The following is a 56,059-nucleotide window of genomic DNA, read 5'->3' as shown; positions in this document are numbered from 1 at the left end:
CGTTCGCGACTGCGGGGCTCCGCTGCGCTGCACTCCTCACGCTCACCGGTGCCCACCCTTCGTTCGCGACTGCGGGGCTCCGCTGCGCTGCACTCCTCACGCTCACCGGTGCCCACCCTTCGTTCGCGACTGCGGGGCTCCGCTGCGCTGCACTCCTCGCGCTCACCGGGAACCTTCCAGATCGTGGAGCGCGCGTTGGACCGCGCGCAGGTAGTCGGCGTGGCCCACCTCGAACCAGTGCCGGCTGCTGTCCTTGACGGGCCCGGAGTAGCGCTCGCCCGCCTTCGCCGCGACCCGGGCGGCGAAGGCCGCCGCCCGGTCGGGACGGGTCAGGCGCAGCCGCAGCAGCCGGGCGAAGAGCACCGTCTGCCAGTGCGACAGGGGGAAGATGCCCGAGTCCGGCTGCACCAGGCCGGCGACGGCGAGCGTGGGATGGCCCGGGGCGAAGGCGTTGAGCCAGAGCGTGGGCCGACCCGTCCCCGCGTCGTCGCCGAGCACCTTGGGATCGAGGAACTCGAACCGCGGCAGGTAGCCGGTGGCGAAGACGACCAGCTCCGGGTCGATCTCCCGGCCGTCGGACAGCTCGACGGCGTACGGGTGGAAGCGGGCGACGTCCGGCACCGGGGCGATCCCGCCGTGGCCCACGTGGTAGACGAGCTGGCTGTTGGCGATCGGGTGCGTCTCGTAGACCCGGTGGTCGGGCTTCGGCAGGCCGAACCGGGTCAGGTCGCCGACGGTCAGCCGCAGCGTCCAGTGGTAGAGCCACTGCCGCACCCGCAACGGCACCCGCAGTGCCAGCAGCGCGTCGTTGACCTGGTCGGCGGGGCGGCCGAGGACGTACTTCGGGGCGTACCAGTAGCCCCGGCGGGTGGAGTGCCAGCAGCGCGACGCCTGCTGGGCGGCCTCGACGGCGATGTCGCAGCCGGTGTTGCCGGCGCCGACGACGAGCACCCGCTTGCCGCGCAGCTGCGCCGGGTCCTTGTAGGACGAGGCGTGCATGACCTCGCCCCGGAACTCCTCCAGCCCCTCGTAGCGGGGCAGCTTCGGCGACCAGTTGTGCCCGTTGGCGACGACCACCGCCGCGTAGCGGGAGGTGCGTTCCGGGCCGTAGCCGCCGGTGCTGCGGGTGGTCACGTCCCAGCGGTCGCCGTCGACCGGCTCCACCCGGACCACCTCGGTGCCGAACCAGACGTGCGCGCGCAGGTCAAAGTGGTCGGCGTAGCGCTCCAGGTAGGACAGGAAGCGGCTGTGGTGCGGGTAGTCCGGCCAGTCGTCCGGCATCGGGAAGTCGGGGAACTGGGTGAAGGGCCGCGACGAGATCAGGTGCGTGCTCGCGTAGACCGGGCTGCGGTCGTGCCGCCAGTTCCAGGCCCCGCCGACGCCGGTCTCCCGCTCGTAGCAGTCGACGCCGAACCCGTGCTCCTTGAGGTTCTTGATGGCGGCGAGCCCGCTGGCCCCGGCGCCGATCACGCAGACCGTGTCGCCCCGGTCGGAGACCGGCCTGCCGTCGCGGGTCAGGGCGAGCGTGCTCGCCTCCGGGTCGGGCCGGCCGTGGTCGGTGGAGGTGGGCACCGGAGATCTCCTTTTGTGCGGCACGAGTGCCGGGTCGCGCAGAATCCTTCCCACATCCGGCCGGGATGTCCAGCCCCTGACGGGCCGTAGGGTCAGTCGTCCCCGGGCAGCAGCAGGTCGACCAGGACCGGGAAGTGGTCACTGGCCCGGCGGGTCTGCGGGGTGTCGACCACGTCGTAGTCGACCACCGTGATCCGCGGGTCGACGAAGAGGGCGTCGATCCGCCGCCGGGGATCCGCGCAGGAGTAGGTGAGCCGGTCCGCCCGGTCCATCACCACGGCGGCGTCGGTCAGCCCCCGCGCGACGGTCGCCCAGGCCGGCCCGTCCGGCCCCTCGTTCAGGTCGGCGGCGGCGATCACCGGCGTGGCGGCGTCGTCCAGGTCGCGCTTGAACAGCGCGGCCTGCCCCGGCCGCTCGGCCGGGTCGGTGGACAGGTGCGACCCGGCCACGGTGAACCGGGCGCCGCCGGCGACCACGCACTCGGCGTACGCGGCGCCGCGCAGGTGCCGACCGGGGGTGAGCGGGAAGCGGCGGCACCGGGTGGCCGACACCCGCACCCGCAGGCTGGTCAGCAGCAGGTTGCCCAGCGCGGGCAGCCCGCCGGCGGCGACCACCAGGCCGAACGACTCGGCCAGCGCGGCCGACTTCTGTCGCCACCGGAACCGGCGCGGCCCCTCCTGCACGACCACCACGTCCGGCCGGGCGGAGCGGACCACCTCCGCCAGCGCGGCGGTGTCGTCGCGCTGGCTGTGGATGTTGTACGACACGACGCGCAGCGGCACGCCCGGGTTCTGCGTCACGGCGCCGCCTCAGATCCGGCGGGCCAGGTCGGCGGCGCCGATCACGCCGGCGGTGTTGCCCAGCTCGGCCGGGCGGATCTCGGCCACCGGCAGCCGGCTGCGCTGGGCGAGGGCGTCGGTGAACGACCGGCGGGTCGGGCCGAGCAGCAGGTCGCCGGCGTCGATCACGCCGCCGCCGACGACGAGGACCTGCGGGTCGAGGATCTGCGCCATGTCGGCGAGGCTGGTGCCGAGCCATCGCCCGACCTGCGCGAACGCCTCGGTGGAGACCGGGTCGCCGGCCTGTGCCGCGGCGGTGACCATCGGACCGGTGACCGCCTCGGCGTCGCCGCCGGCCAGCTCCAGCAGGGCGGCGGCGCGGTGCGGCTCCTGCCGGGCGGCGGCGCGCGCGAACCGCACCAGGGCGCTGCCGCTGGCGTACTGCTCGATGCAGCCGAGCCGGCCGCAGCCGCACTGGTGGCCGTCGGGCACGGTGAGCATGTGGCCCAGCTCGGCGGCGATGCCGTTGGCGCCGCGCAGGAGCTCCCCGCCGAGCACGATGCCGCCGCCGACGCCGGTGCCGATGGTGAACATGACCATCGAGTCGTCGGCGTCGCGGGCCGCGCCGTAGCGGAACTCCGCCCAGGCCGCCACGTTGGCGTCGTTCTCCACGATCACCGGCAGGCCGGTCGCGGCGCTGACGTACTCCCGCAGCGGCTCGTCGCGCCAGGCCAGGTTCGGGGCGAAGAGCACGGTCGAGCGGGTCGCGTCGATCCAGCCGGCCGCGCCGATGCCGACCGCCTCGACCGACCGCCCGACGGCCAGTTCGTTGACCAGTTCGATGATGACGTCGCGGGTCTTGGCGACGTCGTCGGCGGGGGTGTCCCGTCGGGCCTGCACGAGGACCGCGCCGGTGGCGTCCACGACACCACCGGCCACCTTCGTGCCACCGACGTCGACTCCGATGGTCAGCGTCACCGCTGCCACTCCCCTCTGCTGTGCTGCCCCGCGCCCGCGCCGCCGGACGGCCGGCGCGTGGTCGGGATGTGCGATGGTCAGGCCCCGTCGCCTGGTGGCTGCTCGCCCACGTCGCCGGGTGCCCGCGTCGCGGGCACCACGGGACGGTCGGCGGACGTCCGTACGGTCGCCGCGGCGGCCGGCCCGGCTGCGTCGGCGGGCGGTGCGGCGGCCGGGGCGGCCACGTCCTCCGCCCGGGTGGCGGCGGACCAGACGTCCCGCTCCGCTGCCGGCTGAGAATCATGCCCGCTACGGGTGGCCTCGCGCCACACGTGGTCGTCCGCGCCACCCGCCCGGCCGGTCGAGGCGGCGGGCTCGGCGGCGGACCCGGCCGGCCCGGTGGCGGACCCGGCCGGCCCGGTGGCGGACCCGGCCGGCCCGGTGGCGGACCCGGCCGGCCCGGTGGCGGACCCGGCGGTGGGCTCGGGCGGGGCGAAGGCGCGCAGCAGGCTGGCCACTCCGGCGGCGAGATCGCCGGCGCCGGTGGCGAGACGCTCGGCGAACTCGGGACTCGGGTCGCGCAGCGCCGCGATGCCGCGACAGACCGGGCAGACGCAGCACTCGGGCGCGCCGGTGGCGAAACCGCCCGCGGACGCCCCGGTCGACCCGCCAGCCCCGGCGCTGTGACCGAGGACACCCGAGACGATCTCACCGAGCGGGCCCCAGGGACCGTTCGCGCCGCCGGCCGTGGCGAGCCGGGCGCCGGCCAGCAGCGTGGCGACCAGCCGTTCCGCCTCTTCCCGGGCCGAACCCGGATCCGTCGCACCCATGGTCGGCTCCTCTACCGTGCCGCCGGACGCGTCACTGCGCCGCACCGGGTTCTTCTACCCGGCGCTTGAGCTGCTTCAACGCGGTATCCATGATCATTTTCTCGGCCTTGCGGCGGAACATGCCCAGCATCCCCACCGACAGCTCGACCTCCAGGGTGTAGGTCACCGTGGTCGTGCCGTCCGGGTTGCCCACCAGGTCGTACGAGCCACGCTGCGACCTCTGCATCTTCGACGGGGCCACCAGGTGCCACTCGACGCGGGAGAGGTCCTCGGCGTACTCGTAGGCCAGCACGTACTCGTCGGCCATCACGCCGGCGTCGATGACGAAGCGGACCTGACTGGCGTAGCCGTCCTCGTACTCCTCGATCACCTCCACCCGCCGCACCGCTTCGGTCCATTCCGGGTAGCTCGGGAAGTCGCAGATGACCGCCGCCACCCGTTCCGGTGGCGCGCCGACGACGATCGACTGGGTGGAGGTGTCCGCCATGGGGGGAGGCTACCCGGCGCCGACCGCCGCCACGCCGCGCCGCCCCCGCACGCGTGGCGGGGGCGCGGCCGGCCGCGCCGGGAGCCCGGGGGCGACCTGCCTTTTCAGCCTGGTCGCCGGGGCGGGTAGGTTTCGACAGAGCCGACCCGTGGTGGCGGCCGGCACGGCCAGTGAGCACGAGGGAGTGCAGGTGCGCGAGTTCTCCGTTCCGCCGATCGTCACCGTCGGCGACGCGGCCAACCTCACCGACCCGGTCTGGGACAACGCCGAGGTCGCCCCGGACGACGTCCAGTTCGTCCGCCCCGGCGGCACGGCGACGGGCGGCGGTGGGACGTGGGTCGACGTCACCTGCCGGCAGTTCCGCGACGAGGTGGTCGCGACGGCCCGGGGCCTCGTCGCCGCCGGCATCCAGCCCGGCGACCGGGTCGGCCTGATGAGCCGCACCCGCTACGAGTGGACCCTGCTGGACTACGCGATCTGGGCGGCCGGCGCGGTCACCGTGCCGATCTACGAGACCTCCAGCGCCGAGCAGGCCGCGTGGATCCTGGCGGACTCCGGCGCGGTGGCCTGCGTGGTGGAGAGCAACGCCCACGCCACGCTCGTCGCCGGCGTACGCGACCGGCTGCCGGAGCTGCGGCAGGTCTGGCAGCTCGACCTCGGCGGGGTGGACGACCTGGTCCGGGCCGGCGGGACGGTCGACCCGACGGAGGTCGACCGGCGGCGCGCCGCCGTGGGGGCCGACGACCTCGCCACCATCATCTACACCAGCGGCACCACCGGCCGCCCGAAGGGCTGCGCGCTCACCCACCGGAACATGTACGCCGACATCGCCAACGCGGTGCCCGTGCTGCCGAACCTCTTCCGCCCCGGCGCGTCGACCCTGCTGTTCCTCCCGCTGGCGCACGCCTTCGCCCGGCTGATCCAGATCGGCGTCGTCCAGGCGCGGGCCACCATGCGGCACTGCTCGGACACCAAGAACCTGGTCGCCGAGCTGCAGGACTTCCGGCCCACCTTCGTGCTCTCGGTGCCCCGGGTGTTCGAGAAGGTCTACAACGGGGCCAAGCAGAAGGCCGAGGCCGAGGGCAAGGGCAGGATCTTCGCCCGGGCCGAGCAGGTCGCCATCGCGTACAGCGAGGCGCTGGAGACCTCCGGCGGGCCCGGCCTGGCGCTGCGCGCGCAGCACGCGCTCTTCGACAAGCTGGTCTACCGCAAGCTGCGGGCGGCCCTGGGCGGCCGGTGCCGGGACGCCATCTCCGGCGGCGCCCCGCTCGGCGCGCGGCTGGGTCACTTCTTCCGCGGCATCGGCGTCAGCGTCTGCGAGGGGTACGGCCTGACCGAGACCTCCCCCGCCGCCGCCGCGAACCTGCCCGACGCCACCCGGATCGGCTCGGTCGGCCGGCCGCTGCCGGGCGTGACGATCCGGATCGACGACGACGGCGAGATCCTGATCTCCGGCGACCTCGTCTTCCGGGGCTACTGGCGCAACGAGGAGGCCACCGCCGAGGTGCTCACCCCGGACGGCTGGTTCCGCAGCGGCGACCTCGGCGCGCTCGACGACGACGGCTTCCTGACCATCACGGGCCGGAAGAAGGAGATCATCGTGACGGCCGGCGGCAAGAACGTCGCCCCGGCCGTGCTGGAGGACCAGGTCCGGGCCCATCCGCTGGTCAGCCAGTGCGTGGTGGTCGGCGACCGGCAGCCGTTCATCGCCGCGCTCGTCACCCTCGACGAGGAGGCGCTGCCGCGCTGGCTGGCCTCCGCCGGCCTGCCGGCGGACACGCCGGTCGAGAAGCTGCACGACCACGAGGGCCTGCGGGCGGAGATCCAGGGCGCGATCGACGCCGCCAACCAGGCGGTCTCCAAGGCCGAGGCGATCAAGGTGTTCCGGATCCTGCCCCGCGACTTCACCGAGGCGACCGGCGAGCTGACCCCGTCGCTCAAGGTCAAGCGCCAGATCGTGCACAAGTCGTACGCGGCGGAGATCGCCGACATCTACCGGGGCTGACTACCATCCGTCACGTGCCCGCCTCGACGCCCACCCGGCCCCACCCGCATCCCCTCGCCGCCACGGCGCGCGTGGTCCTGCTGGCGCTGGTCGCGGTCCTGATCCTGTTCGTCACGCGCGACCCCGCCCAGCTCTGGTGGGTCGCGCTGCTCGCCGCCGCCGGGCTGCCCGCGCTGCTGGCACCCGAGCACCGGCTGGTCGGCCCGCTGAGCCGGGTGGCCGAGGTGGTGGTGCTGGGGCTGGCCGCGAGCCAGGTCGCCGCCGTGGCGACCGTCGGCGGGGAGACCGGCGGGGTGGGCGCCTCCGCGGTGCTGCCCTACCTGGCGGTGCCGGTCACCGTGACCGCGCTGCGCCGCCGGTTCGCCGAGGGGGCCGCCCTGCTGGCGGTCACCGCGGCCACCCTGCTGGTGGCCGGCGCGCTCACCGGGGCCGACGGCGGCCGGCAGCTCGCCCAGCTCGGCTACCTGGCGGTCTGCGCCCAGTGGCTGATCCTGGCCGGGCTCGGCCTCTACACGGCCAGCACGCTGCACCGGGTGATGCGGGTCCGCGACGAGGGCAAGCCCCAGCCGTACGCGGAGGCGACCCGGCTGCTCACCCAGCTGCGCACGGTGGCCCGGCAGCTGCCCGGGGCGACCCTCGACCCGGGCGGCATCGCCGAGCACCTGCTGGAGGAGCTGCGCACCGTGGCCCGGGCCGACCGGGCGGCCGTGCTGTCGGCCAGCGGCGGCGGGCGGCTCGTGGTGCTCGCCCAGGTGGGCGTGGACCGGGTCGACTGGGAGACGACGCTGGACGCGGACTCGGCGATCGCCGACGCCTGGGCCAGCCAGCAGCCGCAGACCGCCGCCCGCTCGCAGGCCCGGTCGCACCGCGGCGGCGAGGTCTCCGCGCTGATCGTGCCGCTGGTTGCCGGGGTGCGTACGGTGGGTCTCGTGGTGCTGGAGGCGGACGCCGCGCAGGCGTACCCGGCCGGGGTGGTGTCCCGGGTGACCGGGCTGACCCGACCGGCCGCGCTGCGGCTGGAGGCGGCGCTGCTCTTCGACGAGGTCCGCTCGCTGGCCACCAACGAGGAGCGGCAGCGGCTGGCCCGGGAGATCCACGACGGGGTGGCGCAGGAGCTGGTGATGGTCGGCTACGGCATCGACAACGCCCTGGCCTACGTCGACGAGGACCCGAAGGAGACCGCCGAGGCGCTGCGCACGCTGCGCGGCGAGGTGACCCGGGTGATCACCGAGCTGCGGCTGAGCCTCTTCGAGCTGCGCAGCGAGGTCGACCGGCACGGTGGCCTCGCCGCCGCCATCGCCGAGTACGCCCGCACGGTCGGCGCCTCCGGCGGGCTGCGGGTGCACCTGTCCCTGGACGAGTCGACCGCCCGGCTGCCCGCCGCCACCGAGGCGGAGCTGCTGCGCATCGCCCAGGAGGCGGTCACCAACGCGCGCAAGCACGCCGGGGCCTCGAATCTCTGGGTCACCTGCGAGGTCGACCCACCGTACGCGCAGATCGAAGTGTCGGATGACGGTCAGGGGATCGCTGACCAGCGTTCCGACGGGCACTACGGCCTTGCGATCATGGCCGAGAGGGCGGAACGTATCCGGGGCCGGTTGGAGATCAGGCCGCGCCAACCGAGCGGCACGACCGTCGCGGTGGTGCTCGGCTCCTCGCCCCGGCGCGATAACGTGCGCGGTAGCGCAGCGGCAGCAGAAGGGGAGTAACCCGAGGATGACCACAAGTCCGACACCGGCCACCCGTACCAAGGTCCTCCTTGTCGACGATCACGACCTGATCCGCAAGGGCCTGCGGCACGCGTTCGAGCGTGACCGCCAGTTCGAGGTCGTCGGCGAGGCCGCCACGGCGGCGGAGGGTGTGCGCCAGGCCGGTGCGCTGCAGCCGGATGTGGTGATCATGGATCTGCGGCTGCCCGACGGCAGCGGCCTCGAGGCCACCCGGGCGCTGCGCAAGTCGAGCGCCTCGATGGGCATCGTCGTGCTCACCATGTACGCCGGCGACGACCAGCTCTTCGGCGCCCTGGAGGCCGGGGCGAGCGCCTTCGTGCCCAAGACCGCGCCGGCCGACGAGGTCGTCGCCGCCGCCCGGCACGCCGCCTCCTCCCCCAGCGCCTTCACCGCCGCCGACCTGGCCGAGGCCATGAAGCGCCGGCTGGCCCCGTCCGGGCCGCAGCTCTCCCCCCGGGAGGGCCAGGTGCTGCGGCTGCTCGCCGACGGGATGAGCGTGGCGGGCATCGCCAAGCAGCTCTTCGTCAGCGAGTCCACCGCCAAGACCCACATCTCGAAGCTCTACGAGAAGCTGGGCGCGGCCAACCGGGCGCAGGCGCTGATGACCGCGCTGCGGCTCGGCCTGCTCGAGGCCCCGGACGCGCCGAAGTTCTGACCGCCCGACCCGACCGACGGGTCCGCGCCCGGCCGACGCCGGCGCGGGCCCGTCGTCGTATCGACCGGCGTCGTGGCGGGTTGCGGGCGGCGCGCTATGGTCTCCCCGGCGGCGAACCGGCAGAATACCGGCGCGGGCGACGGCGTCCGCACCGCCCGACATCGAGGGGTGAGCGCATGCAGCGGCCGGACTGGGCACCCGACGAGATCGACATCGAGCGCCCCAGCGTGGCCCGCATGTACGACTACTATCTCGGCGGCTCGCACAACTTCGCGGTGGACCGGGCGGCGGCCCAGGCGATGGTGGCCGCCGTGCCCGAGGCGCCCCTGATGGCCCAGGCCAACCGGGCCTTCCTCCGCCGGGCGGTGCAGTTCCTGCTCGACGCCGGCGTCCGGCAGTTCCTGGACATCGGCTCCGGCATCCCGACCGTCGGCAACGTGCACGAGATCGCCCAGCGCGACGCGCCCGACGCCCGCGTGGTCTACGTCGACGTGGACCCGGTGGCGGTGGCGCACAGCCGGGAGATCCTCCTCGGCAACGACCGCGCGGCGGCGGTCCAGGAGGACCTGCGCCACCCCGAGCGCATCGTGGCCCACCCCGACGTCCGTCGGCTGCTCGACTTCGACCAGCCGATCGCCGTGATGATCGTCGCGGTGCTGCACTTCGTGTCCGACGACGACCGGCCCGCCGAGCTGCTGCGGACGCTGCGCGAGGCGCTCGCGCCGGGCAGCTACCTGGTGCTGTCGCAGACCAGCGCCGACGGGCGCGGCGACGACGAGCGGGCCGAGGCCGAGCGGGTCTACCGGCGCACCGACAGTCCGCTGTGGCTCCGCAGCCGGAGCGAGCTGACCGCCCTCTTCGACGGCTTCGAACTGGTCGATCCCGGCGTGGTCTGGGTGCCGCAGTGGCGACCCGAGACCGCCGACAGCGCCGAGGACGCGGAGCGGGCGGCCTTCATCGGCGGCGTCGGGCGGCTCGGTGGGTGAGCCGCCCGGGGCGACGGCCACCGCCCCGCCCGACGCGACCGCCGCGGGCCCGTCCCGCCCCGGCGTCTTCGCCCGGGCCTGGGCGAAGGCCGTCTCCGGCACCAGCTACCTGCCGATGACCCAGGCCCAGTTGGAGGCGCTGCTGCAACGCCTCACCGACCAGCTCGCCGCCGCGCTGCTGTCCGAGCCGTTCGACCTGCGGGTCGGGCACCGGGTCGCCACGGAGCTGGTGGCCGCGCACGTCGCGTCGCCCGAGGCGCTGGGGCGTACGGTCGAGGTCGTCCAGCTCCGGCTGGCCCGCGACCTGGGGCTGGTCGGCGAGGAGGTCGGGGACCGCCTGGCGCGGCTGCTTGCCGCCGTGGCCACCGGATACTCCCGCGCGCTGCGGGACCGGACGCTGGACGAGCAGGAGTCCATCCGGCGGGCCGCGATGACCGCGCGGGCGCAGGCGGAGCGGGCGCTGCGCGCCAGCGAGGCCCGCTTCCGCCACCAGGCGACCCACGACCCGCTGACCGACCTGCCCAACCGCGCCCTGTTCACCCAGCGGCTCAGCGCCGCGGTGGACTCGCCGGGCCGGGGCGCGGAGCGCGTCGGCGTCTGCTTCCTGGACCTGGACCGGTTCAAGGTGGTCAACGACTCGCACGGGCACCAGGTCGGCGACGGCCTGCTGGTCACCGTGGCCGACCGGCTCCGCGCCGCCCTCGACGGGCACCTGGTCGCCCGGCTCGGCGGGGACGAGTTCGTCGTCCTGGTCGAGGGCACCACCGGCACCGCCGACGTCGTCGCGGTGGCGGAGGCGGCGCTGGCCGCGGTGCGCGAACCGGCGCTGGTGGACGGGCACGAGCTGTGCGTGTCGGCGAGCATCGGCATCGTGGAGCGGCGGGTCGCCGGCACCTCCCCCGGCGACCTGATGCGGGCGGCCGACAGCACCCTGCACTGGGCGAAGGCCGCCGGCGGCGCGCGCTGGGCGCTCTACGACGCCGACCGCGACCGCCGGGAGCTGGCCCGCTACGCGCTCTCGGCGGCCATCCCGGCCGCCCTGGAGCGGGGTGAGTTCTACCTCGACTACCAGCCGCTGACGTCGCTGCGCGACGGCCGGGTGGTCGGCGTGGAGGCGCTGGTGCGCTGGCGCCATCCGGAGCTGGGCGTCCTGCGGCCGGACAGCTTCATCGGCCTCGCCGAGGAGACCGGGCTGATCGTCCCGCTCGGCGGGTGGGTGCTGGCCGAGGCGTGCCGGCAGGCGGGAAGCTGGTCCGCCGCGGCCGGGGCGGCCCCGTTCGTGAGCGTCAACCTGGCCGTGCGGCAGGTCCGCCGCCCCGGCCTGGTCCAGGAGGTCCGCGGGCTGCTGCGGCGCACCGGCCTGCCGCCGGAGCGACTCCAGCTGGAGATCACCGAGAGCACCATGATGAGCACGGCCGAGGAGCCCGTCCGGGCGCTGCGGACGCTGGCCGACCTCGGCGTGCGGATCGCGATCGACGACTTCGGCACCGGCTACTGCAACCTGGCGTACCTGCGGGACCTGCCGGTGACGGAGCTGAAGGTGGCGGGGCAGTTCGTGGCCGGGCTGCGGGCGCCGGAGAGCCGGGCCGACGAGCGGATCCTCGCCTCGCTCGTGTCGCTGGCGCACGCGCTGGACCTGACCGTCACCGCCGAGGGCGTGGAGACCGCCGGGCAGGCCGACCGGCTGCGGGCGATCGGCTGCGACGCCGCCCAGGGCTGGCACTTCGGCCGCCCGGACTCCGCCGAGCGCCTCCTGGCCCGCCTGGGCTGACCGCGCGCCGGCCGGCCCGGGCTACCTGCGCCGGCTGCGCAGGATGACGATGGTGACCAGCGCCAACCCGACGAGCACGAAGAACCCGGCCATGACCGGGCCGGGGAGCGGCGTCTTCGCGGCCAGCAGATCCATCTCGCTCCCATCGTCGTCGATGCGTTCGAGACGCCATGGTGCCCCGGACGCCGACCACGCAAACGCCGGCAGGTGACGACGGTGGCCGCCGGCCAGGGTTCGCCGCGCCCGGTGCATCAGGGGCCGCCGCCCCGAGGCCGCCGCACCCGCCGCCGCCGGCCCCGAGCCCGCCGCCCCGCCGCCCGGCGCCTCCGGGGCCGCCGGCCCCGAGCCCGCCGCACCCGCCGCCCGGCGCCTCCGGCCCCGAGGCCGCCGCACCCCGCCGCACCCGCCGCCCGGCGCCTCAGCCGGCGAGCAGGGCGGCCATCCGCTGCGCCTGCGCCTCCCAGCGCCACTCCCGCTCCACCCAGGCGCGACCGGCCGCGCCGAACTGGCGGGCCAGGTCCCGGTCGGCGAGCAGCGTGGCCACCCGGTCGGCGAGCTGGGCGACGTCGCGGCCCCGGACCACGAACCCGGTCTCGCCCTCGCGGACGGCGTCCGGCGCCCCGCCCGAGTCGCCGGCCACCACCGGCAGGCCGGTCGCGGAGGCCTCCAGGTAGACGATCCCGAGGCCCTCGACGTCCAGGCCCCGGTTGCGGGTGCGGCAGGGCATCGCGTAGACGTCGCCGGCGGCGTAGTGGGCCGGCAGCTCGGCCGACGGCACCGAGCCGGTGAAGACGACGTCCCGCTCGACGCCCGCCTGCCGGGCCAGCTTCTCCAGCGTGGCCCGGTAGGGCCCGCCCCCGACCACCAGCAGCGCGGCGTCGGGCACCCGCCGCCGGATCGCGGGCATCGCCCGGATCAGCATGTCCTGCCCCTTGCGCGGCACGAGCCGGGACACGCACACCACCACCGGGCGGTCGGCCAGCCCGAGCCGGAGCCGGACCGCCTGGCCGTCGACCGACGGATGGTAGGCGTCCACGTCGACGCCGGGCGCGAGCCGGTGCAGCTCGGTCACCCCGTGCAGCGCCCGCTCCAGCCGCACCCGGGTGTACTCGCCCAGGTAGGTGGTCACGTCCACGCCGCGCCCGATCCGGCGCAACGCGGCCCGCGCGCCCGGCAGCGCGGCCCAGCCGACCTCGTGCCCGTGGGTCTGCGCCACCGCCCGGCGGACGCCGGCCCGGCGGCGCAGGCCGGCGGCGAGCAGCCCGAGGGGGGCCGCCGCGCCGAACCACACCGTGTCGCAGTCGTAGGCCCGGGCCAGCCGGGCCGCCCGCCGCGCCACCAGCGGGGTGGGCAGCAGCACCCTGGTGCGTTCCCGGACCACCTCGAACGGCTGGTCGGCGTCGAACTTCTCCGCGCCGCGCCAGGTCGAGGCGTAGACGACCACCGAGCCGGCGGGCTGGCGCACCGCGAGGTTGTGCACGAAGGACTGGATGCCGCCCGGGCGGGGCGGGAAGTCGTTGGTGATCAGCAACGTACGGCTCATCGGCCGGCCTCCCTGGCGTGGGCGCGGGCGGCGGCCATCCGCTCGACCGTGGACGGGTGCGTGGCGGAGTAGAGGTATTCCCAACGCGGCGGGTCAGGGTCGGCGAGGTTGATCCCGGCGAGCCGGCGCTGCATCGCCTCGAAGGCGGCCGGGTCGCCGGTGAGCGCCAGCGCGTGCGCGTCGGCGCGTGCCTCCACCCGCCGGGACATCAGGGCCTGCGCCGGTGCGGACACCAGCCCCGCGACCGTCACCAGGGCGATCAGGAGGGGGAACGCGCGCGGCTGGGCGACCGAGTCGACGCCGGCCAGCCGCAGCAACGGGCCGGAGGAGCCGAGCAGGTAGAGCGCGACCACCGCGGCGGCGGCGCCCAACGCTCCCGTCAGGGTGCCGACGGCCACGTCGCGGTCCTTGGCGTGCCCCAGCTCGTGCGCCACGACGGCGGTCACCTCGGCCGGCGTGGCCTCGCGCAGCAGCGTGTCGTAGACGACCACCCGCCGGGTCGGCCCGAGCCCGGAGACGTACGCGTTCACCGCCCGGGTGCGCCGCGACGCGTCGGCGACCAGCACGTCGCGCACCGGCACGCCGTCGCGGGCCGCCATCTCCACGAGCTGGGTGCGCAGCGGGCCCTGCTCCATCGGGGTGAACCTGTTGAACACCGGCTCCACCAGCACGGGCAGCACGAACGAGAGCAGCACCACCAGGGTCGCCGCGCCGGCCGCGCCGAACGCCCACCACCAGCGCGGCGACAGCCGGATCACGGTGTAGAAGCCCAGCAGCGCCACCGCTCCGATGACGGCGCTGACCGCGTACGACTTGAGCAGGTCGACCGTCCAGCCGCTCCAGCCGTTGGTGCTCAGCCCGTAGCGGGTGAGCACGCCCTGGCGCCAGGCGGCGAACGGGAGGGTGACCAGGTCGGCGACGAGCACCACCGCGAGCCCGCCGACCACGGCCTGGGCGGCCCAGTGACCGCCGAACGGCCGACCGGCCAGCTCCACGAGCCGGCCGCCCAGCGGGGTCAGGCCGAGCGCCAGGGCGACCAGCAGGCCGACGACGATCGCGGCCCACCCGGCGGGGCGCAGCGCCGAGCGGAACTCCCGGCTGCGGGCCACCTGGTCGGCGGGGAGGTCGCCCAGCGCGGCCAGCTGGTCGGCCCGGGGCGCGGGCGGGCGCTGCCACGGGATCAGCACCGCGGCGGCCACCACCAGGGCCACGGCCAGGCCGGCCAGGGTCAGCACCGCCCAGCCGCGCGGGCTCACCGGAGCCCTCCCGGCGCCGGACGCCGGCCCGCCGGGCGGGACCGTCCGAGGCCCGCCGACCGCGACCGCCGTGGGTCCGCCGGCGGCACCGTCCGGGCCCGTCGGGGGCCCGCGACGCCGCCGATCGCGCCGGGGCTGCCGCCACCGCGCCGTGCCCGCGTCATGCGCCGCTCCCTCCCGCCGTGAGCGCCCATCCTATTGCCCGCGTCGACGGCGCCCGCCCGGGCCGGACCGACCGCCGGACCGGGCCGACCGCTGGGCCGGACCGACCGCCGGACCGACCGCCGAGGCGAACCGACGCCGGGCCGAACCGACGCCGGGCCGACTGCCGCGCCGGACCGACCGCCGGGCCGGACCGACTGCCGCGCCGGACCGACCGCCACGCCGGACCGACCGCCGGGCCCGACTGCCGCGCCGGACCGACTGCTGGGCCGGCTGTTGGGCCGGCCGGCGTCAGGCCACGCGGCGGCCGGCGGAACGGGGGCGGCCGGCCGGGCGCCGGGGCTCGGGAAGCACCTCCACCTCGAACCCGGCCCGGGCGAACACCTCGATCGCCCGGACCTCGGCGCCACCCAGCCCGTCGGCCGGGGACGCGTCGAACAGGGCGGTCACCAGGCAGTCGGCGCAGCCGTCGCCCCGCACCCCGCACCCGTCGCAGTCGATGAGCATCTCGCCTCCTGATGCGCAGCGGCGGCGGGCGGGACAGTGGCGTCACCGCCCGACCACCGTAGGTCATCCCGACGCTACGGGAGGGGTACGACAGAAACGGACAACCGACCCCGGAGCCCCCCGAATACGATCAAGCGGGCCGGCCGAACGGTCCGGCGACGCCCCGGAGCGAGCCGGGAACGGCGACACCGGGCACGGACGGAACAGCGAGCCGCCTCCCGGTCGGTGGGCGACGCCGGCTCCGGCACGTCGGCAGGGCGGCGCGGGACGGTCAGGAGCGGGCCAGGCGGCGCAGCAGCGAGTCGGCGCCGAGCGGGTACGCCCCGTGCCGGCGCACCCCGTCGGCGACCTCCCGGTCGGAGGAGACGACCACCACCGGCCGCCCCGGCGGCTCGGCGCGGACCAGGCGCCTGATCAGCTCGTCGGCGGTCTCGCCCTTGCGGGAGAACAGCACCCGGACCCCGCGCGGCGACGGCGGCAGCCCGTGCACCCGTTCGGCGCCGTCGAATACCACGGTGACCTCGTCGCCGGTCTGCGCGGCGATCCCGCCCAGGCCGGTGATCAGCCGCTTGCGCTGCTGCTCCAGCGACATCTCGCCGAAGCCGCGCTTGGTGACGTTGTAGCCGTCGACGACGAGGTGTGCCCGGGGCAGCGCCAGCAACTGGTCGAGCCGGGCCGGGTCGTCGGTGTCGCGGGCGCGGGTGGCGGCACCGGCCGCCGGCGTGGTGGGCTGCTCGGCGAAGGCGTCGGCGACGAAGTCGGCGGGCAGCTTGTCGACCGGGTCGAGCGCCAGCTCGCGGCGCAGCCCGACGGCCGCCTGCCCGATGGTCTCCAGCAGCAGCCACAGCCGGGCGTCGTCGACGGAGCGGGCCTCCTTGGCGGTGGCGCGGGCGACCCCCGCCGCCGCCTCGGACTCGGCCAGCCGGGCGCGGACCCGGCGCAGCTCCGCGTCGGCGTCGGCCGCGGCGCGGGCGGCGCGGCCCCGCTCGGTGGCCAGCAGCTCCGCGGCCCTGCGCTCGCGGGCCTGCGTCTCCCGCAGCGACCGGCCCAGCTGCCGGGCCTCCTCGCGCAGCTGACCGAGCTCCTCGCGGACCCGGGCCAGCTCGTCGCGGAGCTTCTCCGCCTCCACCCGGGCCACCGCCCGGTCGTGCTCGGCGCGGGTGGCCCGCTGCTCGGCCTCGCGGACCAGCTCCGCGACGACCGCGCTGTCGGCCTCCGCGCGGACCGCCGCGCCGCTGGCCTCGATGAGCTCCCGCCAGCCCCGGGGGCGGGCCAGGTAGGCCAGTGCGGCCACCTCGACCGGGTCGGCGGCGGCGGGTGCGGTGCCCTCGAGCACCGCCGCGCCGAGATCCCCGGTGTCGGCGAGCACCCGGGCGGTGATCCGCTGCCGGAACAGCGGGTCGCCGGTGAGCTGGGCGGCGATCGCCGGGGCGCCGAGCCGGGCGCGGCGGTTGGGGGCGAACTTGGCGACCCGGCGCAGCGGCACCGGAACCTCGTCGGCGGGCAGCCCGGGCAGCACGGCGGCGGTGAGCGCCACGATGCGCTGGCGGACCGGCTCGGGCAGGACGGGCTCCGGCTCGGGAGCGGCCCCCTCGCCGGCGGCGTCCTCGGTGACGTCGCCGTCTCCGTCGCGCGCGGCGTCGACCGACTCCTCCTGCGGGAGACCGTCGTCGTGCGGCTCGGTGAGGGGCATGTGGCAAGTCTCCCACCGCGACCGGGCCCACCGCCCGGTGAGTGAGCCGATCTCTCATCCTAGACCGATGGCGACGCCTGGTGCCGTTGGGACGGGAGTGTCGGACCGTGGCGCTAGCGTGCCGCCGATGGCACAGACGGAGTACGTCCAGGAGCCGCTGGCCGGCTTCGACCCCGGCGCGGGCGGGATCGACCCGGCGCTGCCGCTGTACGCGACGACGTTCGTGGTGGTCGACCTGGAGACCACCGGCGGCGCGCCGGACGGCGGCGGGATCACCGAGATCGGCGCGGTGAAGGTGCGCGGCGGCGAGGAGCTGGGCGTGCTAGCCACCCTGGTCAACCCGGGCGTGCCCATCCCCCCGTTCATCACGGTGCTCACCGGCATCACCCAGGCCATGCTCGTGCCGGCCCCGCCGATCGAGCAGGTGCTGCCGAGCTTCCTGGAGTTCATCTCCGACGCCGTGCTGGTCGCCCACAACGCCCCCTACGACGTCGGCTTCCTCAAGGCCGCCTGCGCCGCGCACGGCTACCGCTGGCCCAACCCCCGGGTCCTCGACACCGCCGCCCTGGCCCGTCGGGTGCTGACCCGCGACGAGGTGCCCAACCGCAAGCTCGGCACCCTCGCGGCCTACTTCCGCACCACCACCCAGCCCACCCATCGGGCGCTCGACGACGCCAAGGCCACCGTCGACGTGCTGCACGGGCTGATCGCCCGGCTCGGCGGGCACCGGGTCGACACCGTCGGCGACGCCATCGAGTTCGCCCGCGCGGTCACCCCCACCCAGCGACGCAAGCGGCACCTGGCCGAGGGGCTGCCCAAGGCGCCGGGGGTCTACATCTTCCGCGCCGCCGACGACCGGCCGCTCTACGTCGGCACCTCCGGCGACATCGCCACCCGGGTGCGCAGCTACTTCACCGCCGCCGAGAAGCGGGCCCGGATCTCGGAGATGCTCGCCGCGGCGGAGCGCGTCGAGGCGGTCGAGTGCGCCCACTCGCTGGAGGCGGAGGTCCGCGAGCTGCGGCTGATCGGGGCGCACGCCCCGCCGTACAACCGGCGGTCGAAGTTCCCGGAGCGGGCGGTCTGGCTTAAGTTGACCGACGGGCCCTACCCCCGGCTGTCGGTGGTGCGGGGCATCTCCCCCGGCGACGCCGGCTACCTCGGCCCGTTCAGCTCCCGGCGCACGGCGGAGCTGGCCGCCGCCGGCTTCCACGACGCCGTGCCGCTGCGGCAGTGCACCCACCGGCTCTCGCTGCGCACGGTCACGCCGGCCTGCGCGCTGGCCGAGCTGGGTCGCTGCCCGGCGCCCTGCGAGCACCGGATCACCCCGGAGGAGTACGACGCCCGCGCGGTCGCGCCGTTTCGCACCGCGACCGCCAGCGACCCGCAGCCGGTGGTCGACGCGCTGCTGGCCCGGATCGAGGCGCTCTCCCGCGACCAGCGCTACGAGGAGGCGGCGGTGGTGCGTTCCCGGCTGACCGCGGTGCTGCGGGCGACGGTGCGGATGCAGCGGCTGGCCGCGCTGACCGGGATCGCCGAGTTGGCCGCCGCCCGCCCGGCCGCCCGGGGCGGCTGGGAGCTGGCGCTGGTGCGGCACGGCCGGCTGGCCGGGGCGGGGGTGTCGCCGCCCGGGGCCCACCCGCGACCGACGATCGCCGCGATCCGGGCGACCGCCGAGACCGTCCCGCCCGGCCACGGCCCGATCCCGCGCGCCTCGGCCGAGGAGACCGAACGCATCCTGTCCTGGTTGGAACGACCGGAGACCCGGCTGGTCGAGATGTCCTCCGGATGGGCGTCCCCGGTGGCCGGCGCGGCACGTTTCCGCGACCTGCTGAGCAAGGCCGAGAACGCCGCGTCCCACCAACTCTCGACCGAACGCTCATGACCAAGTGACCGATCGGACTACGTCGGCTCGCTTAGTCTGTTAGAGAAGTGCAGTCCTGCCCGTTTCGTGGGCCTGCTCCCGGTTGCCCGGGTCTCGGCAGCCGTGGGGCCGGGGTGAGGAGGTGTCCCGCGTGGACGTCGACGCCGGACGCGGCGCCGCCCTGGGGGGCGCCCTTCCGACCCAACCGGGCGAGCTGCCGCTGGCCCGCCGGCTCCGGTCGCTGCTGAGCTGGCCCACCGCCGACACCGACCCGGTGAGCCACCTGGTCCGTACGCATCGGACGATCCATCCGGGCACCGAGCCCTCCGTGCTGCGCCGGGCCTACACGATCGCGGAGAACATGCACCGCGGGCAGTTCCGCAAGAGCGGCGAGCCCTACATCACCCATCCGCTGGCGGTGGCCCAGATCTGCGCCGAGATCGGCATGGACGCCACCACCCTGGTCGCCGCGCTGCTGCACGACACCGTGGAGGACACCCGCTACACGCTCCAGGCGCTCGCCGAGGACTTCGGGCGCGAGGTGGCGCACCTGGTCGACGGGGTGACCAAGTTCGACAAGGCGTTCTACGGCAAGGCCGCCGAGGCCGAGACGATCCGCAAGATGATCATCGCGGCCGGCAAGGACGTGCGGGTCCTGATCATCAAGCTGGCCGACCGGCTGCACAACATGCGCACGCTGGGCGTCCGGTCCGCCGCGTCCCGGGAGCGGATCGCCCGCAAGACGCAGGAGGTGCTGATCCCGCTCTGCGACCGGCTGGGCATCCAGATGCTCAAGCGGGAGCTCGACGACGTGGTGCTGCTGCACCTGGAGCCGGAGGAGCACGCCCGCATCGCCCGGCACGTGCACGACCGGCCCGGCTGGGACGCGTACCTCGACGAGGTGGTCGCCCGGGTGCGCTCGGCGCTGCGCCGAAACCGGGTCGACGCCGAGGTGACCCCCCGCCCCCGGCACCTCTACTCGATCTGGAAGGACACCGTGTCGGGCGGTCACACCGCCCCCTACGACCTGCCCCGCATCGCCATCGTGGTGGACGGCCCGCCCACCGACTGCTACGCGGCGCTGGGCGCGGTACACGGCCTGTGGCGACCGGTCCCCGGCCGGTTCAAGGACTTCATCGCCTCCCCGAAGAACAACCTCTACCGCTCCCTGCACACCAGCGTCTGCGGCCCGAAGGACCGCACGGTGGAGGTGCTGATCCGCACCGAGGAGATGCACCGCTCGGCCGAGTACGGCGTCGCCGCCGACTTCCGCTTCCCGCGCACCGGCGGCACGGCGGCGTGCGCGGAGCAGCTCGACTGGCTGCGCCGGGTGCTCGACTGGGAGCAGGACGCGGCCGACCCGGCCCAGTTCCTCGAGTCGCTGCGGTGCGACCTCTCCGAGGCGCAGGTGCAGGTCTTCGCCGACGGCCGGCAGGTCGTGCTGCCGGCCGGGGCCACCCCGGTCGACCTCGCCTACGAGCTGGGCACCGAGCGCGGCGACCACTGCCTGGCCGCGCGGATCAACGGCCGGCTGGCCCCGCTCTCCTCCGCGCTGGAGGAGGGCGACGTGGTGGAGATCTTCACCGAGACCGACGCGGCGAACGGCTTCGACGCCGACGTGGCCCCCCGCGGCCCGCGCCGCGAGTGGCTGGACTTCGTCAAGTCGCCGCACGCGCAGATGCAGATCAGCCGGTGGTTCGCCGAGCACACCGAGCCCGGCATCTCCATCACCGACAAGGTGCGCCTCGGCCGGGCCACCATCGGGCTGGCCCTGCGCAAGCACGACCGCGGGCTGGCCAGCGACCTGCCCCTGCTGCGGCTGTCGGAGGAGCTGGGCTACCCCGACCTGGAGACGCTGCTGGTGGCGGTCTTCGACCGGGTGATCGAGCCGGACACCGTCGTACGCCAGCTCATCGACCTGGTCGACCACCGGCAGTGACTCCTCGGGACCGGGTCGTCCGAACGTTCCTCGCGGCCACTAGCCTGGGGTCATGATCCCCCGCTCGCGCGCCACCGGCCGGGCCGTCGCCTACCAGGTCTTCTACCGGCTGCCGCTGCCGGTACGCCGTCGCCTGGTCCGGCTGGCCGTGCCGAAGTACATCGTCGGCGCGGTCACCCTGGTCCGGGACAGCGAGGCGGAGGGCGCGGGCCGGCTGCTGCTGCTGCGTCAGCCGCCCGGCAAGGGCTGGGGGCTGCCCGCCGGCCTGTTGCAGAAGGGCGAGGCCCCGGTCGTCGGGGCGGCCCGGGAGCTGTACGAGGAGTCCGGCGTCCGGCTCTCCCCCCGCGACCTGAGCCCCGCCGTCCCCAACGCCGTGGTGCACGCCAAGGGCTGGGTGGACGTGGTGTTCACCGCCGAGGTACCGGCGTCGAGCACCGAGCTCAAGGTCGACGGCGCGGAGGTCTTCGAGGCCGCCTGGCACCCGCTGGACGACCTGCCGAAGCTGACCTGGCCGACGGCGCGGCTGCTCGCGTACTACGACATCGGGCCGCTGGCCGGCCAGTTCCCGCCCCCGGTGCCCGACGCGAAGCCGTGAGCGCCGACCGCGCCGCCGACGACGGGGCCACCGCCACCGCCCCGGCCGACGTCTGCGCGGTCGTGCTCGCCGCCGGTGAGGGCACCCGGCTGCGGCCGCTGACCGAGCGGGTGCCGAAGGCGCTCTGCCCGGTGGGCAACGTGCCGCTGCTGGACCGGGCGCTGCACCGGCTGGCCGGCCTCGGCCTGGTCGGGCCGGCCCGGGTCGCGGTCAACGCCTGCTACCTCGGCGAGCAGGTCGTCGCCCACGTCGGTGACCGCGCCCACCTGTCGGTCGAGCCGGGCTCGCCGCTGGGCACCGCCGGCGGGGTCGCGAAGCTGCGGGACTGGATCGCCGGGCGGGGGGTGCTGGTCGGCAACGCCGACGCCTACCTCGCCGACCCCGCGCGCCCCCCGGGACCGGACGTGGCGGCGCTGCTCGACGGCTGGGACGGCGAGTCCGTACGCCTGCTCGGCCAGCCCGCCCCCGACCCGGCGGCGCCGGGCACCTTCGACGGCCACGTGTTCACCGGGTTCTCGCTGCTGCCGTGGCGGCTGGTGCGGGCCCTGCCGGTCGAGTTCGGCGACCTGGTCCGCGCCGTCTGGCGGCCGGCGGAGGCGGCGGGGGCGCTGAGCGTCGTGCCCTACCCCGGCACGTTCTTCGACACCGGCACCCCGGTCGACTACCTGGCGGCCAACCTGCACGCGGCCGGCGGCGGCAGTCTGGTGGCCCCCACCGCCACGGTGACCGGCCACTGCCGGGAGGCGGTGATCGGCGCGGACGCCGTCGTGCGGGGCGACGTGGAACGCGTCGTCGTCTGGCCGGGCGCCACCGTCGGGCCCGGCGAGCGCCTGCGCGACGCGATCCGCGCGGGCGGCCGCACCGTCCCCGCCACACCGCCGTCCGCCGGTCCGGGAAACATCTAGCATGGGCGACGACGCCGACGAACGGAGAAATGTCCCGTGATCACCGCGATCGTGCTGATCGACTGCGCCACCGACTCCATCCCCGAGGTGGCCGAGGCCCTGGCCGCCCTGCCCGGCGTCAGCGAGGTCTACTCGGTGGCCGGCCACGTCGACCTGATCGCCATGGTCCGGGTCCGGGAGTTCGACCAGATCGCCCAGGTGATCGCCGGCAGCATCTCCAAGGTGCCGGGGGTGCTGAACACCGAGTCGCACATCGCCTTCCGGGCGTACTCCCAGCACGACCTGGAGGAGGCGTTCGCGATCGGGCTCGCGAACGCCGACTGAGCGCGGACGCCGCGTCCCCACGCGACACGCGCGACGGCCGGCCCACCCGGAGGTGGACCGGCCGTCGTGGTACCGCGAGCGTCAGCTCTGCGCCGGAGCCGGCGACTCGGTGACGGTGCCGCCCGGAGCCGGCGACTCGGTGGTGCCGCCCGGAGCCGGGGTCTCGGTGCTGGTGCCGCCCGGAGCCGGGGTCGTGCCGCCCGGGCTCGGGGTGCCGCTGGCGCTGGTCTGCGGCACCGGGATGCCCAGCTGCTCGGCCAGCTGCACCAGCGCGTCGTAGTGCGCCTGCAGGGTCGGCAGGGCGGTCTGCGCCAGCTGGACCACCGACTGCTCGGAGCCCTGCGAGATCTCCGTCTGGGTGGCCTGGATGGCCTGGACGTGACCGGCCAGCTCACTGGTCACCCAGAGCCGGTCGAACTCCTCGCCGCTGGCGTTGTTCAGCTGGTCGATGACGGCCTGCTGGTCCGCGGTCGGCTCGCTCGGCAGCTCCACCCCGAGCTGGGACGCGGTCTGCTGCACCGTCTGGTCCAGCTGCGTGTGGTCCGTCTTGAACCGGGCACCCAGGTCCTTGACCCCCTGGTTCTGGCCCTTCTGCTGGGCCAGGTCACCCGCGGTGATCTCGAACAGGTTGACCTGGTGCACGGCCTGCAGGTACTGGGTGTCCTGCTGTGACGGCTGCACCGCGGCCTGCGCCGCCGCGGCCGGCGCGATTCCCACCAGCACCAGCGCGGCCAGCAGGCCGAGGCGTTTGATTCCCAACATGCTTCCTCCCCCTTGAGACGTTGGACCGCACGGATACCCGGCTGACCGGGGTTATTCCTGCGATCCCCGCCCTCGGGGGCGGGGGACGACACCGCACGCGCCGGCCCGTCGGGGTGCGGAAACGGGCGTGGCGCCCACCGGAGGACTCCGGTGGGCGCCACGCCAGGGGTGTCGCGAGGTCAGCGCCGGCTCTCGCCGCTGCCGACCTGCTCCCGGTCGGGCCGCGGCTCGACCGGCGGGTGGCCCGGCGAGACCGGCGCCTCGGCCGGCTTCTCGATCGGGTAGAAGAAGCCCCGGATGGCCGGGCCGAGGGCACCGAGCCGGTTCATCTTCTTCGGCACGACCCAGCCGGCGTACTCCAGGCCGTGGCCGTCGCCCGGGGCGAGCGGCTGGTGGACCTCCTCGAACCGGCCGTCGGGCAGGCGCCGGATGATGCCCGTCTCCACGCCGTGGGCGAGCACCTCGCGGTCGTGCTGCTGCAGACCCAGGCAGATCCGGTAGGTGACGTAGTACGCCAGCGGCGGCAGGACGAGCAGACCGATCCGGCCCGCCCAGGTCATCGCGTTCAGGCTGATCTGGAACTTGTCGGCGATGACGTCGTTGGCGCCGGAGAGGGTCAGCACGATGAAGAACGCCACGGCCATGGCGCCCACGGCGGTGCGCGCCGGCACGTCGCGGGGCCGCTGGAGCAGGTTGTGGCTGCGGGTGTCCTTGAGGCGGCGGGCCTCCAGGAACGGGTAGAGCGTGGAGAGCCCCACCAGGATGCCCGGCAGCACGACCGTCGGCCAGAACAGCGGCGGGATCACGTAGCCGTCGCCGATCGGGATGTTGATCTCCCAAGCCGGCATCAGGCGGGTCGAGCCGTCGAGGAACATGACGTACCAGTCGGGCTGGCTGGCGGCCGAGACCACCCACGCCTCGTACGGGCCGAACAGCCAGATCGGGTTGATCTGGAACAGGCCGCCCATCAGCGCGATCACGCCGAAGACGACCATGAAGAAGCCGCCCTGCTTGATCGCGTAGCGCGGGAACATGCGCTCGCCGACCACGTTGCCGTTGGTCCGGCCGGGGCCGGGCCACTGGGTGTGCTTCTGCTTGAAGACCAGGCCCAGGTGGACGCTGATCAGCGCGATCAGCAGACCCGGGACCAGCAGCACGTGGGCGATGTAGAACCGGCTGATGATGATGGTGCCCGGGAACTCGCCGCCGAAGACCGACGAGGTGACCCAGGAGCCGATCACCGGGATGGAGAGCATGATCGCCGAGGCGATCCGCAGACCGGTGCCGGAGAGGCCGTCGTCCGGCAGCGAGTAGCCGGTGAAGCCGGCGAGGAAGCCGACCCAGAACAGCAGCGAGCCGATGATCCAGTTCGTCTCACGCGGCTTGCGGAACGCGCCGGTGAAGAAGACCCGGAGCATGTGCACCACGATCGCGGCCATGAACAGCAGCGCCGACCAGTGGTGCATCTGCCGCATGATCAGGCCGCCGCGGACGTCGAACGAGATGTCCAGGCTGGAGGCGTACGCGGCCGACATCGGCGTGCCCCGCAGCGGGGCGTAGCTGCCGTTGTAGACCACCTCGGTCATGGCCGGCTCGTAGAAGAAGGTCAGGAAGACGCCGGTCAGCAGCAGGACGACGAACGAGAAGAGCGCGATCTCGCCCAGCAGGAACGACCAGTGGTCCGGGAAGACCTTGTTCAGCAGCCGGCGCAGCGGGGTGGCCACCTGGAAGCGGTCGTCCACTCCCCGGGCGACGTTGCCCGGGACTGCTGCCTTGTCAAACTTGCGCCGCTTCACGGCCGCTCCCAGAAGTCGGGCCCGACGGTCTCGGTGTAGTCGGACTTGGCCACGAAGTAGCCCTCGGAGTCCACCTCGATCGGCAACTGCGGCAGCCGCCGGCTGGCCGGACCGAAGATGGGCCGGGCGTTGTCGGTGATCAGGAACTGCGACTGGTGGCACGGGCAGAGCAGACGGTTGGTCTGCTGCTCGTACAGGCTCGCCGGGCAGCCGGCGTGCGTGCAGATCTTCGAGTAGGCGGCGTAGTTGCCCCACATGTAGTCGCCGTGCCCGACCCGCTCGTTGGCCCGGCGCGACTCCAGCGCGTCGGAGTCCCGCAGGTGGATCAGCAGGGTCGGCGAGTCGGCGTGCAGGTTGCTCACGCCGTGCGGGATGCCCGGGAAGACGGTGATCTGGCCGCCGGCGCTGACGTCCGCCGGGCGGACCGGCCGGCCGTCCTCGCGGACCAGCCGGACCTTCTTGCCGCCCTCGGCCGGGGCGAACCCGGTGGTGAACATCTGGTTGTTCTTGTGCGGCTGGGAGATCAGGCCACCCACCAGGGGGGCGGCGGCGACCGCGCCGACCGGCGCGAGGCCGGCCAGCAGCGAGATGCCGAGCAGCGGCCGGCGCTTCACGCCCAGCTCGTCGGCCATGTAGAGCATGGTCTGACCGGTGATGATCCGGTCGTCCTCGCTGACGGCGCCCTCGTGCCGGTCCTGGATCGAGACCTCCTTGGGCAGCAGCTTCTTGCCCCAGGTCAGGATGCCGAAGCCGACGCCGAGCAGGGCCACGCCGAGGGTGAGGCCGAGCAGCGGGGTGTACCACTTGTCGCCGCCGCGGCCGGGAGCGTACTCCCACGGCCACCAGATGTAGATCACCAGGAAGGCGGTCGCCGCCAGGCCGGTCAGCAGGAAGAACGACGCCACGGTGCGGGTCAGCCGGCGCTCGGCCTTGCTGCCCGGGGCGACCTGCGGCTCGTAGTGGACGATCTCGATGTCGTCCCGGCGCGCGCCCTCGCGGACGATGTCGAACTGGCTGAGCCCGGGGGTCCTCACGTCGAGCGGCTCCCGGCCCTGCTGGGCCTGGTGCTCGGTGTGCGTGGTCATGCCGTCACCTCGCTACGGGCGGTGCCGGCCCCCGGCACCACAGCACTGAATCGGATGATCCGTCCGGTCACGACTTGCCCGCGATCCACAGGCTCGCGAAGACGAGCGCGACGATGCCGACCAGGAAGATCGCCAGTCCCTCGGTGGACGGCCCGTACCGACCGAGGTTGAAGCCGCCCGGGTCCTTGTCGTGCTTCAGGGTCTCCTGGATGTAGGCGATGATGTCGGCCTTCTGCTGCGGCGAGATCTGGTTGTCGCCGAAGACCGGCATGTTCTGCGGGCCGCTGAGCATCGCGGCGTAGATCTGCCGGTCGCTGGCCGGGCGCAGGCTCGGCGCGTACTTGCCGGAGGACAGCGCGCCGCCGCCGCCGCCGAAGGCGTGGCACTGCGAGCAGTTGATCCGGAACAGCTCGCCGCCGGCCGCGATGTTGCCGTCGGAGTGCAGGTCCTCGCCGTTCGGCACGACCGGGCCGCCGCCGAGCTCCTGGACGTACTGCGCGAGCTGGCGGACCTCCTCGTCGGTGAAGAGCTCCGGCTTGCGCTGCGCCTGGGCCTCCTGCCGGGCCATCGGCATGCGGCCGGTGCCGACCTGGAACTCCACCGAGGCCGCGCCGACGCCGACCAGGCTCGGCCCGCGTCCCTCGACGCCCTGGGCGTTGCGACCGTGACAGGTCACACAGCTCACGTCGAACAGCGCCTTGCCCTCCGCGGCGGCGCCGGTGAGCGGGGTGTCCTGCGCCTGCACGCCGGGGGCGAAGACGGTGTAGGCGCCGCCGGCCAGCATCAGCGCGGCGAACAGCCGGACCGCGGCACCCAGCCGGCGGCGGCCCCTGCTGCGCGCCGCGGGCCGCTCGCGCAGCCGCGCGAGCAGACCGCGTCGGCGGTCGTTGTCAGAAGTCATGACCTGTGTCCTTAACCGGTTGGACCTTGTCTCAGGGGACGGAGCAGCGGCGCGGTTCGTGACGCGCCAAGATCACTGAAGCCAGTAGATCATGGCGTAGAGCCCGATCCACACGACGTCGACGAAGTGCCAGTAGTAGGACACGACGATCGCCGACGTGGCCTGCGCCGGCGTGAACCGGCCCATGGTCGTGCGGATCATGAAGATGATGAAGGCGATCAGACCGCCGGTCACGTGCAGACCGTGGAACCCGGTGGTCAGGTAGAACATCGACCCGTAACCGTCCGAGTTGATCTTGATGCCCTCGTGCACCAGCTCGCGGTACTCGTTGAGCTGACCGAGCACGAAGATCAGGCCCATCACGAAGGTGATCGTGAACCAGCGCCGCAGGGCGTGGACGTCACCCTTCTCGGCGGCGAACACACCGAGCTGGCAGGTCACCGAGGACAACACCAGGATCACCGTGAAGGTGGTCGCGTAGGGGATGTTGAGGTGCTCGGTGTGCTCCGCCCACTGCTCCGGCGCCGCCGCGCGGATGGAGAAGTACATCGCGAACAGCGCCGCGAAGAACATGAGTTCGCTGGAGAGCCACACGATCGTCCCGACGCTGACCATGTTGGGTCGGGTCAGGGAGTGGATCCGGCTCTTGTCAATGGCTGGGGCCGCAGTCACGCGGTCATTATTGCCCCTGACCGGGGCCGGCGATCAGCGGGGGGCCAAACCCGTGGCATCGGCAGCCCGATCGGGGTCGTCCGGTTCGCCTGACCTAGGCTGAAAAGCGTGCTGCACGTCGATCCGATCTCCACCGTAACCTCGGCCGCCGCGCCGACGGTGCTCGCGGCCACCCCGCCGCCGTTCACCGTCACCTCCGTGTTCACCGAGACCCGGCTGGACAGTTGGCTGGCCGTCGGCCTCGTGCTGGCCGCCGGCATCTACCTCTACGGGGTGCACCGGCTGCGGATCCGCGGCGACCGGTGGCCGGTGGCGCGTACCGTCTTCTTCCTGGGCCCCGGCCTCGGCGGGATCGCGTCGGTCACGGTCAGCGGCCTGCACGCCTACGACACGGCGTTGCTGTCGGTGCACATGGTCCAGCACATGGTGCTCTCCATGATCTCGCCGATCTTCCTGGCGCTGGGCGCGCCGGTGACGCTGGCCCTGCGCACGCTGCCGCAGCGTCCGCGCAAGCGGCTGCTGGCGATCGTGCACAGCCGGATCGCGCGGATCTACAGCTTCCCGCTGGTGGCGTTCACCATCTTCGTGGTCAACCCGTTCGCGCTCTACTTCACCGATCTCTACCGCTACACGCTCGAACACGCGTGGGCGCACGAGGTCGTGCACGCGCACTTCATCATGACCGGCTGCGTGTTCTTCTGGCCGCTGCTCGGCCTCGACCCGCTGCCCGGGCGCTGGCCGTACCCGGCCCGGGCGCTGCTGATGCTGCTCTCCGTGCCGTTCCACACCGTGCTGGGGCTCACCATCATGCAGAGCAGCACGCTCTTCGGCGGCGACTGGTACCCGTCGCTGGGGCTGACCTGGTCGGACCCGTGGCAGGACCAGGTGGTCGCCGGGGGCATCCTCTGGGCCGGCGGCGAGTTCGTCAGCGTGACCATGCTGGCCGTGCTGGTCGTGCAGTGGATGCGCCACGCCGAACGGGAGGCCCGCCGGCTCGACCGCGACCTGGACCGCCAGGAGGCCCGCCGGCGCGCCGCCGAGTCCGCCGCCGAGGCGGCCAGCTGAGCTGCGCCGACGGTACGCCCCGACGGCACCGACGGGCGGCCGTCGCGCACCTCACACCCAACGGTAGGATCAGCGGGCAGCTACGAGGTGGGAGCAAGTCCAGCCAATGAGTGAGCGCAACGAACGAACCACCGTGGGACACGCCGGCACGGCCGGGACTCGGACCCTTCGGCGAAGCGGAGTGCCGGCATGAGCGATCGTCTTTGCACCGTCCTGCTCTACAGCGACGACCCGCAGGTCCGTGACCGGATGCGGCTCGCCGTCGGCACGCGTCCCGCGCCCGGCCTGAAGATCGAGTTCGTCGACGCCACCACCTACGCGGAGTGCGTCCGGCTGGTCGACGACTACGAGATCGACCTGCTGCTGCTCGACGGCGAGGCGACCCCCGGCGGTGGCATCGGCATCGCCCGGCAGATCAAGGACGACCGGGACGACGCTCCCCCGACCTGCGTGGTGATCGCCCGCGCCGCCGACCGATGGCTCGCGGCCTACGCCGAGGTCGACGCCACCCTGGTGCACCCGCTCGACCCGGTGACCACCGGCACCACGGTGGCCGAGCTGCTGCGGACGCACGCCCCCGCCTGACGTCCCCGCTCCGGCCCGGCTCGGCGCCGGACCACCGGCGCCGGTTCCGTCCCACCCGTTTCGCACGCTCGGGAGGCCCGCCATGGGCGATCGGACCTGGCCGCACCTCCTCGCCGCGCTGCTGCGCGGCGAGGAGCTCTCCACCGCCGACACCGCCTGGGCGATGGGCGAGATCATGTCCGGCGCCGCCGCCCCCGCGCAGATCGCCGGCTTCGCCGTCGCGCTGCGCGCCAAGGGCGAGACCTCGGCGGAGCTGGGCGGCCTCGTGGAGGCGATGCTCCGCCGGGCGGTCCCGGTCGAGCTGCCCGGCACGCTGCGCGACACCGCCCTCGACGTCGTCGGCACCGGCGGCGACCTCGCGCACACCGTGAACATCTCCACCATGGCCTCCCTGGTGGTGGCCGGCGCCGGCGTCCGGGTGGTCAAGCACGGCAACCGGGCGGCGTCCTCCTCCTGCGGCACGGCGGACGTGCTGGAGTTCCTCGGGGTGCCGCTGGACCTGGGGCCGGAGGGGGTGGCCCGGTGCGTCGCCGAGGCCGGCATCGGTTTCTGCTTCGCGGCCCGCTACCACCCCGGGATGCGCCACGCCGGCCCCGTACGCCGGGAGATGGGCGTGCCCACGTTCTTCAACTTCCTCGGCCCGCTGACCAACCCGGCCCGCCCCCGGGCCGCCGCCGTCGGCTGCTTCGACCTGCGGATGGCCCCGGTGATGGCCGGCGTCTTCGCCGCCCGGGGCGACTCGGCGCTGGTGATGCGCGGCGAGGACGGGCTGGACGAGTTCACCACCGCCGCCCCCACCCGCGTGTGGGCGGTCCAGGGCGGCACCGTGCGGGAGGCGCTGCTCGACGCGACCGACCTCGGGGTGCCCCGGGCCGCCCTGGCCGACCTGCGGGGCGGCGACGCCGCCCACAACGCCGGCGTGGTGCGCCGGCTGCTCGCGGGCGAGACCGGCCCGGTACGCGACGCCGTCCTGGTCAACGCGGCGGCGGCGCTGGCCACCCAGGGCCCGCTCGACGGCGACCTGACCGAGGCGCTGCGCGCCGGGATGGACCGCGCCGCCCACTCCGTCGACTCGGGGGCCGCCGCCCGTGTCCTGGACCGGTGGATCGAGGTCGCCCGCGCCGACTGACCTCGGCGTAACCGGCGGCCACGGGCGGCCCGCGGAACTTGTCGGACCCCCGTGGGAAACTACAGCTGAGTAGTTTTCCACTTCCATCATGCGCTGTTCACCACAGCACGTCCGTCGTGCGCCGTGCGGCGCGGCAGTCCCGCCGCGTGGCACGCCCCCGACGGGACCGGAGCGAGAGGAGACGCCCGTGTCGGAGCGCGAGCTCTACTGCGACACCTGCGAGGGCGTTCGGCCGTTCGAGGCGCCGCCGTGTGTCGACGACCACGGCGCCGACTGCCCCGAGCTGGCCTGCACCGGCTGCGGCGAGGCCGTGCTCGTCGCCACCTTCACCTTCCGCGCCCCGCGCCTGGCGCGGCGGCCGCACCACGCCCCGTCGCCCCACCGCCACGCCGCCTGACCGCCGTCCGCGTTCCCCCCGGGCATCGGCCGCTGCACCGCCACGGGCAGATGTCATCGTGTCGGCTGCACCCGAAAGGCAGGCCGGTGTCGGCCCCGAACGACGGACGTCCTCGTAGCCGGCTGCGCCTGAGGGGCAGGCCGGTGTCGGCCGGGCAACGTGCCGCTGCTGGACGACAGGTGACGTCGACCCACGTCCCGCCGCCGTCCCCGCGACGACGAAGGCCCGCCTCCCCTCGGGGAAGCGGGCCTTCGTGACGTGCGGGGCCGGGCGCCGGCTCAGTGCTCGGCGGTGCGCCGGGTGCCGGTGTAGTACTCGAACAGCAGGCCGCAGGCCGCGAAGATGACCAGCACACCGCCGAGGCCCAGCAGCCAGTACTGCCAGAACACCAGGCCGAATCCGGTGATCGCGGCGGACAGCGCCAGCCCGAACGGCCAGTAGCTGCCGGGGCTGAAGAAGCCGATCTCGCCCGCGCCGTCGGCGATCTCACCGTCCGGCCGGTCCTCCGGCCGCAGGTCGATCCGCCGGGAGACGAACCAGAAGAAGCCGCCGCACATCGCGCAGAGCAGGAAGCTCAGCAGCAGCGCGACCGTGCCGACCCACTCGACGTGACCGCCGGAGTCGGCGGCCGTCCAGCCGCCGTAGAGGGCGGTGGCGAAGAGCAGGAACCCGGAGATGATCAGGAAGATGCGCCACTCGGTCTTCATGCCCGCCCCCTCACTTTCCCGCGCCGACCGGCGCGGCGTCCGGGTTGAAGTTGGCCTCGGTGCGGCGGGTCTCGAACGGCTTGGTGGTCTTCGCGTACGGGTCCTCGCCGATGGCCGTCAGCGCCTCCTGCGTGGACTTGCCGTCCCGCTTGGCCGCCAGGAACTGCTCGTACTTCTCCGGCGAGACGACCCGCAGCTCGAAGTTCATGAACGCGTGGTAGCTGCCGCACAGCTCGGCGCAGCGGCCGACGTAGGCGCCCTCGGTCTCGAGCTTGGAGACCTCGAACACGTTACGGACCTTGCCGGGCATGACGTCGCGCTTGAACAGCAGCTCCGGCACCCAGAAGGAGTGGATGACGTCGCGGCTGGTCTCCTCGAACCGGATGGACCGGTCGGTCGGGAGCACCAGGATCGGGATGACCTCGCTGGTGCCGAGCACCGAGGCGACCGTGTCGGCGTCCTGGCCCTGGCCGTCGCGGTAGTTGAACTGCCAGTTCCACTTGAACGCGACCACCTCGACCGTGACGTCGGGGTTCTTGGTCGTCCGCACCACGTCGGTCTGCACGACCGCCGTGTAGTAGAAGAGCACGGAGACGATCAGGATCGGCGCGATGGTGTAGAGGAACTCCATCGGCATGTTGTAACGGGTCTGCACCGGCAGCTCGTTGCCCCGCTTGCGGTAGCGAACGATGCACCAGAAGATCAGGCCCCACACGAAGACGCCGACCGCGAGCGCCGCGATGCACGAGGCGATCCACAGGTCGTACATCCGGTGCGCCTCGGGCGTGATGCCGCCCTGCGGCCAGCCGAAGCCGCCGAACGCCGAGCCGACGTCGCAGCCCGTGAGCAGGACCAGCAGCGCCGCTCCGCCGAGACCGAGCCCGGCGAGCCGACCAGCACCACGTCCCCGGCGCCCACCGGCTCCTGGGGAAGCGCTGTGCCGTACGGCCGACGGCCGTACCTCCGAACTCCTTGCGACCACCTGGTCCTGCCTCCCTAGCGCGCCGCGGTGTCTGTCCTGTCTGCCACCCTCCGCCGGGCGGAGCGACAGCACCGGCGGCAAAGGCGTCACCGACGGTCGCAGATTACTCGACCATTACGGGCTCGACCGTGTTGGGGTCACTCTCCGCCCCCATCGGGGGGATCTTGGACGTACCGGCGCGATAGCGTTGGCTTCCGTGAGCGCTCCCCCGGTCTACCTGGACGCGGCCACCGCCGCGCCGCTGCATCCGGTCGCCCGGCAGGCGTTGCTGGCCGCCCTCGACGACGGCTGGGCCGACCCCGGCCGTCTCTACACGCAGGCCCGCCGGGCCCGCCAACTCCTCGACGCCGCCCGCGAGGCCACCGCGGCCACGCTCGGCGTCCGCGCCGACGAACTCTCCTTCACCCCCAGCGGTACGGCGGCGGCCCACGCCGCCGTGCTCGGCGGCCTGACCGGCCGGCGGCGGGTCGGCCGGACCCTGGTGCACTCCGCGATCGAACACTCGGCGGTGCTGCACGCCGCCGAGAAGCACGTCGCCACGGGCGGCGCGGCCACCTCGGTGCCGGTGGACCGGCGGGGCCGGCTCGACCTGGACCACTGGGCGGCGGCGGTTCGGGCGCCCGGCGTGGCGCTGGCCGCGCTGATCGCCGCCAGCCACGAGGTCGGCACGCTGCAACCGGTCGCCGAGGCCGCGCGGGAGTGCGCCGGGGCCGGGGTGCCGCTGTACGTGGACGCCGCCCAGGTGGTGGGCCGGGCCCCGGTGCCGGCGGGCTGGTCGGTGCTGACCGCCAGCGCGCACAAGTGGGGCGGTCCGCCCGGGGTGGGGCTGCTGGTGGTGCGCAAGGGCACCCGCTGGGAGTCGCCCTGGCCGGCCGACGAGCGGGAGGCCGGGCGTACGCCGGGAACGCTCAACCTGCCGGCGGTGGTCGCGGCGGCGGCGAGCCTGCGCGCGGCGGCGGCCGACGCGGCGGCGGAGGCGGCCCGGCTGGCGCCGCTGGTGGACCGGATCCGGGCCCGGGTGGCGGCGGAGGTGCCGGACGTGGAGGTGGTGGGTGATCCCGACCACCGCCTCCCGCACCTGGTGACGTTCTCCTGCCTCTACGTCGACGGCGAGGCCCTGCTGCACGCGCTGGACCGGCGGGGGTTCGCCGTCTCCTCCGGCTCGTCGTGCACCTCCTCGACGCTGCGCCCGTCGCACGTGCTGGAGGCGATGGGGGTGCTCTCCCACGGCAACGTGCGGGTCTCGCTGCACCGGGACACGACGGAGGCCGACGTCGAGCGGTTCCTCGCGGAGCTGCCGGGCGTCGTGGCGGAGCTGCGCGCCGAGGCGGGGGTGGTCGGGCTGTGACCGCGCCGGCGGAGCTCCTCGACTGCCGTGGTCAGCGCTGCCCGCTGCCCGTGATCGCCGTGGCGCGTCGGCTGCCCGAGCTGCCCGTCGGCACGGTGGTGCGGGTGCTGGCCGACGACCCGGCGGCGGCGGTGGACATCCCGGCCTGGTGCCGGATGCGCGGCCACGAGTTCCTCGGCACGATCACCGGCCCCGACGGCCCCGCCTACGACGTCCGCCGCCTGCACTGAGCACGCGGGAGGCGCCGCCTCCAGCTCGGCCGGCCGGCGGGCGGCCACGTCGCGGTGGCTCTCCGCCTCCCGCTTCGCGGCGGTGGCCGCGCCGACGGGGGCGGACGGTCAGCGGAGGTAGGCGAGGATGCCGGGGAGCGGGTCGGCGTCGACGGCGGTGTCCACCACCAGCCGGGGGCCGATGATCGGCTGGTACTCGGCCCGGCGCACCAGCGTCTGCTCCCACGTCGGGGTCGGCGGGCCGGGCTCGGCGGCCAGGCGTGCCTCCACGCGGCGGCGGTGCTCCGCCTCGTCGCCGCAGTGCACCTCGATCAGCCGCAGCGGGACGCCGGCACGCTCCGCGACGTCGTGCCACAGCCCTCGGGCGCTGGCGACCGGGTTGACCGCGTCGACCACCACGGGCAGCCCGAGACCGAGCTGCACCTCGGCCAGGGCGGCCACCGCCCCGTACGCGGCCATCCCCGCGGCGTCGCCGACGAGCCCCTGCCGGGCCAGCGCCCGCTCGACGGGGTCGACCGGCAGGACGGGGGCGGACAGGGCCGCGCCCAGCCGGGCCGCCAGGGTGCTCTTGCCCACCCCCGGCAGCCCGGCGAACGCCACCAGCACCGGCGTCACGGCACCAGGTGCCCGCGGACGTCCTCGGCGGCCTCGTCGCCGTACGACTCGGCCATCCGCTTGACGAAGAGGTCGCGGCGGACCTCGTACTCCTGGGTGCCGACGGTCTCCAGCACCAGGGTGGCGAGCAGGGAGCCGACCTGGGCGGCCCGCTCCAGCCCGAGGCCCCAGGAGAGCGCGGTGAAGAAGCCGGCGCGGAAGCCGTCGCCGACCCCGGTCGGGTCGACCGCGCGGATCTCCCGGGCGATCGGCACGTGGATCGGGTCGAAGTCCCGCCCGGCGATCTCCACGCCGTCCTTGCCCAGCGTGGTGACCCGCACCCTGACCCGGTCGAGCAGCTGCGCGTCGGTCAACCCGGCCTTGCTCTGCAGCAGCGACTTCTCGTAGTCGTTGGTCATCAGGTAGTCGGCGCCGTCGATCAGCCCGACGACGTCCTCGCCGGCCATCCGGGCGAGTTGCTGGGACGGGTCGGCGGCGAAGCGGTAGCCGCGGTCCCGGCACTCGGCGGAGTGCCGCAGCATCGCCTCGGGGTCGTTCGCGCCGACCAGGACCAGGTCCAGCCCGTCGAGCCGGCGAGCCACCGGCGCCAGCTCGATGTTGCGGGCCTCGCTCATCGCGCCGGCGTAGAACGAGGCGATCTGGCACATGTCGGTGTCCGTCGTGCAGACGAACCGGGCCGTGTGCGCCACCTCGCTCACGTGCACCGAGTCGCAGTCGACCCCGTGCCGCTCCAGCCACGAGCGGTAGTCGGCGAAGTCCGCGCCGACCGCGCCGACCAGCACCGGTCGCAGGCCGAGCTGCCCCATGCCGAAGGCGATGTTCGCCGCCACCCCGCCGCGCCGCAGCACCAGGTCGTCCACCAGGAAGGAGAGCGACACCTTGTGCAGCTGGTCGGCGAGCAACTGGTCGGCGAAGCGGCCGGGGAAGCTCATCAGGTGGTCGGTGGCGATCGAGCCGGTCACGGCGATCTTCATGTCAACCTCGGGGTCGGGAGCAGGGCGCCGGTCAGCCTACCGGCCCGGCCCACCCGGGATGTCCCGTCGGTCCGGGGCCGGTCACCTCCGCCGGTTGCGCGGCCGGGGCCGGACACGGCAGCGGGGCCGCCCCCGGAGGGACGGCCCCGCTGGTCGCGAGCGGAGGTCGGCTCAGCTGAACGAGTCGCCGCAGGCGCAGGAGTTGCCCGCGTTGGGGTTGTCGATGGTGAAGCCCTGGGCGTCGATGCGGTCGGCGAAGTCGATGGTGGCGCCGGCCAGGTAGGGGGCGCTCATCCGGTCGACGACGACCTCGACGCCGTCGAAGTCGGTGACGACGTCACCGTCGAGCGAGCGCTCGTCGAAGAAGAGCTGGTACCGCAGGCCGGAGCAGCCACCCGGCTGCACGGCGACCCGGAGCCGCAGGTCGTCGCGGCCCTCCTGCTCGATCAGGGCCTTGACCTTCTGCGCCGCGACGTCGGTGAGGACGACGGACGTGGGGGCCTTGGCCTCGGTCGACTCGGTCTGCGCTGGCGTGGTCACGTGAAATCTCCCTGCGCGGTTGGGTCCGGACGCACTGGCCAACATCTCGCGTCGCCCAGTCATTCCCGGTGTGGTCCGCTCCCGATGGTACGCCGCCACGGCCGGCGCCACCCGGCCGCCGTGACGTGGGCCGGCGGGTCACGGCGGCGACGCCGCCCCGGTCAGCGGCTCCACTGCCGGGCCAGGCGGGCGCCGAGCGCCCGCAGCCCCTCGGCCGGGCGCTCCAGCGCGGCGGCCAGCCCGCCGCGCTCCTCGCCCCCGAAGTGCTCGACCAGGCTGTACGCGTCGGTCACCCCCGCCGCGCCGGCCTCCCGTCGGCCGGTGCTGACCTGGCCGGCCAGCACCACGCAGGGCAGGCCCCGGTCCCGGGCCGCGCCGGCGACCCCGGCGACCACCTTGCCGCGCAGCGACTGGTGGTCGAACGAGCCCTCCCCGGTGATCACCAGGTCGACCGTGTCCAGCGCGGCGTCCAGCCCGATCGCGCCGGTCACCAGGCCGATGCCCGACTCGCAGTGCCCGCCGAGCGCCAGGACGGCCGCGCCGATGCCGCCGGCCGCGCCGCCGCCGGGCAGCGCGCCCAGCCGGTCGGGGCAGCCCGGCAGGTCGCGCTCCAGCACGGTCGCGAAGCGCTCCAGCGCGGCGTCGAGCAGCAGCACGGCGGCCCGGTCGGCGCCCTTCTGCGGGCCGAACACGCTGCTCGCCCCGTGCAGGCCGAGCAGCGGGTTGTCCACGTCGGTGGCGGCCACCAGGCGGGCCTCGCGCAGCCGGGGCGTCCCGTCGAGCGCGACCGTGGCGGCCAGCGCCGCGCCGCCGTACGGCAGGGCCCGGCCCGCCTCGTCGAGCGGGGTCACGCCGAGCGCGGTGAGCATCCCCGCGCCGCCGTCGTTGGTGCCGGAGCCACCCAGGCCGATCACCACCGTCCGGGCGCCGGCCTCCACGGCGGCGGCGACCAGCATCCCCAGCCCGTACGACGTGGTGGTCCCCGGGTCGCGCTCGGCGGGGGCGAGCAGGTGCAGGCCGCACGCCTGGGCGCTCTCCAGCCAGGCGGTCGCCCCGTCGTCGGTGAGCAGGATCTCACCGGTCACCGGGCGGCCCAGCGGGTCGACGGTCGGCACCGGCACCCGGCGGCCGCCGAACGCGTCGCCGAGCACGTCGAGGAAGCCGGGGCCGCCGTCGGAGAGGGGTCGGGCGAGCAGGTCGTCGCCCGGGGCCACCTCGTGCCAGCCGGCGGCCACGGCGTCGGCGACCTCCGGGGCCGAGAGGGTGCCGGCGAACTTGTCCGGGCAGAGCAGCACACGCATGCGCAGCAGTGTGGCAGGACACACCGGTGGCGGCTGCGCGCAGGCCGCCCTGTGGGACCATGGGGTACGTGACTTCGACCTGGGTGGAACCCTCCAACACCGCGACGGCACTGCTGCTGCTCGGCCGGGGCAGCGACCCCGCCACCGAGCGCGGCGTCGAGTGTCCGGGCGACCTGCCGGCGCCCAGCGACCCGGACCTGGTGGCCCGGGCGGCGGCGGCGAAGGCGGCGCTGGGCGACAGGGTCTTCGTGCTGGGGCACCACTACCAGCGCGACGAGGTGATCCAGTTCGCCGACGTGACGGGCGACTCGTTCAAGCTGGCCCGCGAGGCGGCGGCCCGCCCCGACGCGGAGTACATCGTCTTCTGCGGCGTGCACTTCATGGCCGAGAGCGCCGACATCCTCACCTCGGCCGCGCAGAAGGTCGTCCTGCCGGACCTGGCCGCCGGCTGCTCGATGGCGGACATGGCGGTGCTGTCGCAGGTCGAGACCGCCTGGGACGTGCTCACCGAGCTGGGCATCGCCGAGCAGACGGTCCCGGTGACCTACATGAACTCCTCGGCCGACATCAAGGGCTTCGTCGGCCGCAACGGGGGCGTGGTCTGCACCTCGTCGAACGCGAAGCGGGCGCTGGACTGGGCGTACCGGCAGGGCTCGAAGGTGCTCTTCCTGCCCGACCAGCACCTGGGCCGCAACACGGCGGTGCTGGAGATGGGCCTCTCGCTGGACGACTGCGTGCTCTACGACCCGCACAAACCGAACGGCGGCCTCACCCCGGAGCAGCTGCGCGACGCCAGGATGATCCTCTGGCGGGGGCACTGCTCGGTGCACGGCCGGTTCACCCTCGACAGCGTCAACGACGTGCGGGAGCGGGTGCCCGGGGTGAACGTGCTGGTCCACCCGGAGTGCCGGCACGAGGTGGTCAACGCCGCCGACCTCGTCGGCTCGACGGAATACATCATCAAGACCATCGAGGCGGCCCCGGCCGGCTCGGCGTGGGCCGTCGGCACCGAGCTGAACCTGGTGCGGCGCCTGGCGCTGGCCCATCCGGACAAGCAGATCATGTTCCTGGACAAGGCGGTCTGCTACTGCTCGACCATGAACCGGATCGACCTGCCCCACCTGGTCTGGGCCCTGGAGGAGCTGGTGGCCGGCCGGGTGGTGAACCAGATCACGGTCGATCCGGACACGGCGCACCACGCCCGGGTGGCGCTGGACCAGATGCTGGCCCTGCCCGGGGCGGACACCCCGCCGGCCACGACGAACTGATGACGCTCGGTAGCGCCACTGGTACGGAAATGGGCCTGATCACCGATTAGTGCCCTCCCGGACGATCTGACCGGGTCCATTTCCGTCACGGAGGGCTATGCTGCCGAGGCGAGGACTCACGCGGGCCGTTTCGACATGGCCGCATTCCGGGTAGCGATGACATCGCGGGCCCACCATCAACACGGCAGCACCGACGCGCTGGAGGTTGCGTTGACCGACGACGTCCTGGTCGTACACGGCGGCACTCCGCTTGAAGGGCGGATCCGCGTGCGCGGCGCGAAGAACCTGGTCTCGAAGGCGATGGTCGCCGCGCTGCTGGGCGACAGCCCGAGCCGACTGTTCGACGTGCCCAAGATCCGCGACGTCGAGGTGGTCCGCGGCCTGCTCGGCCTGCACGGCGTGAAGGTCACCGACGGCGAGGAGGACGGCGAGCTCGTCTTCGACCCGGCGAACGTGGAGAGCGCGAGCACGGACCAGATCAACGTGCACGCGGGCTCCAGCCGGATCCCGATCCTGTTCTGCGGGCCGCTGCTGCACCGCCTCGGCCACGCCTTCATCCCCGACCTGGGCGGCTGCCACATCGGGCCGCGCCCGATCGACTTCCACCTCCAGGCGCTGCGCGAGTTCGGGGCGACGGTCGAGAAGACCCCGGAGGGGCTGCACCTGTCGGCGCCGAACGGGCTGCACGGCACGAAGTTCTCGCTGCCGTACCCGAGCGTCGGGGCCACCGAGCAGGTGCTGCTCACGGCGGTGATGGCCGAGGGCGTCACCGAGCTGCGCAACGCGGCGGTGGAGCCGGAGATCATCGACCTGATCTGCGTCCTGCAGAAGATGGGCGCGATCATCAAGGTGCACACCGACCGGGTGATCGAGATCCAGGGCGTGCCGAGGCTGCACGGCTACACCCACCGGCCGATCCCCGACCGGATCGAGGCCGCGAGCTGGGCGGCGGCGGCGCTGGCGACCCGTGGCCACGTCGAGGTCCTCGGCGCGCAGCAGGCCGACATGATGACCTTCCTGAACGTCTTCCGCTCCGTCGGCGGCGAGTACGAGGTCACCGACGCCCGGCCGCCGAAGCTGGGCGATCCCGGCCAGGAGGGCGGCATCCGGTTCTGGCACCCGGGCGGCGAACTGAAGTCGGTGGCCCTGGAGACCGACGTGCACCCCGGCTTCATGACCGACTGGCAGCAGCCGCTGGTGGTGGCGCTCACCCAGGCCCGGGGCCTGTCCATCGTTCACGAGACGGTCTACGAGCAGCGACTGGGCTACACCGAGGCGCTGAACTCGATGGGCGCGAACATCCAGGTCTACCGGGACTGCCTGGGCGGCACCCCGTGCCGCTTCGGCCGGCGCAACTTCAAGCACTCCGCGGTGATCGCGGGGCCGAGCAAGCTGCACGCCGCCGACCTCGTCATCCCCGACCTGCGGGCCGGTTTCAGCCACCTGATCGCGGCGCTGGCCGCCGAGGGCACCTCCCGGGTCTACGGCGTAGACCTGATCAACCGGGGCTACGAGGACTTCGAGGCGAAGCTCGCCGACCTCGGCGCGCACGTCGAGCGTCCGTAACGTCGACCACTCCGACCGCGCCCGGTGCACCGCGATGTGCACCGGGCGCCGTCGTTTGGCTACCCTTTCCGCGTGCCGTCGCTGTTTCGCCGCAAGTCCACCGACCTCGTCGACGAGGCCGTCACCCCGGTGACCCCCGACGAGGAGTCCTCGACCGTCCAGCCCCGGGGCTACACCCCGAGCAAGAAGGAGCTGGGCAAGGTCACGCCGAAGCGGCCCGGCGCCGGTCGCCGGCCGGCCGGGGCCACCAAGCCGATGACCAAGGAGGAGCAGCGGGAGCGCAAGCGCCAGCTGCGGGCCGAGGCGGCGACGGAGTTCCGCCGCGAGGGCGGCCCCCGCGACCGGGGCCCCGAGCGGCTGCTGGCCCGCAACGTGGTGGACTCCCGGCGTACGGTCGGCACCTGGTTCTTCGGCGGCGCGCTGATCGTGCTGATCGGCTCGAACGCGGCGATGCCCCCGATCGTCCGTCTGGTCTCCAACATCCTCTGGGGCGCGCTCGCCCTGGGCGTGGTCGTCGACTCGTTCCTGATCTCGCGCAAGATCCGGAAGCTGGTCCGGGAGCGCTTCCCGAACACCGGGCAGCGGATGGGCTCGCTCTACCTCTACGCGATCATGAGGTCGATCACCTTCCGCCGGATGCGCGCGCCCGAGCCCCGGGTCAACATCGGCGACCCGGTCTGACCCGCCGCACGAACGGCCCCTTCCGCACCGCGGTGAGGGGCCGTCGTCGTTCGGCGGCGCCCGACACCTTCGCCGTGCTGGTGATGGAGCACCCCTGACCGGCTCAGCTCCCCCGGTAGAGCCGGGCCACGACGTCCTCGATGTCGGGCTCGACGATGGAGACGTCCCGCAGCGTGCCCAGCACGGCCAGCGCCGACACCACCTCCGCCACGCCCGCCGACTCCAGCGCGAACTCCAGTCGGCGCCCGTCGGCCGCCACCCGGTGCAGCGGCGCGCCGGCCAGCACCGGCGGCTCCGGCAGCGGGGCCTCCAGGTCGGCGACGAGCACGCGACGCGAGCCGTACCGCGCGTGCAGCGCCGCGATCGACCCGTCGTGCACCACCCGGCCGTGGTCGACGACCACCAGCCGGCGGCAGAGCCGCTCGATGTCGGCCAGGTCGTGCGTGGTGAGTACCAGCGTGGTGTCCCCCGCCCGGCCCAGCTCGCCGAGGAAGCCGCGGACGGCCTGCCTGCTCACCACGTCCAGGCCGATCGTGGGCTCGTCGAGGAAGAGCACCTCCGGGCCGTGCAGCAGGGCGGCCGTCAGCTCGCCGCGCATCCGCTGGCCGAGGGAGAGCTGCCGGACCGGGACGTCCAGGAAGGCGTCCAGGTCGAGCAGGCTCCGGCAGCGGCGCAGCCGGGCGGCGTGCGCGGCGGCCGGCACCCGGTAGACGTGCCGCAGCAGCGCGAACGACTCGCGCAGCGGCAGGTCCCACCAGAGCTGGGAGCGCTGGCCGAAGACCACGCCGACGCGCAGCGCGAGCCGGGTGCGCTGGGCGACGGGGCGCAGGCCGCAGACGCGTACCTCGCCGGCGGAGGGCGTCAGCACGCCGGTGAGCATCTTGAGCGTCGTCGACTTGCCGGCGCCGTTGGGCCCGATGTAGCCGAGCGTCTCGCCCCGCGGCACCCGCAGGTCGACCCCGTCGACGGCGGTGACCCGCCGCTTCTCCCGGCGCAGCCGGCCGGCGCGCACCCGGACGGTGAACTCCTTGCGCAGCCCGTCGGCCACGATGACGTCGTCGCTCACGACCCCGTACTCCGGTAGTGGCGGACCCCGGTGCGCCAGGCCGCCGCGGCCCCGGCGGCGGCGACCAGCGCGACGGCCGGCGCGGCCCAGCCGACCCAGGCCGGCAGGCCGAGCGGGTCGGCGCGGCCGAGCAGCGCCAGCGCCGGGTGGTAGCTGACGAAGGCGAAGCCCAGGCCGTACGCGAACACCGCGCGGAACCAGCCGCCGAAGACGGTGACGGGGTACGAGGTGAAGTCCCGGCCGCCGTAGGTGACCGAGTTCGCCAGTTCGCCCGAGTCGACCCACCAGAACGACACGGTGGCGGTGGCGACGAAGACGGCCCCGAAGAAGACGACGCCGGCCAGCGGGGCGACGACCACCAGCGCCGCCCGGGCGGGGGTCCACTCGATGCCGGCCGAACGGACCGCGACGACCAGCACGGCGAGCCCGAAGACGGCGCGGGACGCCTTGCGCAGCGGCAGGTCCATGAGCAGCAGCTGCGGCAGCGCGCCGAGCGGGCGGACCAGCACGGCGTCGAACAGCCCCGTGCGCACGTAGCGGGGCAGCCGCTCGATGTTGCCGACCAGCAGGTCGGCGGTGGCGAACGCGCAGGTCGACAGGCCGACGATCACCAGCGTCTCGCGGAGCGTGAAGCCGCCCAGCTCCCGGGTCACCCCGAAGATCACCAGCACGGTGAGCACGTCGAAGACGGTGGACCCGACGTTGCCCACCACGTCGATCACGAAGGAGGTCCGGTACGCCGTCTGCGACCGCGCCTGCGCCCCGAGCAGCGCCCGGTACGCGGCCAGCGCCCCGCCCGCGCGACCCGGCGCGGCCGCCCCGTCAGCCACCCTGCACCACCAGGCGGCGTTCGGCGCGGCGCTGCACCAGCCGGCAGGCGGCCAGGATCAGCGCCGCCCAGGCGAGCTGAAGACCGACCAGCCCGGCCTGGACGGCGGGCGGGTCCCGCTCGACGAGCACGTCGAGCGGCGTCTGCAGCAGGCCCGGGAAGGGGGTGCCCAGCCAGAGCGCGTGCTGGAGCCACTCCGGCAGGAAGCGCAGCGGGAAGTAGAGCCCGGCGAGCACGCCGGAGGCGAGGGTCCAGAGGATCATCGGGCCCCGGACGTCCTGCAACCAGTACGCGGTCGCGTTGACCAGGAACCGGCAGCCGAAGCAGAGCACCACGGCGACGACGGCGGAGAGCGCGAAGAGCGGCAGGGTGGACCAGCGGTGGGGCAGGTACACCTCGAAGAAGACCGGCCCGACCAGCACCGGCGGGAGCAGCCGGACCAGCGCGGCGTGGCCGGCCCGCCCCAGGTCGGCGGCGAGGTAGCTGGTCACCGGGTGCACCGGCCGGAGCAGGTCGGCGGCGACGTCGCCGGTGCGGATCCGGTCGGCCAGCTCCGTCCACCAGAGCAGGACGACGGCGAGCAGGCCCTGGCCCACCCAGACGAACGTGGCGAGCTGACCGCGGTCGTAGCCGGCCACCGTGCCGGCGGCGCCGGCCGCGGCGAGCAGCACGTAGCAGCGCAGGAAGCCGAAGACGGTGTTGGTGACGACACCCGCCACGGTCGCCTGCCGATACGTGGCGTAACGTCGGAAACCTGATCCGGCTATAGCCCTAAATGTCCGGAACCATGGGATAACGTTTGAGGTGGTGGGCGGTGCCACAGTGGCGGTGAGCGAGCCCACGCCGCTACCCTCCTTCCGCAGCCACGCCATGCCGGGACGGGCGACTCTACCGGCACGTGGGGCGCCCAGCGCGACAATTTCCAACGAGGTGACATCGCCGTGAGCGAGCGGACGCGAGCCGGCCACCGGGGCGCCGCCGTGAGCGGGCGGACGCGAGCCGGTGACCCCGGCGCGCCCGCTCACCGACGGTGCGCCGCGGCCGTTCCGCTCACCCGCCGTGGCGACAGGTCCTTCGGATGAGCCGCTACGCCGACCGGTGGCACGACTCCGCCGAGCCGTCCTGGATGGTCGAGCCGACCACCGAGTGGCAGCCGCAGTTCCCGGGCCAGCGCTACCCGGGCGACATCGGCGTCCAGTACGCCCCGCCGCCCGCGCCCCGGGGACGGGCGGCGGTCGTCGGCCGCGCCGAGGTGCCCCCGCTCGCCCCGACCCGGCCCGACGGCACCTACCTCGGCCGCTCCTGGGACGACGAGCCCGAGGGCCGGGCCGGTCGGCAGGACGGCTGGCACGGCCGGCAGGACGGCCCCGACGGCCGGCGGCGCGACGACGAGCCGTACCGCCGCCACGCGGAGCCGGCCTGGCCCGACGACCGGCAGCCGCCCCACCGGCAGGAGCCGCCGCACCGCAACGCGCGGGACGGCTACGACGGCTCCGGCCGGCCCGGCGCGGGCCGCCCCGTCGACCCCGCCCGCCCGCGCGACCACGCCGGCCACGACCGCTACGACCCCCGCCCGCTCCGGCACGAGCCGGCCGGGCGGGACCGCCCCGTCTCCCCCGCCGCCCGTTCCGAGCCGGGCTGGCTCCCCGAGCCGGGCGAGGACCCGCGCCGCCCCTCGGCTTACCAGCGGCCGGACCGCGACCACGGCCCCCGGCCCGAACCCGGCCGCGACGGCCGGTACGACGCCGCCCAGGACGGGCAGCCCCCACGCGGCCAGGGCCAGCGGCCCGAGCGCGACCACGATCGGCGCGCCGACCCGGGCCTCGACCGCCGGCCGGAGACCGGCGACGCCCACCGTACGGACGGGGGCACCCGCCGGCCCCGCTACCAGTGGGGCACGCCCGGCGAGCGCGTTCCCGACCAGTCGTGGGAGCGGCCCTCCGACGGGCGCGGGGTACGGGCCGCCGACGGGCCGTGGGAGCGCACCGCGTCGGGACAGTGGGAGCGGCGCGCGGAGCGGTCCGACGAGCGCGCCCCGGCCGGACGCGACCACGAACCGGGCGTACCCGCCGAGGGGTGGCAGCGGGCCGACCGGGCCCCGCACGGCCAGCCGTACGGCGGGGAGCGGCGGCAGCCGGAGCCGGACGAGCGGTGGCAGGCGCGCGAGGCCGCGGCGTACCCGCAGCGCCGCCCCCACGAGACCACCCGGCCCGAGGCGTACCGGGAACCCGAGGCGTACCGGGAGCCGCGCGCCCACCCGCAGCAGGACGGCAGGCTGCCCTGGCCGCCGCCCGGCCCGGTGCGGCCGGGCTTCGACCCGGCCGCCGCCCGCCGCCCCGAACCGCACCCCGAGGACCGGCGGCCGGCCGACCGCCCCCACCACGGCGGCCCTCGGGAGGCCGCCGTGCCGCCGGCCCAGCCCCGGCACGACGAACGACGCCCGTACCCACCTCCGGGTCGGGGTGTCGCCGGCAACGACCGCCCGACCTCCGGCGCACCCACCTCCGGCGCGCCGGTCTCGGGGCCGCCGGGCTTCGTCACCCCGCGTGCCGACGTTCCGGTCCCCGGCCGGCCGGTCTCCCCCGCCCCGTACCGGGACGCTCCGCCCGTCGACCGGCCCGCCACGACCGCTGCGCCTCGCGACCTGCCCGTGTCACCGGCCGGGCCCGTCGTCGGGCAGGTCTCGCCCGCCGGCCCCGTCCCGGGCCGCCCCGTGGCGCCGGCGAACCCGGCCGCCGGCCGCCCGGTCTCCCCGGCCGGCCCCGCCCCCGACCGACCCGTCTCCCCAGCCGGCCCGGCCGCCAGCCGACCCATCTCCCCAGCCGGCCCCGCCCCTGATCGCCCCATCTCCCCGGCCAGCCCTGACCTCGGCCGCCCCGTCTCACCCGCCGGCCCCGCCCCCGACCGACCCATCTCCCCAGCCGGCCCCGCCGCCAGCCGGCCCGTCTCACCCGCCGGCCCGTTCAGGGGGGACGCGGCGCCGCCCCCGCACCCGGCCGCCGCCCGACCCGTGCCGGCTGCGGGCGCGACCACCAGCCGGCCGGTGTCGCCAGCGGGCCCGACCGCCGGTCCACCCGTCGCACCGGCAGACGCGCTGAGCGGTGACGCGACACCGCCGCCGATCCCGACCACCGGTCGACCCGCCGCCCCACCGGAACCCGTCGGCGGACAGCCGGCCGCCCGGCCTCGGCCACCCGTGCCCACCGCCGAGGAGGGCTTCCGATCCGGCGGAGAGACGCCGCGCCCCGCTTCCGACGACGACGTGCCGGTCTCGACACCGCCCGCCGCCCGGCTGCGCCTGGAGTTCCTGCCGGCGCCGGAGGCCACGTCCAGCCCGGTGACCGGCGGCGGAAGGGACGTGGCTTTCGATGGACGCCCGGCCCCGGCGCGTCCCGCCCAGCCCGACGTTCCGGCGCCGCGCCCGGGCGCCGAACCCGTGGCCGGGAACCCGGCCGCCACGCCGCCCGTCGACCGCCCGGTGGCGAGGCCGGCCGTCGCGCCGGTGGACCGCGCTGCGGCGGACCCGTCCGAGGTACCCGCGCCGTCGATGTCGCTCGCGCCGGGCATGCCCCGGGTGTACGTCCCGCCGTCGCCGAGCGAAGCGCCGGCACCGGCGGCACCGCCCCGGCCCGAGCCGCCCGCCCCCAGCGGCCCGGACGCCTGGTTCCGCCCCTCCAAGCCGGTGACGCCGCCGGCCGGGTCGGCCGACGCCCGTCCCGCCGAGCCGCCGCCGGCCGAATCGGCCCAGGCCCGCCCCGCCGACCCGCCGGCGGCCGGGTCGGCCGACGCTCGTCGCGGCGACGCGCCGCCGGCCGGGTCGGCCCAGGCCCGTCCCGCCGACGCGGCGAATCCCTACCTCGATCCGCCGGTGCCGGAACCCGCGCAGGACGGTCACGCATCGGCCGAGCTCCGCCGCGACCGTCCCGCTGCTCAGACCGCGACCGCACCAGCGCCGCCGGCGCCGGAATCGACGCCGGTCGGTGCAGCGATGTCCGGGCCGCCCGCCGGACCGGTTTCCGCGCCGCCCACGCCCGCGTCGGTCGCTCCCGCCCACCCGAGCGGTCCGGTCGCCACGGCGTCGACGGCGTTCACCGGCCCGTCGATTCCGGCAGCACCCGTCCCGCCCCGGCCGGCACCGCCGGCTCAGCCCGAACCGGTGCCCTCGGCGCAGCCCGAACCGGTGCCGAGCGCACTGTCGGCTCCGGGACCGTCCCCGTCGCCTCCCGTCGATGACCTCGCTGTCGCTGCTCGGAGCGGAGACTCGGACGGGCTTCCGGGCACGCCGGCCCCCGTGCCACCGGCCGTCGCGCCCGCTCCGCACGGGCCGCTGCATCCGGCTCCGGCGACCAGGACCGTGCCGAACGAGCCGGCCGCCGTGCCGCCGGACGCCGTGGCCGCCCCGGACGTGGCCGCCTCGGAGGAGCCGGTTTCCGCACCACTGGTCGGCGTGACCGCTCCGACCCCGGCCCCACCGGCCGCGTCGGGGTCGGTGCCGCCCGTCGCCCGTCCGGTCCCGCCACCGCCGATCGGGCCGGTGTCCGGCCCGGCACCGGAACATGTCGACGTCACCTCGACCGCGCCGGCCGACCTCCCGGCGGACCGTTCCGGACGCGCCGCCCCGGCGCACCCCCTGCCGACGCCTGCCCCGGACGCGCCCGCCGCACCGCCGTCCGACCCGGACCCGGCGGCCCCGTCCACCCTCGGCACCCGCACCGCGACCGCAGCCGAGCCCACCGGTGGAACACCATGGCTGTCACCGAGGCGTCTCGACCTCCATGACGTTCCACCCGAGGCGACGAGTCCGCCGCCGGTGTCCGCGCCAACCGCCAACCCGGCGCCGCTGGCACCCGAGCCAACCGCCGAGCCGCTGCCGTCGGTGTCCGTGCCGGCCGACGACGCGACGCCGCCGGTATCGGTGCCAACCGCCGAGCCGGTGCCGTCGGTGTCCGTGCCGGCCGACGACGCGGCGCCGCCGGTGCCCGTGCCACCGGCCGACCTGGGGGTCCCGTCGCCCGCACCGTCCGTTGCTGCGGACCGATCGGTCTTCGCGCCGCTCAACGGCGTGGCGGCGCAGGCACCGCCGACGTCGGCTCCCACGAGCACCGAGCCGTCGCCGGGACCGGTCGATCCGGGCGGCGTCGCCGCAGCGGGCGCCGACACCAGCGCACCCGCTGGTGCCGCCCCGGCCGCACCGGCCCCGACCGCGCCACCACCGGCTGCGTCCGAACCACCCGGCCGAGCGGTTTTCGCACCCACGGCCATGCCCACCGTGCAGCCCACCTCCGCGCCGCCCCCAGCCACCTCGGCGCGGACGGTAACCGTGCCGCCCGCCCCGCCTGCCTTCGCGCCGTCGGTGCCCGCGTCATCCGTTGCCGAGTCGGAGACGCCACCCCCGCCGCCCGTGTCGCCACCACCCGCCGCCGCACCAGCCGTTCCGGTGCCACCCACGTCCGCACCGCCCGCCCCGGCGGCACCTGTGGTCGCACCGCTCGCCGCCGCATCGGCCGACTCTGCGTCGCCCGTGTCCGGGCCACCGGCCGCCGCACCGGACACCACCGCAGCGGTCGCCTCGGCAGCACCCTCCGTGCTGGCAACCGTCCCCACGCCGCCCGTGTCGGCACCGCCAGCCCCCGCGCCGGACGTTCCGGCACCGCCGGCCTCCGCGCCGGACGTTCCGGCACCGCCGGCCCCCGCGCCGGACGTTCCGGCAACGCCGGCCCCGGCCGCGCCCGGGTCGTCGTCACCCACTCCCGCATCGGCCGTCCCGGCGCCGCCGGGGTCGGGAACGCCGGTCTGCGCACCACCCACCAACGCACCGGTCGCCCCGGCGGCACCCCCCGTGGCGGCAGCGCCCGCGCCCCCCGCCCCGGAGCCACCGACCTCCACGCCGGACGTTCCGGCACCACCGGCCCCGGCGGCGCCCGCTCCGCACGCGTCGGCCGTCTCCACGCCGCCGGCGGCGCCGGCTCCGCCGACCACCACGGAACAGCACCGACCAGTCACCACGCCCACCGACGAACGACGCGAACCGACCGCCGCGGAACAGCACCGACCGGTCACCACGCCCACCGACGAGCGGCGCGAACCGGCCACCACGGAACGACGCGAACCGGCCACCACGGAACGGCGCGAACCGGCCGGCGCGGAGCGGCGTGAGACGGTACGCGGCCCGGAGTCCCGCCGGCCGGAGACGCGGGACGCCGACCGGGCGGCTGCGCCGCGGCAGACGGACGAAACACCCCGGCCGACACAGGGTGACCCCGAGCAGGTGCTGGCGACCTACCGCTGGCGGCTCGACCCGGAGACCCTGCGGGAGGTGGTGGACGAGCCGGACGAGTTCCGTACGATCCGGCGACGCCTCACCGAGAAGCTGGGCGCAGCCGTCGACAACCGTTCGCGCGCCCGGCTGCTGAGCCTGCGGGCGGTGGTCTCCCGGCTGCTCGGCGAGCTGGACGACGCGCTCGCCGACGGCCGGCTCGCCCTCACGTACGCGGAGGCCACCGGCGAGCTGCGGCGCACGGCGGTGGCCCAGGCGCGGCTGGCGCACGTGCTGCGGTGGCGCGGTGAGTTCGCGGAGGCCGACCGGCTCTTCGCCGAGGCGAACTCGACCGAGCTGCCCGACCGGCTGCGCGCGGCGCTGCACGAGCACGCGGGGCGGTCCTGCTACGACCAGGGCCGGCTGATGGAGGCGTGCCACCACTTCGAGCGTGCCCTCGACCTGCGCGGCGACGGTGACCCGGAGCTTCAGGCACGGATCCGGCTCAGTCTGGACGCCGTCGCGGAGCGGGTGGCGGAGACGGGCTTCGGGCCGTACCCCCGCAGCCGGGAAGAGGTGCTGGAGCGCGACCGACCCCCGGTGCCGGCACGCGACGGCGACCTGTGGGGTTTCGCCGACCCGAACGGCGACATGGTCGTCGCGGCCGAGTACGCCGAGGCGCAGTCGTTCCGTGAGGGGCTGGCCTGGGTGCGGCGGCCGGAGACCGAGCGGTGGTCGCTGGTCGACCTCACCGGCGCCACCGTGCTGGAGCCGTCGTACCCGGTGGTCCGCCCGTTCACCGACGGGCTGGCCTGGGTCTCCGACGGCGCCTCCGGTTGGGTGGCGATCGACGCCGCCGGCGAGGTGATCGTGCCGCACGGCTTCGCGGACGTACGCCCGTTCCACCGTGGCGTGGCCGTGGTCCGGCGGGAGGGCTGGGGCGCGGTCGACACCAACGGCCGGATCGTGGTGCCCACCCGCTACCACGGCTTCGCCACCGTCCTGGCCGACGGCCGCTACGTCGACGGCTTCACCGACGAGGGCCTGGCCGTGGTGGACGTGGCCGGCCGGCGGGGCGTCGTGGACCGGACGGGCAAGGTGCTGGTGCCGCCCACCCATCCGGCGGTGGTCATCCACCCGGTCGCGTTCCTGGTCGACGACGGCACCGGGCACTGGGGAGCGCTCGACCGGCGGGGCGAGCCGCTGATCGACCCGGTGCACCGCGACCGCGACGAGGTCGTCGCCGAGATCGAGCGGCTGCTCGCCGACACCCATCCCGTGCTCTGAGCCGCGTCCCCGGCCGGTCATGATCGGTCGGAGTAGGGTCGGCGGCATGGAATTCCGTCACCTGGGCCGCTCCGGCCTGTTGGTCAGCGAGATCTCGTACGGCAACTGGATCACCCACGGCTCGCAGGTGGAGGAGGACGCGGCGTTCGCCTGCGTCCGGGCCGCCCTGGACGCCGGCATCACCACCTTCGACACGGCCGACGTGTACGCGGGCACCCGCGCCGAGGACGTGCTGGGTCGCGCGCTGGAGAGCGAGCGGCGCGAGGGGCTGGAGATCTTCACCAAGGTGTACTGGCCCACGGGCCCGGGCCGCAACGACCGGGGCCTGTCCCGCAAGCACATCATGGAGTCGATCAACGGCTCGCTGCGCCGGCTGCGCACCGACTACGTGGACCTCTACCAGGCCCACCGGTACGACTACAGCACGCCGCTGGAGGAGACGATGGAGGCGTTCGCCGACGTCGTGCACTCCGGCAAGGCGCTCTACATCGGCGTCTCCGAGTGGAAGGCGTCGCAGATCCGCGAGGCGCACCAGCTCGCCCGGGAGCTGCGCATCCCGCTGGTCTCCAACCAGCCGCAGTACTCGATGCTCTGGCGGGTCATCGAGTCCGAGGTGGTCCCGACCAGCGAGGAGCTGGGCGTCGGGCAGATCGTCTGGTCGCCGATCGCGCAGGGCGTGCTCTCCGGCAAGTACCTGCCGGGCCAGCCGCCGCCGGCCGGTTCCCGCGCCACCGACGAGAAGTCGGGTGCGGGCTTCATCGCGAAGTTCATGACCGACGACGTGCTGACGCGGGTGCAGCGGCTCAAGCCGCTCGCGGAGCAGGCCGGCCTGAGCATGGCGCAGCTCGCCATCGCCTGGGTGCTGCAGAACCCGAACGTCTCCTCGGCGATCGTCGGCGCGTCCCGCCCGGAGCAGGTGCACGACAACGTCAAGGCCGCCGGCGTGCGGCTCGACGCCGGCCTGCTCAAGGCGATCGACGAGATCATCGACCCGATCGTGGAGCGCGACCCGGCGCGGACCGAGTCCCCCGCCGAGCGCCCCTGACCCACCCCGGTTCCCGGCCGGCCCCCGCACGGGACCGGCCGGGGCCGCATCGGGACCGGCCGGGGCTGCGGGCTGCCGGGCCTGGCCGGAGCGGCGGCTGCCGGGCCTGGTCGGGGCGGCGGCTGCCGGGCCTGGTCCGGTCTGTCGGGGCCGGGGCCGCCGGGGAGGCTCCCGGGGAGTCAGCCCTGCCAGAAGCGGATCAGGTCCAGGCCCAGGGCGTAGAGCCACGGCGGCAGGCCGAGGAAGTCGCCCACGGCGAAGACCGCCCCGAAGAACCAGTCGCTGAGCCGCGGGTTCCACAGCAGCGCGAACAGCAGGATGAAGCCGAACGGGGCGAACAGGTCGTACATCCTGCGCCACTGCGCGTTCAGCCACGGCTGGATCATGTTGCCGCCGTCGAGGCCGGGCACCGGCAGCAGGTTGAGCACGCTGGCCGTGAGCTGGAGGAACGCCAGCAACGCCACGGCCGCCCAGAACTCCACCGGCCCGCCGCCGCCCGCGCCGAGGCGTACGGCGACCACCAGGACCAGCGTGAACAGCACGTTGGTGGCCGGGCCGGCGAGGCTGACCAGGGTGTGCCGCAGCCGCCCGGGGATGGCGTGCCGGTCCACCCAGACGGCCCCGCCGGGCAGGCCGATGCCGCCGAGCAGCACCACCAGCACCGGCAGCCCGATCGACAGCAGCGGGTGGCTGTACTTCAACGGGTTGAGCGTCAGGTAGCCGCGGTGCGCCACGCTGCGGTCGCCGGCCCGGAACGCCACGACCGCGTGGGCGTACTCGTGCAGGCAGAGCGACACCAGCCAGCCGGACACGACGAAGAGGAACACGTCGAGCCGTACGTTGCCGAAGCCGTTCCAGGTCAGCACGCCGCTGGTCACGAAGAGCGCGACCAGGGCCACGAAGACGGGACTGGGCCGGAACGCCGCCCGGGGCACGCCGAGCGTCAGCGGCTCGCTCCCCGGGCGGTCGCCGGCCATCACTCCGCCGGGGGCAGCAGGCTCATGCGGTACTCCACCCGGTCGTCCTCCACGAGCGCGACCGAGGTGACACCGGACGCCGCCAGCTCCCGCCAGGTCTGACCGATCCAGGACTCGGCGTCGGCCTGGCTGCCGAACGACTCCGCCGGACCGTCGACCGACGCGCCGTCCGCGCCCTCGTACCGCCAACTCCACGCCATGCCGCGTCTCCCCTCGCCGCTCCACCGTCCCCGCGACGGACTCCCGCAAGCGTAGTCGGCGGGGCACGGGGCGGCCCGACCTCCGTCCGGCGGACGCGGACCGCCCGGGCGGGACAGGGTTCCCGGCCCGCAGTCGGGGTATGGGCCTCCTGACGCGCGACGGGGCGGTCACGGACCGCAGATCGGGCCGAGGAGGCGACGATGGACGACGAACCGCTGCACGACAAGGACACCGAGGATCTGCGGCGAATAGCGGTCCGGGGCGGCATCGTGGGCGCGGAACGGATGGAGCGGGAGGACCTGCTGGACGCCCTCGTCGCCCGGCCCGGTGAGGGCGCCTGGCAGGAGGACCCGAAGCCGGCGGCGGTCAACCCCAACGACTTCCGGTACCAGGCGCCCCGCTAGGCCGCCGGGCGGCGGAGCACGTCCGGCCCACCCGGTACCGTGGCGCGGTGCTGACTGAAGGAGTTGTGCTCAGCGAGCGTTACCGGCTGGACGCGCGGGTGGGCACCGGCGGCATGGGCGCGGTCTGGCGGTGCACCGACCTGATGCTGGAGCGCGAGGTCGCGGTGAAGGTGCTGCTGCCGGCGCTGTCCGCCGACCCCGAGTTCACCACCCGCTTCCGGGCCGAGGCGCGGATGCTGGCGGCGCTGCGCCACCCGGGCGTGGTCGCGGTGCACGACGTCGGCCTGGCCGCCCTCGCCGACGGCGGCCCCCTGCACTACCTGGTGATGGAGTACGTCGACGGCCGCCCGCTGAGCTCCTGGCTGCGGCGCGCGGGGCGGCTGGATCCGGTCTCGACCATGTCGGTGTTGGCGCAGGCCGCCGACGCCCTGCACGCCGCCCACCTCGCCGGGATCGTGCACCGGGACGTGAAGCCGGGCAACCTGATGGTCAAGTCCGACGGCCGGGTGGTGCTGATGGACTTCGGCATCGCCCGGTCGGGCACGTCGGCGGCCATCACCGCCGCCAACGTGATGCTCGGCACCGCCTCCTACATGTCGCCGGAGCAGGCCGCCAACCAGCCGGTCACCCCGGCGGCGGACGTCTACGCGCTCGGCGCGGTGGCGTACTTCTGCCTGACCGGGCAGCCCCCCTTCGCCGGCGACAACCCGCTCCAGGTGGCGTTGCGGCACGTCAACGAGGCGCCGCCGCCGCTGCCGCCCGGCACCCCGCCGGCGGTCGTGGCGCTGGTGGAGCGGGCGATGGCGAAGCGCCCCGGGGACCGCTTCCCGGACGCGGCGGCGATGGCCGACGCCGCCGCCGGCGCGCGGGAGGCGACCCTGGCCGTGGTCCCCGACTCCGCCCGCCCGCCGTGGGCGATCGCCGGGCCGGGGCCCGCCGTGGAGGCGGGCCCGGCCGGCACCGGCGCCACGCCCGTGACGACCCCTTGGACGGGTCCGGGCGGCGCCCCCGCCACGCCGCCGGGCGGCACCGGCCCGCTCGCCCCGCCGGACCCCTGGGCGCCGCTGCCGCCCGTCACCCCCGTGTCGCGCCCCCCGGCCGCCGACGGCACGCGTCCCGCCGGAACCGGACAGCGGTCGTACCCCGCCGGCGCGCCGTATCCGACCACCGGGTCGCCGGTCCGGCCCGCCGGTCCGGGCTTTCCGGCCGCCGGCGCGTCGTTCCCGCCGGCCGGTGCGCCGCCCGTGCCCGGCGGCGCACCGCTGCCTCCCGGCGGCGGCCCGTTCGGCCACCCGGAGCCCGACACCGTGAGCGGCGCGTGGGGCTCGACGCCGCCGACCCGGGAGGACCCGGTCGGCTCCGGTCCGGTCCGGCGGCGCCGGGCGGCGCTGCTCGGCGCGGCGGCCACCGTCTTCGTGGTGCTGGCCGGGGTGGTGGGCGTGACGGCGCTCTTCTCCGGCGGCGGCCCCGACGGGGGCGACGTGCCGGCGGCGCTGACCGGCGGGACGGCGGAGCAGTCGGCCGCCCCGGCGGGCGGCGAGGGCACGGGCGAGTTCCGCAACCAGACCTCGCCTGCCGCCACCCGCTCGGCGGCCCCGTCGGCGTCCGTCGCCCCGTCGGCCTCGCCGTCCGGTCCCGCCCCCACACCGGGGGGCGACGGCGGCGAGCCCAGCGCCAGCTCGTCGGCGCGACCCGCTTCCAGCCCGACGACCAGCCAGCCGTCGAAGCCGAACCCGTACACGCCGGTCCAGGCGTGCGGCACCGGCTACAAGGTGATCGACTCGGCCACGCTGACCGCCTCGGGCGTCCGCAAGGGCAAGGTCTACCTGCTCTACCACGGCGGCACGGGCGCCAACTGCGTGGTGACGATGAAGGAGTCCGCCGTGGGCACGGCGACCGCCGCCTCGGCCTGGCTGGAGGTGCGGGGGCGGGCGCGCAGCACCGACAGCGGGTCGTTCGCGTACTACGCCGGGCCGGTGCGGGCCAAGGCCGCGGGGGTCTGCGTGAAGTGGGGCGGGTCGACCGGCGGGGCCAGCTACGGCAGCGGCTTCGAGCACTGCGGCTGAGCCCGGCCGCCCGCTCGCCCGTCGCGGGCCGCCCGTGCCGCGCACCTCCGGGGGCCGCGCGCCGGGCGCTGGCTCTAAAGTACGGGCATGTCCGTTGACGGGTGGAACACGGTCCTGGTGCTCGGCGGTATCCGGTCCGGGAAGTCGGAGTTCGCCGAGTCCCTGGTCGCCGAGGCGCCGACGGTGCGCTACGTGGCCACCGCGGCCGACGCGCCCGCCGACGACGCGGAGTGGGCGGCCCGGCTGGCGGCACACCGCGCCCGCCGGCCGGAGACGTGGACGACCGAGGAGACCGCGGCCGACCCGCGTCGGCTGGCGGACGTGATCGCCTCCGCCGGCCCGAACGAGACGCTGCTCGTCGACGACCTCGGCGGTTGGGTGACGGTGCTGCTCGATCCGGCCCACCAGCCGGCCGACGACACCGCCACCATCGCCGAGCTGGCGGCGGCCGTGCGCGCCTGCGCGGCGCGCCTGGTGCTGGTCAGCCCCGAGGTGGGGCTCTCCCTGGTGCCGACCACCCCGCTCGGCAGGGCGTTCACCGACGCGCTCGGCGCGGCCAACCGGGCGGTCGCCGACGCCTGCGACGCGGTGGTGCTGGTGGTCGCCGGCCAGGCGGCGTGGCTGAAGCCGGGCGCGGCGCGGCCGGGCGTCGTCCCGGCCCAGGCGGGGCCGACCCCCCGCGCCCCCGCGGGCGGGCGCGCGGGCGCCCCCACCCGGGCACCGGGCGCGGGCGCCCCGCCCCCCCCGACCGCCCTGGCGCCCCCCCC

Annotated in this window: 51 protein-coding genes; 24 read left to right on the top strand and 27 right to left on the bottom strand. The window is 75.1% G+C overall.

Features of this window, described 5'->3' with window-relative positions; translation table 11 throughout:
- Window positions 1–162: 162 nt before the first annotated feature.
- The 5 genes from ACWENR_RS02855 to ACWENR_RS02835 all read right to left on the bottom strand — a co-directional run bounded on the left by ACWENR_RS02855 (window position 163) and on the right by ACWENR_RS02835 (window position 4,625).
- Window positions 163–1,572, bottom strand: coding sequence for a flavin-containing monooxygenase (locus ACWENR_RS02855; protein ID WP_452275359.1), 1,410 nt, complete (start codon window positions 1,570–1,572; stop codon window positions 163–165).
- Between the two features lie 92 nt (window positions 1,573–1,664).
- Window positions 1,665–2,372, bottom strand: coding sequence for an endonuclease/exonuclease/phosphatase family protein (locus tag ACWENR_RS02850; protein ID WP_452275358.1), 708 nt, complete (start codon window positions 2,370–2,372; stop codon window positions 1,665–1,667).
- Window positions 2,373–2,381: 9 nt separating this feature from the next.
- Window positions 2,382–3,329: an ROK family glucokinase gene (locus ACWENR_RS02845; protein WP_452275357.1), complete on the bottom strand. Its 948-nt coding sequence runs from the start codon at window positions 3,327–3,329 to the stop codon at window positions 2,382–2,384.
- A 77-nt stretch (window positions 3,330–3,406) separates the two neighbouring features.
- On the bottom strand, window positions 3,407–4,138 hold the full coding sequence (locus ACWENR_RS02840; protein WP_452275356.1) for a hypothetical protein: 732 nt from the start codon (window positions 4,136–4,138) through the stop codon (window positions 3,407–3,409).
- A 31-nt stretch (window positions 4,139–4,169) separates the two neighbouring features.
- Window positions 4,170–4,625 carry an SRPBCC family protein gene (locus tag ACWENR_RS02835; RefSeq protein WP_452275355.1) on the bottom strand — a complete coding sequence of 152 codons (456 nt, stop codon included), beginning with the start codon at window positions 4,623–4,625 and terminating at the stop codon, window positions 4,170–4,172.
- A 190-nt stretch (window positions 4,626–4,815) separates the two neighbouring features.
- Here ACWENR_RS02835 and ACWENR_RS02830 point away from each other — a divergent pair, with 190 nt between their 5' ends.
- From ACWENR_RS02830 to ACWENR_RS02810, 5 genes are all read left to right on the top strand, one after another.
- The gene (locus tag ACWENR_RS02830; RefSeq protein WP_452275354.1) at window positions 4,816–6,630 is read left to right on the top strand and encodes an AMP-dependent synthetase/ligase; all 1,815 of its coding nucleotides are present in this window, start codon (window positions 4,816–4,818) and stop codon (window positions 6,628–6,630) included.
- A 14-nt stretch (window positions 6,631–6,644) separates the two neighbouring features.
- Window positions 6,645–8,339, top strand: coding sequence for a sensor histidine kinase (locus ACWENR_RS02825; RefSeq protein WP_452275353.1), 1,695 nt, complete (start codon window positions 6,645–6,647; stop codon window positions 8,337–8,339).
- Window positions 8,340–8,346: 7 nt separating this feature from the next.
- Entirely contained in the window at window positions 8,347–9,015 is a 669-nt protein-coding gene (locus ACWENR_RS02820) for a response regulator transcription factor (RefSeq protein WP_007072219.1), read from the top strand.
- A gap of 176 nt (window positions 9,016–9,191) precedes the next feature.
- Window positions 9,192–10,001: an SAM-dependent methyltransferase gene (locus ACWENR_RS02815; protein ID WP_452275352.1), complete on the top strand. Its 810-nt coding sequence runs from the start codon at window positions 9,192–9,194 to the stop codon at window positions 9,999–10,001.
- A gap of 115 nt (window positions 10,002–10,116) precedes the next feature.
- Entirely contained in the window at window positions 10,117–11,772 is a 1,656-nt protein-coding gene (locus ACWENR_RS02810; RefSeq protein ID WP_452275381.1) for a putative bifunctional diguanylate cyclase/phosphodiesterase, read from the top strand.
- A 418-nt stretch (window positions 11,773–12,190) separates the two neighbouring features.
- Here ACWENR_RS02810 and ACWENR_RS02805 read toward each other — a convergent pair whose 3' ends face one another.
- From ACWENR_RS02805 to ACWENR_RS02790, 4 genes are all read right to left on the bottom strand, one after another.
- Entirely contained in the window at window positions 12,191–13,315 is a 1,125-nt protein-coding gene (locus tag ACWENR_RS02805; protein WP_452275351.1) for a glycosyltransferase family 4 protein, read from the bottom strand.
- Window positions 13,312–14,571: a M48 family metallopeptidase gene (locus ACWENR_RS02800; protein WP_452275350.1), complete on the bottom strand. Its 1,260-nt coding sequence runs from the start codon at window positions 14,569–14,571 to the stop codon at window positions 13,312–13,314. Before ACWENR_RS02800 ends, ACWENR_RS02805 begins: the two co-directional genes overlap by 4 nt.
- Window positions 14,572–15,024: 453 nt before the next feature.
- Window positions 15,025–15,240, bottom strand: a complete 216-nt coding sequence (locus tag ACWENR_RS02795) for a hypothetical protein (protein ID WP_452275349.1) — start codon at window positions 15,238–15,240, stop codon at window positions 15,025–15,027.
- Window positions 15,241–15,511: 271 nt separating this feature from the next.
- The gene (locus tag ACWENR_RS02790; protein ID WP_452275348.1) at window positions 15,512–16,933 is read right to left on the bottom strand and encodes an NYN domain-containing protein; all 1,422 of its coding nucleotides are present in this window, start codon (window positions 16,931–16,933) and stop codon (window positions 15,512–15,514) included.
- Window positions 16,934–17,060: 127 nt separating this feature from the next.
- On the opposite strand from ACWENR_RS02790, the gene ACWENR_RS02785 reads away from it, so the two are divergent.
- From ACWENR_RS02785 to ACWENR_RS02765, 5 genes are all read left to right on the top strand, one after another.
- Entirely contained in the window at window positions 17,061–18,815 is a 1,755-nt protein-coding gene (locus ACWENR_RS02785; protein ID WP_452275347.1) for a DEDD exonuclease domain-containing protein, read from the top strand.
- Between the two features lie 130 nt (window positions 18,816–18,945).
- Window positions 18,946–20,733, top strand: coding sequence for a RelA/SpoT family protein (locus ACWENR_RS02780; protein WP_452275346.1), 1,788 nt, complete (start codon window positions 18,946–18,948; stop codon window positions 20,731–20,733).
- 52 nt (window positions 20,734–20,785) lie between these two features.
- Window positions 20,786–21,328, top strand: coding sequence for an NUDIX domain-containing protein (locus tag ACWENR_RS02775; RefSeq protein WP_452275345.1), 543 nt, complete (start codon window positions 20,786–20,788; stop codon window positions 21,326–21,328).
- Window positions 21,325–22,233 (top strand): nucleotidyltransferase family protein, encoded by a 909-nt coding sequence (locus tag ACWENR_RS02770; protein ID WP_452275344.1) that lies wholly within the window; start codon window positions 21,325–21,327, stop codon window positions 22,231–22,233. Before ACWENR_RS02775 ends, ACWENR_RS02770 begins: the two co-directional genes overlap by 4 nt.
- A 36-nt stretch (window positions 22,234–22,269) precedes the next feature.
- Entirely contained in the window at window positions 22,270–22,557 is a 288-nt protein-coding gene (locus tag ACWENR_RS02765) for an Lrp/AsnC family transcriptional regulator (RefSeq protein ID WP_091104676.1), read from the top strand.
- Between the two features lie 81 nt (window positions 22,558–22,638).
- Here the strand turns inward: ACWENR_RS02765 and ACWENR_RS02760 are convergent, their stop codons facing one another.
- From ACWENR_RS02760 to ctaE, 5 genes are all read right to left on the bottom strand, one after another.
- A complete protein-coding gene (locus tag ACWENR_RS02760) occupies window positions 22,639–23,319 on the bottom strand; it encodes a DUF4142 domain-containing protein (protein WP_452275343.1) in 681 nt (226 codons plus the stop codon).
- A 179-nt stretch (window positions 23,320–23,498) separates the two neighbouring features.
- Window positions 23,499–25,115, bottom strand: a complete 1,617-nt coding sequence (gene qcrB, locus ACWENR_RS02755; RefSeq protein WP_452275342.1) for a cytochrome bc1 complex cytochrome b subunit — start codon at window positions 25,113–25,115, stop codon at window positions 23,499–23,501.
- Complete coding sequence (qcrA, locus tag ACWENR_RS02750; protein WP_452275341.1) at window positions 25,112–26,200, bottom strand: cytochrome bc1 complex Rieske iron-sulfur subunit; 1,089 nt, start codon at window positions 26,198–26,200, stop codon at window positions 25,112–25,114. The genes qcrB and qcrA overlap by 4 nt, the downstream gene beginning before the upstream one ends.
- Window positions 26,201–26,267: 67 nt before the next feature.
- A complete protein-coding gene (qcrC, locus tag ACWENR_RS02745) occupies window positions 26,268–27,101 on the bottom strand; it encodes a cytochrome bc1 complex diheme cytochrome c subunit (protein WP_452275340.1) in 834 nt (277 codons plus the stop codon).
- A 72-nt stretch (window positions 27,102–27,173) separates the two neighbouring features.
- Window positions 27,174–27,773: an aa3-type cytochrome oxidase subunit III gene (ctaE, locus tag ACWENR_RS02740; RefSeq protein WP_452275339.1), complete on the bottom strand. Its 600-nt coding sequence runs from the start codon at window positions 27,771–27,773 to the stop codon at window positions 27,174–27,176.
- 108 nt (window positions 27,774–27,881) lie between these two features.
- On the opposite strand from ctaE, the gene ACWENR_RS02735 reads away from it, so the two are divergent.
- The 4 genes from ACWENR_RS02735 (at window position 27,882) to ACWENR_RS02720 (ending at window position 30,949) form a co-directional block, all read left to right on the top strand.
- Window positions 27,882–28,838, top strand: coding sequence for a cytochrome c oxidase assembly protein (locus ACWENR_RS02735; protein ID WP_452275338.1), 957 nt, complete (start codon window positions 27,882–27,884; stop codon window positions 28,836–28,838).
- Between the two features lie 189 nt (window positions 28,839–29,027).
- The gene (locus ACWENR_RS02730) at window positions 29,028–29,423 is read left to right on the top strand and encodes a hypothetical protein (protein WP_452275337.1); all 396 of its coding nucleotides are present in this window, start codon (window positions 29,028–29,030) and stop codon (window positions 29,421–29,423) included.
- Between the two features lie 82 nt (window positions 29,424–29,505).
- Window positions 29,506–30,552, top strand: coding sequence for an anthranilate phosphoribosyltransferase (gene trpD / locus ACWENR_RS02725; protein WP_452275336.1), 1,047 nt, complete (start codon window positions 29,506–29,508; stop codon window positions 30,550–30,552).
- A gap of 187 nt (window positions 30,553–30,739) precedes the next feature.
- Window positions 30,740–30,949, top strand: a complete 210-nt coding sequence (locus ACWENR_RS02720) for a hypothetical protein (protein WP_452275335.1) — start codon at window positions 30,740–30,742, stop codon at window positions 30,947–30,949.
- 278 nt (window positions 30,950–31,227) lie between these two features.
- On the opposite strand, the gene ACWENR_RS02715 is transcribed toward ACWENR_RS02720, so the two are convergent.
- Both ACWENR_RS02715 and ctaC read right to left on the bottom strand, forming a co-directional pair.
- On the bottom strand, window positions 31,228–31,656 hold the full coding sequence (locus ACWENR_RS02715) for a cytochrome c oxidase subunit 4 (RefSeq protein WP_452275334.1): 429 nt from the start codon (window positions 31,654–31,656) through the stop codon (window positions 31,228–31,230).
- Window positions 31,657–31,666: 10 nt separating this feature from the next.
- Window positions 31,667–32,638: an aa3-type cytochrome oxidase subunit II gene (gene ctaC, locus ACWENR_RS02710; RefSeq protein WP_452275333.1), complete on the bottom strand. Its 972-nt coding sequence runs from the start codon at window positions 32,636–32,638 to the stop codon at window positions 31,667–31,669.
- 196 nt (window positions 32,639–32,834) lie between these two features.
- Here ctaC and ACWENR_RS02705 point away from each other — a divergent pair, with 196 nt between their 5' ends.
- Together ACWENR_RS02705 and ACWENR_RS02700 are read left to right on the top strand one after the other, a co-directional pair.
- The gene (locus ACWENR_RS02705; RefSeq protein ID WP_452275332.1) at window positions 32,835–33,986 is read left to right on the top strand and encodes a cysteine desulfurase family protein; all 1,152 of its coding nucleotides are present in this window, start codon (window positions 32,835–32,837) and stop codon (window positions 33,984–33,986) included.
- Window positions 33,983–34,216: a sulfurtransferase TusA family protein gene (locus ACWENR_RS02700; protein WP_452275331.1), complete on the top strand. Its 234-nt coding sequence runs from the start codon at window positions 33,983–33,985 to the stop codon at window positions 34,214–34,216. Before ACWENR_RS02705 ends, ACWENR_RS02700 begins: the two co-directional genes overlap by 4 nt.
- Before the next feature lie 108 nt (window positions 34,217–34,324).
- On the opposite strand, the gene ACWENR_RS02695 is transcribed toward ACWENR_RS02700, so the two are convergent.
- From ACWENR_RS02695 to ACWENR_RS02680, 4 genes are all read right to left on the bottom strand, one after another.
- Window positions 34,325–34,831 carry an AAA family ATPase gene (locus ACWENR_RS02695; protein ID WP_452275330.1) on the bottom strand — a complete coding sequence of 169 codons (507 nt, stop codon included), beginning with the start codon at window positions 34,829–34,831 and terminating at the stop codon, window positions 34,325–34,327.
- The gene (locus tag ACWENR_RS02690; RefSeq protein WP_452275329.1) at window positions 34,828–35,805 is read right to left on the bottom strand and encodes a carbohydrate kinase family protein; all 978 of its coding nucleotides are present in this window, start codon (window positions 35,803–35,805) and stop codon (window positions 34,828–34,830) included. Before ACWENR_RS02690 ends, ACWENR_RS02695 begins: the two co-directional genes overlap by 4 nt.
- A gap of 171 nt (window positions 35,806–35,976) precedes the next feature.
- Window positions 35,977–36,345, bottom strand: coding sequence for an iron-sulfur cluster insertion protein ErpA (gene erpA, locus ACWENR_RS02685; RefSeq protein ID WP_091104634.1), 369 nt, complete (start codon window positions 36,343–36,345; stop codon window positions 35,977–35,979).
- Between the two features lie 161 nt (window positions 36,346–36,506).
- Window positions 36,507–37,646 (bottom strand): glycerate kinase family protein, encoded by a 1,140-nt coding sequence (locus ACWENR_RS02680; protein WP_452275328.1) that lies wholly within the window; start codon window positions 37,644–37,646, stop codon window positions 36,507–36,509.
- Between the two features lie 68 nt (window positions 37,647–37,714).
- On the opposite strand from ACWENR_RS02680, the gene nadA reads away from it, so the two are divergent.
- The 3 genes from nadA to ACWENR_RS02665 all read left to right on the top strand — a co-directional run bounded on the left by nadA (window position 37,715) and on the right by ACWENR_RS02665 (window position 41,161).
- Complete coding sequence (gene nadA / locus ACWENR_RS02675; protein WP_452275327.1) at window positions 37,715–38,914, top strand: quinolinate synthase NadA; 1,200 nt, start codon at window positions 37,715–37,717, stop codon at window positions 38,912–38,914.
- A gap of 210 nt (window positions 38,915–39,124) precedes the next feature.
- A complete protein-coding gene (murA, locus tag ACWENR_RS02670; RefSeq protein WP_452275326.1) occupies window positions 39,125–40,480 on the top strand; it encodes a UDP-N-acetylglucosamine 1-carboxyvinyltransferase in 1,356 nt (451 codons plus the stop codon).
- A 72-nt stretch (window positions 40,481–40,552) separates the two neighbouring features.
- Window positions 40,553–41,161: a DUF3043 domain-containing protein gene (locus ACWENR_RS02665; protein ID WP_452275325.1), complete on the top strand. Its 609-nt coding sequence runs from the start codon at window positions 40,553–40,555 to the stop codon at window positions 41,159–41,161.
- A gap of 103 nt (window positions 41,162–41,264) precedes the next feature.
- Here ACWENR_RS02665 and ACWENR_RS02660 read toward each other — a convergent pair whose 3' ends face one another.
- From ACWENR_RS02660 to ACWENR_RS02640, 5 genes are all read right to left on the bottom strand, one after another.
- A complete protein-coding gene (locus tag ACWENR_RS02660; RefSeq protein ID WP_452275324.1) occupies window positions 41,265–42,227 on the bottom strand; it encodes an ABC transporter ATP-binding protein in 963 nt (320 codons plus the stop codon).
- Window positions 42,224–43,057: an ABC transporter permease gene (locus ACWENR_RS02655; RefSeq protein WP_452275323.1), complete on the bottom strand. Its 834-nt coding sequence runs from the start codon at window positions 43,055–43,057 to the stop codon at window positions 42,224–42,226. The genes ACWENR_RS02660 and ACWENR_RS02655 overlap by 4 nt, the downstream gene beginning before the upstream one ends.
- Window positions 43,050–43,898 (bottom strand): ABC transporter permease, encoded by an 849-nt coding sequence (locus ACWENR_RS02650; protein ID WP_452275380.1) that lies wholly within the window; start codon window positions 43,896–43,898, stop codon window positions 43,050–43,052. The genes ACWENR_RS02655 and ACWENR_RS02650 overlap by 8 nt, the downstream gene beginning before the upstream one ends.
- Before the next feature lie 179 nt (window positions 43,899–44,077).
- Window positions 44,078–44,911, bottom strand: coding sequence for a hypothetical protein (locus ACWENR_RS02645; RefSeq protein ID WP_452275322.1), 834 nt, complete (start codon window positions 44,909–44,911; stop codon window positions 44,078–44,080).
- A gap of 2,075 nt (window positions 44,912–46,986) precedes the next feature.
- Complete coding sequence (locus tag ACWENR_RS02640; RefSeq protein WP_452275321.1) at window positions 46,987–47,148, bottom strand: hypothetical protein; 162 nt, start codon at window positions 47,146–47,148, stop codon at window positions 46,987–46,989.
- A gap of 1,168 nt (window positions 47,149–48,316) precedes the next feature.
- Here ACWENR_RS02640 and ACWENR_RS02635 point away from each other — a divergent pair.
- Entirely contained in the window at window positions 48,317–50,599 is a 2,283-nt protein-coding gene (locus ACWENR_RS02635) for a WG repeat-containing protein (protein ID WP_452275320.1), read from the top strand.
- Between the two features lie 46 nt (window positions 50,600–50,645).
- On the top strand, window positions 50,646–51,644 hold the full coding sequence (locus ACWENR_RS02630) for an aldo/keto reductase family protein (protein WP_452275319.1): 999 nt from the start codon (window positions 50,646–50,648) through the stop codon (window positions 51,642–51,644).
- A gap of 179 nt (window positions 51,645–51,823) precedes the next feature.
- Here the strand turns inward: ACWENR_RS02630 and ACWENR_RS02625 are convergent, their stop codons facing one another.
- Window positions 51,824–52,621 (bottom strand): site-2 protease family protein, encoded by a 798-nt coding sequence (locus ACWENR_RS02625; protein WP_452275318.1) that lies wholly within the window; start codon window positions 52,619–52,621, stop codon window positions 51,824–51,826.
- Window positions 52,621–52,821 carry a hypothetical protein gene (locus tag ACWENR_RS02620; RefSeq protein ID WP_452275317.1) on the bottom strand — a complete coding sequence of 67 codons (201 nt, stop codon included), beginning with the start codon at window positions 52,819–52,821 and terminating at the stop codon, window positions 52,621–52,623. Before ACWENR_RS02620 ends, ACWENR_RS02625 begins: the two co-directional genes overlap by 1 nt.
- 201 nt (window positions 52,822–53,022) lie before the next feature.
- On the opposite strand from ACWENR_RS02620, the gene ACWENR_RS02615 reads away from it, so the two are divergent.
- The 3 genes from ACWENR_RS02615 to cobU form a co-directional block, all read left to right on the top strand.
- Entirely contained in the window at window positions 53,023–53,226 is a 204-nt protein-coding gene (locus ACWENR_RS02615) for a hypothetical protein (RefSeq protein ID WP_452275316.1), read from the top strand.
- Window positions 53,227–53,273: 47 nt separating this feature from the next.
- A complete protein-coding gene (locus ACWENR_RS02610) occupies window positions 53,274–55,292 on the top strand; it encodes a protein kinase domain-containing protein (RefSeq protein ID WP_452275315.1) in 2,019 nt (672 codons plus the stop codon).
- A gap of 87 nt (window positions 55,293–55,379) precedes the next feature.
- Window positions 55,380–56,059, top strand: a 680-nt coding sequence (gene cobU, locus ACWENR_RS02605; protein WP_452275314.1) for a bifunctional adenosylcobinamide kinase/adenosylcobinamide-phosphate guanylyltransferase, incomplete at its 3' end; no start/stop codon positions are given.

It is taken from the genome of Micromonospora sp. NPDC004336 (genome assembly GCF_053602615.1).
This window is presented reverse-complemented; position numbering and strand designations above follow the sequence as displayed.

What these genes read in the sequence shown, in the direction of transcription:
- trpD (WP_452275336.1), top strand. Translation starts at nt 29,506, where the DNA reads ATGGGCGATCGGACCTGGCCGCACCTCCTCGCCGCGCTGCTGCGCGGC.
- ACWENR_RS02630 (WP_452275319.1), top strand. Translation starts at nt 50,646, where the DNA reads ATGGAATTCCGTCACCTGGGCCGCTCCGGCCTGTTGGTCAGCGAGATC.
- ACWENR_RS02820 (WP_007072219.1), top strand. Translation starts at nt 8,347, where the DNA reads ATGACCACAAGTCCGACACCGGCCACCCGTACCAAGGTCCTCCTTGTC.
- ACWENR_RS02625 (WP_452275318.1), bottom strand. Translation starts at nt 52,621, where the DNA reads ATGGCCGGCGACCGCCCGGGGAGCGAGCCGCTGACGCTCGGCGTGCCC.
- ACWENR_RS02690 (WP_452275329.1), bottom strand. Translation starts at nt 35,805, where the DNA reads ATGAAGATCGCCGTGACCGGCTCGATCGCCACCGACCACCTGATGAGC.
- ACWENR_RS02790 (WP_452275348.1), bottom strand. Translation starts at nt 16,933, where the DNA reads ATGCCCCTCACCGAGCCGCACGACGACGGTCTCCCGCAGGAGGAGTCG.
- ACWENR_RS02760 (WP_452275343.1), bottom strand. Translation starts at nt 23,319, where the DNA reads ATGTTGGGAATCAAACGCCTCGGCCTGCTGGCCGCGCTGGTGCTGGTG.
- ACWENR_RS02715 (WP_452275334.1), bottom strand. Translation starts at nt 31,656, where the DNA reads ATGAAGACCGAGTGGCGCATCTTCCTGATCATCTCCGGGTTCCTGCTC.
- ACWENR_RS02775 (WP_452275345.1), top strand. Translation starts at nt 20,786, where the DNA reads ATGATCCCCCGCTCGCGCGCCACCGGCCGGGCCGTCGCCTACCAGGTC.
- ACWENR_RS02795 (WP_452275349.1), bottom strand. Translation starts at nt 15,240, where the DNA reads ATGCTCATCGACTGCGACGGGTGCGGGGTGCGGGGCGACGGCTGCGCC.
- ACWENR_RS02620 (WP_452275317.1), bottom strand. Translation starts at nt 52,821, where the DNA reads ATGGCGTGGAGTTGGCGGTACGAGGGCGCGGACGGCGCGTCGGTCGAC.
- ACWENR_RS02805 (WP_452275351.1), bottom strand. Translation starts at nt 13,315, where the DNA reads ATGAGCCGTACGTTGCTGATCACCAACGACTTCCCGCCCCGCCCGGGC.
- ACWENR_RS02680 (WP_452275328.1), bottom strand. Translation starts at nt 37,646, where the DNA reads ATGCGTGTGCTGCTCTGCCCGGACAAGTTCGCCGGCACCCTCTCGGCC.
- ACWENR_RS02835 (WP_452275355.1), bottom strand. Translation starts at nt 4,625, where the DNA reads ATGGCGGACACCTCCACCCAGTCGATCGTCGTCGGCGCGCCACCGGAA.
- qcrA (WP_452275341.1), bottom strand. Translation starts at nt 26,200, where the DNA reads ATGACCACGCACACCGAGCACCAGGCCCAGCAGGGCCGGGAGCCGCTC.
- ACWENR_RS02840 (WP_452275356.1), bottom strand. Translation starts at nt 4,138, where the DNA reads ATGGGTGCGACGGATCCGGGTTCGGCCCGGGAAGAGGCGGAACGGCTG.
- ACWENR_RS02785 (WP_452275347.1), top strand. Translation starts at nt 17,061, where the DNA reads ATGGCACAGACGGAGTACGTCCAGGAGCCGCTGGCCGGCTTCGACCCC.
- ACWENR_RS02730 (WP_452275337.1), top strand. Translation starts at nt 29,028, where the DNA reads ATGAGCGATCGTCTTTGCACCGTCCTGCTCTACAGCGACGACCCGCAG.
- ACWENR_RS02810 (WP_452275381.1), top strand. Translation starts at nt 10,117, where the DNA reads ATGACCCAGGCCCAGTTGGAGGCGCTGCTGCAACGCCTCACCGACCAG.
- qcrC (WP_452275340.1), bottom strand. Translation starts at nt 27,101, where the DNA reads ATGACTTCTGACAACGACCGCCGACGCGGTCTGCTCGCGCGGCTGCGC.
- ACWENR_RS02815 (WP_452275352.1), top strand. Translation starts at nt 9,192, where the DNA reads ATGCAGCGGCCGGACTGGGCACCCGACGAGATCGACATCGAGCGCCCC.
- ACWENR_RS02615 (WP_452275316.1), top strand. Translation starts at nt 53,023, where the DNA reads ATGGACGACGAACCGCTGCACGACAAGGACACCGAGGATCTGCGGCGA.
- ACWENR_RS02635 (WP_452275320.1), top strand. Translation starts at nt 48,317, where the DNA reads ATGCCCACCGTGCAGCCCACCTCCGCGCCGCCCCCAGCCACCTCGGCG.